At 70.7% G+C, this 57,671-nt stretch carries 47 protein-coding genes (1 of these 47 running past the window's edge); 13 read left to right on the forward strand and 34 right to left on the reverse strand.

The window, feature by feature from the left end:
• From QZV97_RS06535 to QZV97_RS06560, 6 genes are all read right to left on the reverse strand, one after another.
• On the reverse strand, nucleotides 1–711 hold a 711-nt coding region (locus QZV97_RS06535), incomplete at its 3' end, for an amino acid--tRNA ligase-related protein (protein ID WP_295640354.1).
• Between the two features lie 107 nt (nucleotides 712–818).
• The gene (locus QZV97_RS06540) at nucleotides 819–1,475 is read right to left on the reverse strand and encodes a DUF502 domain-containing protein (RefSeq protein ID WP_295640356.1); all 657 of its coding nucleotides are present in this window, start codon (nucleotides 1,473–1,475) and stop codon (nucleotides 819–821) included.
• Nucleotides 1,476–1,495: 20 nt separating this feature from the next.
• A complete protein-coding gene (locus QZV97_RS06545; protein ID WP_295640358.1) occupies nucleotides 1,496–1,834 on the reverse strand; it encodes an FmdB family zinc ribbon protein in 339 nt (112 codons plus the stop codon).
• 64 nt (nucleotides 1,835–1,898) lie between these two features.
• Nucleotides 1,899–3,347: a sodium:solute symporter family protein gene (locus tag QZV97_RS06550; RefSeq protein ID WP_295640360.1), complete on the reverse strand. Its 1,449-nt coding sequence runs from the start codon at nucleotides 3,345–3,347 to the stop codon at nucleotides 1,899–1,901.
• Nucleotides 3,348–3,458: 111 nt separating this feature from the next.
• A complete protein-coding gene (gene ubiB / locus QZV97_RS06555) occupies nucleotides 3,459–5,018 on the reverse strand; it encodes a ubiquinone biosynthesis regulatory protein kinase UbiB (protein ID WP_295640362.1) in 1,560 nt (519 codons plus the stop codon).
• Nucleotides 5,015–5,563, reverse strand: a complete 549-nt coding sequence (locus tag QZV97_RS06560) for a hypothetical protein (protein WP_295640364.1) — start codon at nucleotides 5,561–5,563, stop codon at nucleotides 5,015–5,017. The genes ubiB and QZV97_RS06560 overlap by 4 nt, the downstream gene beginning before the upstream one ends.
• A 183-nt stretch (nucleotides 5,564–5,746) precedes the next feature.
• Here QZV97_RS06560 and QZV97_RS06565 point away from each other — a divergent pair, with 183 nt between their 5' ends.
• Genes QZV97_RS06565 through galE form a run of 9 tightly spaced genes read left to right on the forward strand, consistent with a single transcriptional unit; the run spans nucleotide 5,747 to nucleotide 15,100 of the window.
• The gene (locus tag QZV97_RS06565; RefSeq protein ID WP_295640366.1) at nucleotides 5,747–7,141 is read left to right on the forward strand and encodes an undecaprenyl-phosphate glucose phosphotransferase; all 1,395 of its coding nucleotides are present in this window, start codon (nucleotides 5,747–5,749) and stop codon (nucleotides 7,139–7,141) included.
• Between the two features lie 29 nt (nucleotides 7,142–7,170).
• Nucleotides 7,171–8,454, forward strand: coding sequence for a hypothetical protein (locus tag QZV97_RS06570; protein ID WP_295640368.1), 1,284 nt, complete (start codon nucleotides 7,171–7,173; stop codon nucleotides 8,452–8,454).
• Nucleotides 8,411–9,187, forward strand: coding sequence for an exosortase-associated protein EpsI, B-type (epsI, locus tag QZV97_RS06575; protein ID WP_366558897.1), 777 nt, complete (start codon nucleotides 8,411–8,413; stop codon nucleotides 9,185–9,187). The genes QZV97_RS06570 and epsI overlap by 44 nt, the downstream gene beginning before the upstream one ends.
• A 50-nt stretch (nucleotides 9,188–9,237) precedes the next feature.
• Nucleotides 9,238–9,891, forward strand: coding sequence for an SIS domain-containing protein (locus QZV97_RS06580; protein WP_295640372.1), 654 nt, complete (start codon nucleotides 9,238–9,240; stop codon nucleotides 9,889–9,891).
• Between the two features lie 25 nt (nucleotides 9,892–9,916).
• Nucleotides 9,917–11,200 (forward strand): glycosyltransferase, encoded by a 1,284-nt coding sequence (locus QZV97_RS06585; protein ID WP_295640374.1) that lies wholly within the window; start codon nucleotides 9,917–9,919, stop codon nucleotides 11,198–11,200.
• 4 nt (nucleotides 11,201–11,204) lie between these two features.
• On the forward strand, nucleotides 11,205–12,203 hold the full coding sequence (locus QZV97_RS06590) for a GHMP kinase (RefSeq protein ID WP_295640376.1): 999 nt from the start codon (nucleotides 11,205–11,207) through the stop codon (nucleotides 12,201–12,203).
• A 16-nt stretch (nucleotides 12,204–12,219) separates the two neighbouring features.
• Nucleotides 12,220–13,344, forward strand: coding sequence for an NAD(P)-dependent oxidoreductase (locus tag QZV97_RS06595; protein WP_295640378.1), 1,125 nt, complete (start codon nucleotides 12,220–12,222; stop codon nucleotides 13,342–13,344).
• A complete protein-coding gene (locus tag QZV97_RS06600) occupies nucleotides 13,341–14,105 on the forward strand; it encodes a nucleotidyltransferase family protein (RefSeq protein ID WP_295640380.1) in 765 nt (254 codons plus the stop codon). Before QZV97_RS06595 ends, QZV97_RS06600 begins: the two co-directional genes overlap by 4 nt.
• Complete coding sequence (gene galE, locus QZV97_RS06605) at nucleotides 14,102–15,100, forward strand: UDP-glucose 4-epimerase GalE (RefSeq protein ID WP_295640382.1); 999 nt, start codon at nucleotides 14,102–14,104, stop codon at nucleotides 15,098–15,100. The genes QZV97_RS06600 and galE overlap by 4 nt, the downstream gene beginning before the upstream one ends.
• Here the strand turns inward: galE and QZV97_RS06610 are convergent.
• From QZV97_RS06610 to acpS, 8 genes are all read right to left on the reverse strand, one after another.
• Nucleotides 15,073–15,630, reverse strand: coding sequence for an HAD family hydrolase (locus QZV97_RS06610; protein ID WP_366558898.1), 558 nt, complete (start codon nucleotides 15,628–15,630; stop codon nucleotides 15,073–15,075). The two genes, galE and QZV97_RS06610, sit on opposite strands and share 28 nt — an antisense overlap.
• Entirely contained in the window at nucleotides 15,630–16,541 is a 912-nt protein-coding gene (locus QZV97_RS06615) for a glycosyltransferase family A protein (RefSeq protein ID WP_295640386.1), read from the reverse strand. Before QZV97_RS06615 ends, QZV97_RS06610 begins: the two co-directional genes overlap by 1 nt.
• Before the next feature lie 91 nt (nucleotides 16,542–16,632).
• Complete coding sequence (locus QZV97_RS06620; RefSeq protein ID WP_295640388.1) at nucleotides 16,633–17,298, reverse strand: DapH/DapD/GlmU-related protein; 666 nt, start codon at nucleotides 17,296–17,298, stop codon at nucleotides 16,633–16,635.
• Nucleotides 17,299–17,443: 145 nt separating this feature from the next.
• Entirely contained in the window at nucleotides 17,444–19,447 is a 2,004-nt protein-coding gene (locus QZV97_RS06625; protein WP_295640390.1) for an acyltransferase family protein, read from the reverse strand.
• Between the two features lie 11 nt (nucleotides 19,448–19,458).
• Entirely contained in the window at nucleotides 19,459–21,279 is a 1,821-nt protein-coding gene (locus QZV97_RS06630; protein WP_295640392.1) for an alpha/beta hydrolase, read from the reverse strand.
• A complete protein-coding gene (locus tag QZV97_RS06635; protein WP_295640395.1) occupies nucleotides 21,279–23,831 on the reverse strand; it encodes a glycoside hydrolase family 2 protein in 2,553 nt (850 codons plus the stop codon). Before QZV97_RS06635 ends, QZV97_RS06630 begins: the two co-directional genes overlap by 1 nt.
• Nucleotides 23,828–24,100, reverse strand: coding sequence for an acyl carrier protein (locus QZV97_RS06640; protein WP_295640397.1), 273 nt, complete (start codon nucleotides 24,098–24,100; stop codon nucleotides 23,828–23,830). Before QZV97_RS06640 ends, QZV97_RS06635 begins: the two co-directional genes overlap by 4 nt.
• An 8-nt stretch (nucleotides 24,101–24,108) precedes the next feature.
• On the reverse strand, nucleotides 24,109–24,564 hold the full coding sequence (gene acpS / locus QZV97_RS06645) for a holo-ACP synthase (protein WP_295640399.1): 456 nt from the start codon (nucleotides 24,562–24,564) through the stop codon (nucleotides 24,109–24,111).
• 285 nt (nucleotides 24,565–24,849) lie between these two features.
• Here acpS and QZV97_RS06650 point away from each other — a divergent pair, with 285 nt between their 5' ends.
• From QZV97_RS06650 to QZV97_RS06660, 3 genes are read left to right on the forward strand one after another with little or no spacing between them, the layout of a single operon-like run.
• Nucleotides 24,850–26,040, forward strand: a complete 1,191-nt coding sequence (locus tag QZV97_RS06650) for an acyl-CoA dehydrogenase family protein (RefSeq protein ID WP_295640401.1) — start codon at nucleotides 24,850–24,852, stop codon at nucleotides 26,038–26,040.
• Nucleotides 26,037–26,948: an amino acid--[acyl-carrier-protein] ligase gene (locus tag QZV97_RS06655; protein ID WP_295640403.1), complete on the forward strand. Its 912-nt coding sequence runs from the start codon at nucleotides 26,037–26,039 to the stop codon at nucleotides 26,946–26,948. Before QZV97_RS06650 ends, QZV97_RS06655 begins: the two co-directional genes overlap by 4 nt.
• A gap of 13 nt (nucleotides 26,949–26,961) precedes the next feature.
• Entirely contained in the window at nucleotides 26,962–27,948 is a 987-nt protein-coding gene (locus QZV97_RS06660; RefSeq protein ID WP_295640405.1) for a DUF1839 family protein, read from the forward strand.
• A gap of 22 nt (nucleotides 27,949–27,970) precedes the next feature.
• Here QZV97_RS06660 and QZV97_RS06665 read toward each other — a convergent pair whose 3' ends face one another.
• The 20 genes from QZV97_RS06665 to QZV97_RS06760 all read right to left on the reverse strand — a co-directional run bounded on the left by QZV97_RS06665 (nucleotide 27,971) and on the right by QZV97_RS06760 (nucleotide 56,135).
• Complete coding sequence (locus QZV97_RS06665) at nucleotides 27,971–28,648, reverse strand: 4'-phosphopantetheinyl transferase superfamily protein (protein ID WP_295640407.1); 678 nt, start codon at nucleotides 28,646–28,648, stop codon at nucleotides 27,971–27,973.
• Nucleotides 28,649–28,658: 10 nt separating this feature from the next.
• A complete protein-coding gene (locus QZV97_RS06670) occupies nucleotides 28,659–29,372 on the reverse strand; it encodes a methyltransferase domain-containing protein (RefSeq protein WP_295640409.1) in 714 nt (237 codons plus the stop codon).
• A gap of 20 nt (nucleotides 29,373–29,392) precedes the next feature.
• Nucleotides 29,393–30,649 (reverse strand): glycosyltransferase family 39 protein, encoded by a 1,257-nt coding sequence (locus QZV97_RS06675; protein ID WP_295640411.1) that lies wholly within the window; start codon nucleotides 30,647–30,649, stop codon nucleotides 29,393–29,395.
• Between the two features lie 10 nt (nucleotides 30,650–30,659).
• Nucleotides 30,660–32,096: a UbiA family prenyltransferase gene (locus QZV97_RS06680; RefSeq protein ID WP_295640413.1), complete on the reverse strand. Its 1,437-nt coding sequence runs from the start codon at nucleotides 32,094–32,096 to the stop codon at nucleotides 30,660–30,662.
• Complete coding sequence (locus tag QZV97_RS06685) at nucleotides 32,093–32,470, reverse strand: EamA family transporter (protein WP_295640415.1); 378 nt, start codon at nucleotides 32,468–32,470, stop codon at nucleotides 32,093–32,095. The genes QZV97_RS06680 and QZV97_RS06685 overlap by 4 nt, the downstream gene beginning before the upstream one ends.
• 10 nt (nucleotides 32,471–32,480) lie before the next feature.
• The gene (locus tag QZV97_RS06690; protein ID WP_295640417.1) at nucleotides 32,481–33,479 is read right to left on the reverse strand and encodes a glycosyltransferase; all 999 of its coding nucleotides are present in this window, start codon (nucleotides 33,477–33,479) and stop codon (nucleotides 32,481–32,483) included.
• A gap of 2 nt (nucleotides 33,480–33,481) precedes the next feature.
• Nucleotides 33,482–34,339 (reverse strand): polysaccharide deacetylase family protein, encoded by an 858-nt coding sequence (locus tag QZV97_RS06695; RefSeq protein WP_295640419.1) that lies wholly within the window; start codon nucleotides 34,337–34,339, stop codon nucleotides 33,482–33,484.
• Nucleotides 34,339–35,169, reverse strand: coding sequence for a WecB/TagA/CpsF family glycosyltransferase (locus tag QZV97_RS06700; protein ID WP_295640421.1), 831 nt, complete (start codon nucleotides 35,167–35,169; stop codon nucleotides 34,339–34,341). The genes QZV97_RS06695 and QZV97_RS06700 overlap by 1 nt, the downstream gene beginning before the upstream one ends.
• Nucleotides 35,166–36,737, reverse strand: a complete 1,572-nt coding sequence (locus tag QZV97_RS06705) for an amino acid adenylation domain-containing protein (protein WP_295640423.1) — start codon at nucleotides 36,735–36,737, stop codon at nucleotides 35,166–35,168. Before QZV97_RS06705 ends, QZV97_RS06700 begins: the two co-directional genes overlap by 4 nt.
• 58 nt (nucleotides 36,738–36,795) lie before the next feature.
• Entirely contained in the window at nucleotides 36,796–37,044 is a 249-nt protein-coding gene (locus tag QZV97_RS06710; RefSeq protein ID WP_295640425.1) for a hypothetical protein, read from the reverse strand.
• A gap of 14 nt (nucleotides 37,045–37,058) precedes the next feature.
• Nucleotides 37,059–37,922: a diiron oxygenase gene (locus QZV97_RS06715; protein ID WP_295640427.1), complete on the reverse strand. Its 864-nt coding sequence runs from the start codon at nucleotides 37,920–37,922 to the stop codon at nucleotides 37,059–37,061.
• Between the two features lie 76 nt (nucleotides 37,923–37,998).
• Nucleotides 37,999–39,120: a hypothetical protein gene (locus QZV97_RS06720; RefSeq protein WP_295640429.1), complete on the reverse strand. Its 1,122-nt coding sequence runs from the start codon at nucleotides 39,118–39,120 to the stop codon at nucleotides 37,999–38,001.
• 49 nt (nucleotides 39,121–39,169) lie between these two features.
• The gene (locus QZV97_RS06725) at nucleotides 39,170–40,999 is read right to left on the reverse strand and encodes a carbamoyltransferase (protein ID WP_295640431.1); all 1,830 of its coding nucleotides are present in this window, start codon (nucleotides 40,997–40,999) and stop codon (nucleotides 39,170–39,172) included.
• Between the two features lie 5 nt (nucleotides 41,000–41,004).
• On the reverse strand, nucleotides 41,005–41,154 hold the full coding sequence (locus tag QZV97_RS06730) for a DUF5989 family protein (RefSeq protein WP_295640433.1): 150 nt from the start codon (nucleotides 41,152–41,154) through the stop codon (nucleotides 41,005–41,007).
• Nucleotides 41,155–41,163: 9 nt separating this feature from the next.
• Nucleotides 41,164–41,583, reverse strand: coding sequence for an SxtJ family membrane protein (locus QZV97_RS06735; protein ID WP_295640436.1), 420 nt, complete (start codon nucleotides 41,581–41,583; stop codon nucleotides 41,164–41,166).
• A 57-nt stretch (nucleotides 41,584–41,640) separates the two neighbouring features.
• On the reverse strand, nucleotides 41,641–42,642 hold the full coding sequence (locus QZV97_RS06740) for a glycosyltransferase family 2 protein (RefSeq protein ID WP_295640438.1): 1,002 nt from the start codon (nucleotides 42,640–42,642) through the stop codon (nucleotides 41,641–41,643).
• 5 nt (nucleotides 42,643–42,647) lie between these two features.
• Nucleotides 42,648–43,655, reverse strand: a complete 1,008-nt coding sequence (locus tag QZV97_RS06745) for a glycosyltransferase family 2 protein (RefSeq protein ID WP_295640440.1) — start codon at nucleotides 43,653–43,655, stop codon at nucleotides 42,648–42,650.
• An 18-nt stretch (nucleotides 43,656–43,673) separates the two neighbouring features.
• Nucleotides 43,674–44,909 carry a crotonyl-CoA carboxylase/reductase gene (gene ccrA / locus QZV97_RS06750; RefSeq protein ID WP_295640442.1) on the reverse strand — a complete coding sequence of 412 codons (1,236 nt, stop codon included), beginning with the start codon at nucleotides 44,907–44,909 and terminating at the stop codon, nucleotides 43,674–43,676.
• 5 nt (nucleotides 44,910–44,914) lie between these two features.
• Nucleotides 44,915–51,394 (reverse strand): type I polyketide synthase, encoded by a 6,480-nt coding sequence (locus QZV97_RS06755; protein WP_295640444.1) that lies wholly within the window; start codon nucleotides 51,392–51,394, stop codon nucleotides 44,915–44,917.
• A 34-nt stretch (nucleotides 51,395–51,428) separates the two neighbouring features.
• Complete coding sequence (locus QZV97_RS06760) at nucleotides 51,429–56,135, reverse strand: MupA/Atu3671 family FMN-dependent luciferase-like monooxygenase (RefSeq protein ID WP_295640446.1); 4,707 nt, start codon at nucleotides 56,133–56,135, stop codon at nucleotides 51,429–51,431.
• Nucleotides 56,136–56,841: 706 nt separating this feature from the next.
• Here QZV97_RS06760 and QZV97_RS06765 point away from each other — a divergent pair.
• Nucleotides 56,842–57,671, forward strand: the 5' portion of a protein-coding gene (locus QZV97_RS06765) for a right-handed parallel beta-helix repeat-containing protein (RefSeq protein ID WP_295640448.1). The gene runs 841 nt beyond the window's last position; only the first 830 of its 1,671 coding nucleotides appear in the window; it begins with the start codon at nucleotides 56,842–56,844; the stop codon falls past the right edge of the window.

The raw sequence follows: 57,671 nt of genomic DNA on the forward strand, positions 1-57,671 counted from the left end.
GGTCTCGATGTCGATCTGCGTGAACTCGGGCTGGCGGTCGGCGCGCAGGTCCTCGTCGCGGAAGCACTTGGTGATCTGGTAGTAGCGGTCGAAGCCGGCGACCATCAGCAGCTGCTTGAACAGCTGCGGGCTCTGCGGCAGCGCGAAGAACATGCCGTCGTGCACGCGGCTGGGCACGAGGTAGTCGCGCGCGCCCTCGGGCGTGCTCTTGGTGAGCATCGGCGTCTCGATGTCGATGAAGCCGTTGGCGTCGAGGAACTTGCGCGTCTCCATCGCGACGCGGTAGCGCAGCATCAGGTTCTTCTGCATCGCCGGGCGGCGCAGGTCCAGCACGCGGTGCGTGAGGCGCGTGGTCTCGGAGAGGTTGTCGTCGTCGAGCTGGAAGGGCGGCGTGACGCTGGGGTTCAGCACCTCGAGCTCGTGGCACAGCAGCTCGACCTTGCCGCTCACGAGGTTGGCGTTCTCGGTGCCGGCCGGCCGCGCGCGCACCAGGCCGACGATCTTGAGGCAGAACTCGTTGCGCACGCCCTCGGCGGTCTTGAACATCGCGGCGCGGTCGGGGTCGCAGACGACCTGGACCAGGCCTTCGCGGTCGCGCAGGTCGATGAAGATCACGCCGCCGTGGTCGCGCCGGCGGTGGGCCCAGCCCATCAGCGTCACGGTCTGGCCCATCAGCGTTTCGCTGACGAGGCCGCAGTAGGTGGTTCTCATGCAGGCACTCCGGGTTCTCGGATTCGGTGGGGATCGCGCAAGGCGCGTTCGTCGGGAGGCTCTGGGGACCGGTCAGCGGTCCGGGCGGGTGAGCGCGTGCCGGGCACTCACCCGGCGGGATTTCGCGCCGGCTCCGCAGCCAGCGTCAGGGGCAGCGGCGGCGCGACCACGCCCATGGAGATGATGTACTTGAGCGCCTCGTCGACGCTCATCTTCAGTTCGATCACGTCGGTGCGCGGCACCATCAGGAAGAAGCCCGAGGTCGGGTTCGGCGTGGTCGGCACGTACAGGCTCAGGTAGTCGCCGCTCAGGTGCTGGCCGGCCTCGCCGCCGGGCTTGCCGGTGACGAAGGCGATGGTCCAGGCGCCCTGGCGCGGGTACTGCACCAGCACCGCCTCGCGGAAGGCGTTGCCGCTGCTGGAGAACAGCGTGTCCGAGACCTGCTTGACCGAGCTGTAGATCGACTTGACGATGGGGATGCGGTTCAGCAGCCTCGAGCCCTGGCTCAGCCACCACTGGCCGACGATGTTGGTCGCGAACACGCCCGTCAGCAGCAGGCCGGCCACCATCACGATCACGCCCAGGCCGGGGATCTGCTTCAGCAGCTCGAGCGGCGCATGCGCGCCCTCGGGCAGCACTGCCTGCGACGCGCTCAGCAGCCAGGCGAACAGGCCGTCCAGCAGGCCCAGCACCGCATGCAGCACCCAGATGGTGACGGCCAGCGGCAGCCAGACCAGCAGGCCGGCGATCAGGTATTTCTTCACGCAGGGGCTTTCTTGCCGCCTCAGTGGCAGGCGCAGGAGCCGCCGCAGCCCGCGGCCGGAGCGGCCGACGATGATGCGGTGCCGCCGCCGCCCTCGGCGGCCGGTGCGGCGGCCGGCGCGGCGGCCGCACCGTCGGTCGAGGTGGCCGCGGTGGCAGCGGCAGGCTTGGCGGCCTGGCCGTTACGGAAGTCGGTGGCGTACCAGCCCGAGCCCTTGAGCTGGAAGCCCGCCGCGGTCAGCTGCTTCTTGAAGGCGGACGCGCCGCAGGCCGGACAGGTGCCCAGCACCGGGTCGGAGATCTTCTGGAGCACGTCCTGGGCGTGACCGCAGGCGTCGCAGCGGTAGGCGTAGATCGGCATGACGGAGCCTCGGCAGACAAACGACGAATTCTAAGCGGCGCTGCCCCGGGCAGCGCCGCTGCGGTCAGGCGTTCAGGCCGACGATGACGTGGTGGCTGCCGTGGCGGTTCTTGACGGTCTGCGGGCCCAGCGACCCGACCACGATGCCGACCACCGCGGCCAGGAAGCCGGCCAGTTGCGGCGGGAAGGCCTCGCCGGCCGGCGTGTACTGGAAGACCAGCCAGGTCAGGAGGCCCAGCACGATCGAGAAGACGGCGCCCTGGGTCGTCGCGCGCTTCCAGTAGAGGCCGGCGACCAGCGGCACGAAGGCCCCGACCAGGGTCACCTGGTAGGCGCCCGAGACCATGTCGTAGATCGGCGTGCCCTGCAGCGCGATGGCGTAGGCGCAGACGCAGATGCTGAACACCAGCACGGCGATGCGCATGGTGCGCAGCTCCTGCTTGTCGCCGGTGCGCGGGAAGAACTGGCGCCAGATGTTCTCGACGAAGGTGACCGACGGCGCCAGCAGCGTCGCCGACGCGGTGGACTTGAGCGCCGACAGCAGCGCGCCGAAGAAGATCACCTGCATGACGAAGGGCATCTTCTCGAGCACCAGCGTCGGCAGCACCTTCTGCGGATCCTCCTTGATCAGCGTGGCGGCCTGCTCCGGCATGATGATCAGCGCACTCGTGACCAGGAACATCGGCACGAAGGCAAACAGGATGTAGCAGGCGCCGCCGATCACCGGACCGCGCGTCGCCGCCTTGACGCTGTTGGCCGACATCACGCGCTGGAACACGTCCTGCTGCGGGATCGAGCCGAACATCATCGTGATCGCCGCGGCGACGAAGAACATGACGTCGGTGAAGGTCGGCGGCGGCAGGAAGTTGAACAGGTCCTTGCTGGCCGCCAGCGCGATGACCTTGTCGGCGCCGCCGGCCATGTCGGCCGCGACGACCGCGATGATCGTCAGGCCGACGACCAGGATGATCATCTGGATGAAGTCGGTCACCGCCACCGACCACATGCCGCCGAACAGCGTGTAGGCCAGGATGGACGCGGTGCCGATGATCATGCCCAGCGGGATGCTGATGGCGCCGCCCGACAGCAGGTTGAAGACCAGGCCCAGCGCCGTGACCTGGGCCGAGACCCAGCCGAGGTAGCTGAGGATGATGATCAGCGAGCAGATGACCTCGACCCCGCGGCCATAGCGCTCGCGGTAGTAGTCGCTGATCGTCAGCAGGGTCATCCGGTACAGCTTGGCGGCGAAGAACAGGCCGACCAGGATCAGGCAGGTGCCGGCGCCGAACGGGTCCTCGACCACCGCGCCGAGGCCGCCTTCGACGAACTTGGCCGGGATGCCCAGCACGGTCTCGGAGCCGAACCATGTGGCGAAGGTGGTGGTGACGATCATCACCAGCGGCAGGTGCCGGCCGGCGATGGCGAAGTCGGCCGAGGTCTTGACGCGCTTGGCGGCCCACAGGCCGATCGCGATGGTGATGAGGAGGTAGACGATGACCAGGGTCAGCAGCATGGAGTCGGCTCCGCGGCGGCGTGGATCAGGGGGGACTTTGGACGCGCGGAATTATGGCGGGTTCAATGCCGTCGTCGGCCCGCAAGAGACGGGCCCGATGCCCGCGCCGGCTCAGCCCAGCCGCTGCCAGACCAGCATGCTCAGCAGGCCCAGCAGGAAGCCCAGGGCGGTGCAGGAAACCGCCGTCAGCAGGCGCGTGGTGCGACGCTGTTCCAGCAGCAGGCCCCGCAACAGTGCATCGCGGTCGCCGGCCACCGGCGCGGCGCGCGCCGCGAGCGCGTCGTGCAGCAGGCGCGGCAGCTCGGGCAGCAGCCGGGCATAGCGCGGTGCCTCGTCCTTGAAGCGCTCGAGCAGGCCGCGCCAGCCGATCTGCTCTTCCATCCAGCGCTCGAGGAAGGGCTTGGCGGTGCTCCACAGGTCGAGGTCGGGATCGAGCTGACGCCCCAGGCCCTCGACGTTGAGCAGGGTCTTCTGCAGCAGCACGAGCTGGGGCTGGATCTCGACGTTGAAGCGCCGCGAGGTCTGGAACAGCCGCAGCAGCACCTGGCCGAGCGAGATCTCCTTGAGCGGCCGGTCGAAGAAGGGTTCGCAGCAGGCGCGGATCGCGCCCTCGAGCTCGTCGACGCGCGTGCCGGCCGGCACCCAGCCGGACTCGAGGTGCAGCTCGGCGACGCGCTTGTAGTCGCGGCGGAAGAAGGCGATGAAGTTCTGCGCCAGGTAGTCCTTGTCGACCTGGGTCAGCGTGCCGATGATGCCGAAGTCCAGCGCCACGTAGCGCCCGAAGGTCGCCGGCTCGAGGCTGACCTGGATGTTGCCCGGGTGCATGTCGGCGTGGAAGAAGCCGTCGCGGAACACCTGGGTGAAGAAGATCGTGACGCCGTCGCGCGCCAGCTTCTTGAAGTCGACGCCGGCCTCGCGCAGTCGGTCGACCTGGCCGATCGGCACGCCCTTCATGCGCTCCATCACGATGACGCCGGGTGTGCACAGGTCCCACAGCATCTCGGGGACCAGCACCAGGTTCAGGCCGGCCATGTTGCGACGCAGCTGCGCGGCATTGGCGGCCTCGCGCACCAGGTCGAGCTCGTCGTGCAGGTATTTGTCGAACTCGGCGACCACCTCGCGCGGCTTCAGGCGCCGGCCGTCGGCCGAGCGGCGCTCGACCCAGCCGGCCACGTCGTGCAGCAGCGCCAGGTCGGCATCGATGGCCGCCAGCATGCCGGGCCGCAGCACCTTGACCGCGACCTCGCGGCCGTCGGCCAGCACCGCGAAGTGCACCTGGGCGATCGACGCGCTGGCGACCGGCTCGCGCTCGAAGCTCGCGAACACCTCGTGCAGCGGCCGCTGGAACGCCGCCTCGACCAGCGCCACGGCCTGCTCGGCGGGGAACGGCGGCACGTCGTCCTGCAGCTTGGCCAGCTCGTCGGCCACGTCGACCGGCAGCAGGTCGCGCCGCGTCGACAGCACCTGGCCGAACTTGACGAAGATCGGGCCCAGCCGGACCAGCGCCTCCCGCAGGCGTTCGCCGCGCGGCGCGTCGAGACGCCGCCCGAAGGACAGCAGCCGGCCCAGGCGACGGACGCGACGCTGGCCGGAACTCGACAGCAGCAGTTCGTCCAGCCCGTAGCGCAGGACGACGAAGGCGATCGCTGCCAGCCGCAGCAGCTGCCTCATCGCGGGGCCGTCGCGCCGCTGCCCGGGCGGCCCCAGGCCGCACCCGCGTCGCGTGCAGCCGCGCGCAGACCGTCGCGCAGTCCGGCCGCCAGGCGAACCAGCTGGTGCGCCGGTGCGTCGCCCAGCAGCCGCGCGAGGTCGTGCTCGACGTCCCAGCGCAGGTGCTCGGCCAGCCAGGCGACATCGGCGGCCAGCCGCACGTCCCCGTCGATCGCCAGCGCCGGCCGCTCGCCGGCGAGCCACAGGCCCAGCGCCCGCGGCGGGGTCGGCAGGTCGACGCTGACGCGCAAGGCGGCCGCCGCATCGGCACCCGACCCGGCTGGTTCGATCGACTCGAACAGCCCGGCGGGCGTGATCCGCAGGGCGATCTCCGGAGGCCGCGGCCACGGACCCGCAGGCACCTGCCAATCGAGCCTGAGCAGACTGCCGGCGTGCGGCCGCAGCCGCTCGGTCGCCGCCGGCTCGGCCGCGAGCACGTGGTTGAGCACGAGCAGGGCTCGCTCCGTCAACGCGGGCAACAGCAGGGTCTCGACGGCGGTCAGCACGGACCAAATTGTAGGGGGGTGGTCGTGCATTCCCGCACGCACGCCGCTGTGGTGCCGAGGCCGCACCCCTGCGACGGGGGGTTGGGCCGTCTTTCATTGTGGTCACAATTCCTGATGAGTTCCGTGCCACGTCCACGACTGACGGGCACGGCCCACGCGGCACCCGCAGGACCGCGCATCCGCATGTTCGAAGACCGCACCCACAAGAGGACGTTCTACAGCGCACCGCAGTCCGTCACGTCCTTCGTGGCGGCACTGCTGGAGCCTGCCCTGACGGTGGCCGGCTACCTGATCGTCACGGTGGCGCACGGCGAGCCGATCCTGCGGTCGTCGCTGATGCTGTGCCTGCTGGTCTTCGCGCTGACCTTCCCAGGACGCAACCGCTTCCGCGACAGCGGCCTCACGGCGGCCATCGACATCGTGCTGACCTGGCTGAGCCTGCTGGGCATCCTGGCGCTGTGCGGCTACGCGACGCGCAGCCTGCACTACTTCGAGAACGACGTGCTGCTGATGTGGGCCGTGCTGACGCCGCTGCTGCAGTGGCTGGCCGTCACGGCCGGCCGGCTGGTCATCCAGCACCATGCGCGACTGCCCCAGAACCGCAGCACCGCCATCATCGTCGGCGCCGGACCGCTGGGCGTGAAGGTCGCGCGCGCGCTGGAGCGACGCACCGACGAGGTGGTCGACGTGCGCGGCTTCTTCGACGACCGGACCGACGAGCGCGTCGAGGCCGAGACCGCGCCCCAGCGGCTGGGCACGCTGGCCGACGTGGCGCCCTACATCACCGCCCACGGCGTGCGCGAGGTCTACATCACGCTGCCGCTGGGCCTGCAGCCGCGCATCGTGCAGCTGCTGGAATCGGTGCAGGGCACCACCGCGTCGCTGTTCTTCGTGCCCGACGTCTTCGGCATCAGCATCATCCAGGGCCGCCTGCAGGACGTGAACGGCGTGCCGGTCGTCGGCATCTGCGAGACCCCCTTCACCGGCACCAACGAGCTGCTCAAGCGCTTCTCGGACATCGTGCTGGCCAGCCTGATCCTGCTGCTGATCTCGCCGCTGCTGCTGGCGATCGCGATCGGCGTCAAGCTGAGCTCGCCGGGGCCGGTGATCTTCCAGCAGCGGCGCAACGGCCTCGACGGCGAGGAGATCGTCGTCTACAAGTTCCGCTCGATGACGACGCAGGACAACGGCGACTCGGTGCCGCAGGCCACGCGCGGCGACCAGCGCATCACGCCCTTCGGCGCCTTCCTGCGCAAGACCTCGCTGGACGAGCTGCCCCAGTTCATCAACGTGTTGCAGGGGCGCATGAGCATCGTCGGGCCGCGGCCGCATGCCGTGGCCCACAACCAGATGTATCGAGATCTGATCAAGGCTTACATGGTGCGACACAAGGTCAAGCCCGGCATCACCGGCTGGGCCCAGGTGAACGGCCTGCGCGGCGAAACCGATACGATCGACAAGATGCGGGCCCGCGTCGAGTACGACTTGGAGTACCTTCGCAACTGGTCGCTCGGCCTGGACCTGCAGATCATCGTGCGCACGGTCCGGCTCGTGTTCTTCGACCGCCACGCCTACTGAGCCCGCCCCCCGGAGACAGGAGAAACCAGATGAACCACAAGACCGGATGGATCGCCCTCGCCCTGGGCCTGAGCGCAGGCTCGGCGGCACTGGCCCAGAGCAGCCCCTACTACCTCGGCGCGACGCAGACCTTCGGGACGAACTCCAACGTCCGCAACGTCGCCGACGGTCAGCCGGCCGAACGCGACAATTTCTCGACCACGGCGCTGACCGCCGGCATCAGCCAGCCGTTCGGCCGCCAGCGCTTCTTCCTGGACGCCGGCGCGCGCCACACGCGCTTCAACGACGCCAGCGACCTCAACAACACCGGCTACGACGCCCGCGTGGGCCTGGACTGGGCGACGATCGAACGCCTGTCGGGCAGCCTGGCCTTCGGCAGCACGCAGAGCCTGGCGCGGCTGAACCCCGGCAACGCGCCGCTGGCGAGCTCGCGCAACCTCGAGCGCACCAACAGCGTCGACGCCCGCTTCGCGCTCGGCGGCGAAGGCCGGCTCGGACTGGAAGCCAACGTCGGGCACCGCCGTGTCGACTACTCGGCGCCCGAGTTCACCCCGCGCGAGTACGAACAGAACACCGCCGGCGCCGGCATCCGCTACCGCCCGGGCGCGGTGCTGATCCTGCGCACCGGCCTGCAGGGGCAGGACACCAAGTACCCGCGCTACTTCGAGGTCGCCCCCGACCAGTTCGAGGCCGATCGCGCCAAGCGCCGCGACCTGTACGTGGGGGCCGAATGGGCGCCCTCGCCCATCAGCTCGCTGGTCACGCGCATCAGCTACTCGCGGGTCGAGTACGACCGCGAGACCGCGAGCGACTTCTCCGGCCTGACCGGCACGCTGAGCTGGCTGTGGCGCCCGACCGGCAAGCTGCAGTTCACGACGACTGCAGCGCGCGAGACCGGCCAGGAAGGCGGCTTCGCCGTCGCCCGCAGCAGCGCCGTGGCGACGACACCGACCGATCCTTCGGCCCCGGTCGTGCCGACCACCCCGAGCCCGGGCACCACGACCTCGACCGCCAGCACCTCGGACTACAGCCGCGTGACCAATTCGCTCGGCCTGCGCGCCGTCTACGAGCTGACGGCCAAGATCCGCATGGACGCCGGCATCGGCGTCGCCCGCCGCGACCTGACCGATCAATCCGGCAACAGCGGCACGGACCGCACCACCAACTACTCGATCGGCGCGCTGTGGACGCCGACGCGCGTGCTGGGCTTCGGTTGCTCGGCAAGCCGCGAGGTGAGGTCGAGCGCGACGGTCCTGTCCTCGGACACCCATGGCAACACCTTCTCGTGCTTCGGCCAGCTCAGCCTCCGGTGACGCACCCGTCGATGCCCGAGCCGGCGCGACACCTGCCGGGCGACGCACGACGCTGGTCCTGGGCGGCGCGATGCTGAGCGCCGCGGTGCTGGGCAGCGTGGCGCGGCCGAGGGCGTCGTCGGCCAGCCCGGCCGCGCCGCGCCTGCAACTGCAGGAGATCGTGCCGTTGCGCTTCGGCGCGTGGGCCGAGTTGCCGGCGCAGCGCGCCCAGGTCGTCAATCCTCAGACGCAGCAACTGCTGGACAAGCTCTACTCGCAGGTGCTGTCGCGAACCTACGGGCACACCGACGGCTACCGCGTGATGCTGTCGCTGGCCTACGGCGACGACCAGCGCGGCGGCCTGCAGGCCCACCGACCCGAGGCCTGCTATCCGGCCCAGGGCTTCACGCTGCACAGCAACGCCGAGGGCTCGATCACGACGCCCTACGGCCGCATCCCGGGGCGTCGCCTCAGCACCAGCCTGCGGCAGCGTCGCGAGCCGGTGACGTACTGGTTCACGGCCGGCGACACCGTGATCCGCAGTCGGCTGCAGCTGCGCCTGCTGGAGGCTCGGCTCTGGCTCACCGGCCAGGTGCCGGACGGCCTGCTGTTCCGCGTGTCGTCGATCGACGACCAGCCGGCGCAAGCCTTCGAACGACACGATGCCTTCGTGGCCAACCTGCTGCAGGCCGTGTCGGTGCGCGACCGCACCCGACTGAGCGGTCTGGGCGAACCGGCCCACCCACCCGCCTGAAGCAGCGCGCATCGCACCCGATCCTTTCAAAGTTCAGCACAGAGGACACCATGAGCAAGCCCAAGAAGACCCCGGCCATCGCCGACAAGAAGACGCCGGGCCTGGCGGCGTCGAACATGACCGGCACCGGCCCCGGCGGCCTGGGCGTGCGTGCCTTCGCCGAGTGGTACCGCGACCGCGAGCTCGAGCAGTGGGCGAAGTTCGACTTCGGCGCGCTCGAGAAGATCGCCAAGGCGATCGAGACCGCCGAGAAGAAGGGCAAGCAGATCTTCGTGATGGGCAACGGTGGTTCGGCCGCCACGGCCTCGCACATCGCCACCGACTGGTCCAAGACCGCCGAGCGCGTCGGCAAGCCGCTGATCCGCTGCACGTCCCTCAACGACAACACCGCCTTCATGACGGCGATCGGCAACGACCTCGGCTACGCGGAGCTGTTCTCGCGCCAGTTGCAGAACCTGCTGAATGCCGGCGACCTGGTCGTGATCATCTCGGGCTCGGGCAACTCGCCCAACGTGATCAAGGCCGCCGAGTACGCCAGGAAGACCGGCGCCAAGACGATCGCCCTGACCGGCTTCACGGGCGGCAAGCTGCGCGAGATGGCCGACATCTGCCTGCACGTCGACAGCGACCAGTACGGCGTGATCGAGGACATGCACATGGCCGCCGGATCGATCCTGGCCTTCTATCTGAAGCAGCGCAAGTGATGCCGCACGCGGGGACACGGCGGCGATGATCCACTACGTGACGCAGAACGGCATCGGCAATGCCTGGGTGGCCAACGAACTGAGCCGCGTCGAGGCCGGGGGCGTGCCCTACGTCCTGCACTCGATGCGCCGCCCGGACAAGCTGCTGCACGGCTCGGCCTGGGCCTTGCGGCTGAACGAGGCGACGCGGGTGATCTACCCGCTGCCGCCGCTCGGCCTGCTGCTGTCGCTGCTGCTGGCGCCGCTGCTGTTCGGCGGCCGCTTCTTTGCGGCGCTGTCGAACGCGTTGTTCGGACGGCGCGAGCACCTGCGCGCACGCGCCGCCGGCATCGCCCACCTGGCGGTGGCCTGCCACTGGGCGCGGCAGCTGCGGCGCGGGGCCGAGCCGGTCACGCACATTCATTCGCAATGGATCAACTCCTGCGGCACGATCGCGATGGACGGCGCCTGGCTCCTGGACGTGCCCTACAGCTTCACCGGGCATGCGACCGACCTGTACCGCGACCGCTGCGCGCTGCTCGACAAGATCGCGCGCGCCGACTTCATCGTCTGCATCTCCGAGTTCCACCGCCGGTTCTACCTGGAGCACGGCGCGCGGCCCGAGCAGCTGATCGTCGCCTACTGCGGCATCGATCCCGCGGTGTTCTATCCGCCGGCGACCAGCACGGCGGCGCCCGACCGGCCCTACCGCATCGTCGCCTCCGGCCGGCTGGTCGAGAAGAAGGGCTTCGCCTATCTGATCGACGCCTGCCGGCTGCTGGCCGACCGCGGCGAGCGCTTCGACTGCGTGATCGGCGGCAGCGGCCCGCTCGAGTCCGAGCTGCGCGCCCACGTCGCGCGCGTCGGACTGGCCGATCGCATCACCATCACCGGCCAGGCGCTGCTGCAGGAGAAGATCATCGACTTCATGCACGGCGGCGACGTCTACGTGCTGCCGTGCGTGTGGGCCGCGGACGGCGACGTCGACGGCCTGCCGCAGATGCTGATGGAGGCGATGGCCAGCGGGCTGCCCGCGATCTCCACGCGGCTGGTCGGCATCCCGGACCTCATCCGCGACGGCGAGACCGGGCTGCTGGTGCCACCCAACGACGCGGCCGCGCTGGCCGACGCGATCGCCCGCCTGATGCACGACCGCGCGCTCGGCCACCGGCTGGCCGACGACGGCCGGCGCTGGGTGCACCAGCGCTTCGACCTGCGCGACTGCCTGGAGCCGCTGATCGAACGCTACCGGCAGCGCCTCGGCCTGGCGCGCCACGACGCCGTCGCGGCCGCGCCGGCGCATCCCCCACAGCAGATGAGCAGGGTCTGACGCCATGATCATTTCCCAGACCCCCTACCGGGTCAGCTTCGCCGGCGGCGGCACCGACCTGCCCGCCTTCTACCGACAGGAGTACGGCGCGGTGCTGTCGATGGCGATCGACAAGCACATGTACGTGACGGTCAGCCCGCGCTTCGAGTCGAGCACGCGCGTGGCCTACACGCGCGTCGAGATGGTCGACCAGGTGAGTGAGCTGCAGCACGAGCTGGTGCGCGAGGCCCTCAAGCTCACCGGCCTGGGACGCCACCTCGAAGTCACCACCGTCGGCGACGTGCCCGGCGGCACCGGGATGGGCTCGTCGAGTTCGCTGACGGTGGGCGTGCTGCAGGCCCTCTATGCCTACAAGGGCCAGATCGTCAGCGCCAAGAACCTGGCCGAGCAGGCCTGCCGCATCGAGATCGACGTGCTGGGCAAGCCGATCGGCAAGCAGGACCAGTACGCTGCGGCCTTCGGCGGCCTGAACTACATCCGCTTCAACCCCGACGACAGCGTCGACGTCGAGCCGGTGCCGGCGCGTCCCGAGACGATGCAGGAACTCGGCAGCCGCATGATGCTGCTCTACACCGAGCAGCAGCGCGACGCCGACGGCATCCTCAAGCGCCAGAGCGAAGGCACCAGGGACCGCATGCCGGTGCTGCGTGCGATGCGCGACCTGGCACACGAGATGCGCCTGGCGCTGGGCGGCGGCGGCGGCCTCGACGAGTTCGCGCGGCTGCTGCACGAGGGCTGGGAGCTCAAGCGCTCGCTCGGCTTCGGCATCAGCATGGAGAAGGTCGACGCCTGGTACGACCAGGCCCGCAAGCTCGGCGCCCAGGGCGGCAAGCTGCTCGGCGCCGGCGGCGGCGGCTTCCTGCTGCTGCTGGCCCCGCACGAGCGCCACAACCTGATCCGCGAGGCGCTGGGACGGCCGCGCGAGCTGACGCTCGGCATCGACCGCCGCGGCGGCCGCATCATCTTCATCAGCGACCACCAGCGGTTGCTGCACAACCAGTGACGAGAGGACATCGCCCGTGAAGGTGCTGTTGACCGGCGGCGCCGGCTTCATCGGATCCCACACGGCCGACGCGCTGCTGCGCGAAGGCCACCAGGTGCGCGTGCTCGACTCGCTCGAGGAGCCGGTCCACCCTGGCCGCCGCGTGCCCGACTACCTGGATGCGCGCATCGAGTTCGTGCGCGGCGACGTGCGCGACGCCACCGTCCTGCTCGATGCACTGCGCGGCTGCGACGTGGTCTACCACCTGGCCGCCTTCCAGGACTACCTGCCGACCTTCAGCCGCTTCTTCGACGTCAACGTCACCAGCACCGCGCTGATCTACGAGCTGATCGTTCGCGAGCGGCTGCCTGTGAAGAAGGTCATCGTCGCCTCCAGCCAGGCCGCGCTCGGCGAGGGCCTGTACCACGACGCCGACGGCAAGGCCGTGCTGCCCGACATCCGCCCGACCGAGCAGCTGGAGCGCGGCGTCTGGGACGTGCAGGCGCCGGCCGGCTCGCGCGGCCCGCTGGCCTGGCGGCCGACCGACGAGACGGTCGCCAACCCGCAGAACCAGTACGGGCTGTCCAAGATCGCCGAGGAGCGCGTGGCGCTGTCGCTCGGCAAGCGCTACGGCATCCCGAGCGTGGCGATGCGCTACTCCATCGTCCAGGGTCCGCGCCAGAGCTTCTACAACGCCTACAGCGGCGCCTGCCGCGTGTTCTGCCTGAGCTTCCACCTCGGCCGCGAGCCGATGATCTACGAGGACGGCCAGCAGGTCCGCGACTTCGTCAACATCCAGGACGTGGTCGACGCCAACCTGCTGGTGCTGCGCGATCCGCGCGCGGACTTCGAGATGTTCAACGTTGGCGGCGACCTGGCGCACACGGTGTCCTCGTTCGCGACCGTGGTCGCGGACGTCTTCGGCGCGAAGGGCTACGTCGCGGCCCCCTGCGGCAAGTTCCGCTTCGGCGACACGCGCCACATCTGCTCGGACGTGAGCAAGCTCAAGGCCCTGGGCTGGCAGCCGACGCGCACGGTGCACGACAGCGTCGAGGCCTACCGCGGCTGGCTGGCCACGGCCGAGAACGCGGCGCAGATCCTCGACTACTGCAACCAGCAGATGGCCGCGCTGAACGTCGTGCGCGACGTCAAGAAGGCGTGAGCGCTTCCGCCTCGCAGCGGCGCACCAAGGCCCTGCTGCTGGCCGGCGGGATGGGCAGCCGGCTTCGCCCGCTGACCGACACGGTGCCCAAGTGCCTGGTCGAGATCGGCGGGCGGCCGCTGCTGGACCACTGGTTCGCCGCGCTGCGACGCGCCGGCGTGCACGATGCGATGGTCAACACCCACCACCTGCCGGAGCCGGTGCGCGCCTTCCTGGCGGCCAAGAACGGCGAGGGCTTCCGTGCCGTCGAGGCCTACGAGCCCCAGCTGCTGGGCTCGGCCGGCACCATCGCCGCGCACCCGGACTGGGCCGACGACGCCGACGACGTGCTGATCGTCTACGCCGACAACCTGTCGGACCTGGACCTCGGCGCCTTCCTGGCCACACACCGCCGCCACGGCGCGCCATTCACGATGCTGCTGTTCCACGCGCCCAACCCGCGCGCCTGCGGCATCGCCGAGACGGACGCCGAGGGCCGGATCGTCGCCTTCGAGGAAAAGCCGGCCGAGCCGCGCTCGGACCTGGCGAACGCCGGCGTCTACGCCGTCACCGCCGAGGCTTGGCGCGAGATCGCCGCATTGCGCGCCTTCGACATCGGCTACCACGTGCTGCCGCGCTTCGTCGGCCGCATGCAGGGCCACGTGCACGGCGGCTACCACCGCGACATCGGCGACCTGGCCGCGCTGGAGTCGGCGCGGCGCGCCTACGCCGCCGGCTCGCGCGCCACTCATCACTCCACCTCCACAGGAAGCCCCCCATGAGGATCTTCGTCACCGGCGGCGCCGGCTATGTCGGCAGCGCCTGCCTGCGCCTCCTGCTGGCCCAGGGCCACGACGCGATCGCGTTCGACAACCTGTCCGAAGGCCACCGCCTCGCGGTGCCCGAAGGCCGGCTGATCGAGGGCGACATCCGCGACACCGCCGCGCTGGCCGCCGCGATGAAGACGCACGGCGCCGAGGCCGTGATGCACTTCGCCGCGGCCACCTACGTCGGCGAGTCGGTCACCAACCCCGACCACCACTACGGCAACAACATCGGCGGCACGCTGAGCCTGCTGCGCGCGATGCGCGAGGCCGGCGTGGCACGCATGCTGTTCTCGAGCACCTGCGCGACCTACGGCGACAACCCCGAGCCGCCGATGAACGAAGAGGCGGCCCAGATCCCCTGCAGCCCCTACGCGCGCACCAAGCTGGCGGTCGAGTGGATGATCCGCGACTTCGCGCATGCCTACGGCCTGGGCTACACGATCCTGCGCTACTTCAACGCCTCGGGGGCCGACGGCGACGGCGAGTTCGGCGAGAACCACGAGCCCGAGACCCACCTGATCCCGCTGCTGCTGCAGGTCGCGCTGGGCCAGCGCGACAAGCTGATGCTCTACGGCGACGACTACCCGACGCCCGACGGCACCTGCATCCGCGACTACGTGCACACCGACGACCTCGCCTCCGCGCACCTGCTGGCGATCGCGGCCACCACGCCGACGACCGCGGAGGTGTTCAACATCGGCACCGGAAACGGCCAGTCGGTGAAGCAGGTGCACCAGGCCTGCGAGGACGTGACCGGCCGCAGGATCCCGCTGCAGGTCGTGGCGCGACGCCCCGGCGATGCGCCGGCGCTGGTGGCCGATCCGACCAAGCTCAAGACCCGGCTCGGCTGGACGCCGCGCTACGAGGACATCCGCGCCACCGTCCAGACCGCCTGGGCCTGGCACCAGCGCTACCCGAAGGGCTACGCCGACAAGGCGGCGCGCAAGTAGGCTTCCGCGTCCGCCAGCCGGCGGATGCGCGTGGCGGCGGCGTGCACCGGACGCTCGTCGTCGGCCGGCCTGAACTGCAGCAGCCGGCCGATGCCGGCGGCCACACCGGCCTGGATGTCGGTGTCCATGTCGCCCACCAGCGTCGAGGCCGCGACGTCGACGCCGAACTCGCGCGCGGCCTGCTGGATCATCCCCGGCCCCGGCTTGCGCATCGGCGAGTCGAGCTTGTAGGCACCGACGCCGTGCTCGGGGTGGAAGGGGCAGAAGTAGACCCTGTCGATCGGCGCGCCCTCGGCCTCGAAGCGCTGCAGCATCCACGCGGTCAGCGCATGGAAGTCGTCCTCGGTGTAGTAGCCGCGGCCGATGCCGGCCTGGTTGGTGACCACGAAGATCCGATGGCCGCGCGCCCGTGCCGATCGGCACAGCTCGAAGATCCCGTCGATGAACTGGAAGTCCTCGCGGCGATGAACGTAGGCGTGATCGACGTTGATCACGCCGTCGCGGTCGAGGAAGAGCGCCGGTCGGGCGATCAAGCCGGCCGCCCGCTGCGCAGGCATTCCTCGGTCGCGCGGCGCTTGCCGACCACCAGCGAGCGCATCTGGTAGCGCCGCAGGAAGCGACGGAACTCCGGGTCGTCGTAGCGCGGCTTGGCGCGCGCGGCACCCCACAGCCAGCCCCACAGCACCGCGAGCTGCCCCAGCACATAGGGCTTCTGGTTGAACCGCGAGACGGCGCTGGCCGCCAGGTAGAAGAAGCCGGTGCCCATGTAGTACTGGCCGAAGCCCTGGCGCACGCGACCCGTGTAGATCCCCTTGTGGCTGGCGCCCATCGGCCGCAGGTGGACGAAGCGCAGGTCCGGTTCGTCCCAGCTGATGGCGATCCAGCCGTTCATGCGGCACTTGTGGCCATCGATGCCGTCCCAGCCGACCTCGCGCACGAAGCCGCCGATGCCCTGGAAGCAGCTCACCCGGTAGAACTTCGTCATGCCCAGCGAGTTCTCGTCGCCGTGACGTTCGTTGACGAGCTCGCCTTCCTGCTCGACATAGGCCTTGCCGCTGCAGGTCGCGATCTGGGGGTCGGCCGTCATCCGCGCCATCAGGATCTCGAAGTAGCGCGCCGGCAGGCGCAGATCGAGGTCGAGCTTGCACAGGAAGTCGTAGTCGGTCGGTTCGACCGCGTCGTAGCCGGAGTAGAACGCATCGACGACGCCGGGGCCGACCGCGCGGTGTCCGCGGTCGCTGCGCGTGACGATCTGGATCCAGTCGTGCCGGCGGGCGTAGTCGGCGAGGATGGCCGGGGTCTCGTCGGTCGAGCCGTCGTCGACGATCACCCAGCGCGCCGGGCGGATCGACTGCGCGATCACCGTGTCGAGCGTCTCGCGCATGAAGCTCGCCTCGTTGCGGCAAGGCGAGATCAGGAGGTAGCGTTGACCAGGAGCCACGGCAGCGTCGATTCGGAATGGATGCGCGGGTGTCACGGCGACACCCCTGCGGTCCGGAATCCTACCCAAGACGCCGGCGCGACCGGGCTCGCTAGAGGCGCGCCCCCCCCACCCGCGGGACGACGGAAGCGGCCGGATTTAACGGCGGCTTCGAACTGCTGGGAGCGCCGAACCAGTGGCGCTTGCGCAGGCGGTCCAGCTCGGGCTCCAGGGCCGAGTCGTGCCCGCCTTCGCGCTGCAGGATCAGGGGGTACCAGGGCAGGGCCTCCGACTCGTGCTTGAGCCGCTCGACCAGTTCCTCGGTCTTGCAGATGAAGCGCGCCGGCACCCCCCCGACGACCGAATTGGAGGGCACGTCGTTGGCAACGACGGCGCCGGCCGCGACGACGACGTTGTCGCCGATCGTCACGCCGCGCAGCACCGTCGCACGGTTGCCGATGAAGACGTTGTTGCCGATGTCGATCTTGCCGACCGCGTCGAGCTTGACGTTGTAGGCGTTCATCAGCATGTTGATGACGCCGTCATGCGCCAGCAGCGTGCAGCTCGCGAGACGCACGTTGTTGCCCATGCGGACCCAGGGCGCGTCGCCGATCACCGAATCGGGATTGATCGAGCAGTTCTCGCCCATGCTGTAGAACAGGCCATGGTGCTTGATCAGCTTGGCGAACTCGGGGCCGGAAGGGCGGCACAGCCAGACATACAGCCTCTGGAACTTGAGGCTCTTGAAGGCCGCCCAACGAATCAATCTTCTCAGCATGCTGGCCACCGCGTCACGGCGGAGGAGGTATCAAGGTCGCGCGGCATCCGGAGACTTCCGTCGATCGCCACCCGAAGGACGGGCGCGCTGTCGATGCACGCAATTCTGCAAACGAAGTACATCACACCGACGTGCACCGCGGCCGCTAGTGTCGAGGCAGCGCTGCAAACTCTGTAAGGAAGTCGGCATTATTCGTGATCCATATCGGGTCGAAGTGGCTGTCATCCACATAGATCGGACGATTCAGTTCACTGTCAAGAATTCGACAGCTTGAGTCCTTGCAAAGTCGCTCGCGCAAGCTCGCTCGGTGAAAGCCCGCCTTCGACTGCAGGCGCTCGAGCAGCGGCTCCATCCACTGGGTCTGATCGATCAAGGATTGCAGCGGGATCGTGAGGCGCACTTCGCCGTGCCAGAACTGCTCGCGCGCGGCGTGCTCGGGGACGCGCAGGCGAGCCTCGGGAGCGCTGTCGAGCATCACCACGGTCTTGCCCGCAGCGAGCGCCTGCTCGACCGCCGCCTGCAGCTCGGCCATCACCTGCTGCTGCTTCGCAGTGCCGGCCGGGAAGCTGCAGGCCGCGCCGGCGAGAGGGCTGCGGTGGCAGTACGGCGGCCCGGCCAGACCGACGGTGGCCCAGCGCGCCGAGACGATGACGGTGTCGTAGATCGGCGAGCGCGCCATCGCCCAGGCCTTCGCCGCATAGGCGCGGCAGTGGTAGCCCGGCTGCAGGCGCTCGAAGTTCGGGACCGGCGGACACTCGGACGCGGCGAAGAAGTCCACCGACACCGCGCTGCGCGCGACGAACCAGGCATACAGATGCTCGGCATGCGAGTCGCCGATGACGAGGATGCGTCGTCGCGGGTCCTTCTCGATCTTGCAGATCGTCATGGCCTCGACCGGCTTCCTGAAGTTGCTGCAGGCGTCCGGGAAGTAGAGCGGCGGCACGGATGCGCGGTAGGCTCGATAGGCGTCGTCGCCCGTGCGGTCGCGCGATGCGAGGCCGTCGGTGACCACGATGCCCGCGGCGATCGCGGCCGCCAGCGGCAAGCTCAGCACGAGCGCCCGGCGACGCCAGTCGCCCGAGACCCCGCTGCGCGCCATCGCCGGTCGCTCGACCCAACGATAGGAACCCCAGCCAGCGGCCACCGAGGCCAGCAGTGCCAGCGCCGTGGCGGCCCGCGGGTGGTCCAGCGGAAAGGTGGTCAGCTTGAGTCCGACGTAGATCGGCCAGTGCCAGAGGTAGAGCGAGTAGGAGCACAGCCCGAGCTTCTGCAGCCAGGCCTGGCGGAGCAGAAGGCTCTGGCGGTGGTCAGCCCACAGCACCAGGGCGACGCCGACGACGAGCGGCAGCAGGTACGGCCCCAGCCCGACCGGACGGAGGCGGAAGTAGGCCATGCCCAGCACGGCCCCCCCGACGATCGCCAGGCCGGTGTGACTGGCCACCGCTCGCCACCGTCCGGCCGGAGCGGCATGCGGGCGGCTGGCCAGGCAGGCCGCGCCGCCGGCCAGCATCTCCCAGGCACGCCCGGGCAGCAGGAAGAAGCTGGCGTCGGGGTCGGCGTCGATCAGGGTCGCCTGCCAGCCCAGCGAGCCGACGATCCCCAGCGCGATGGCCGCCAGCACGAGCCGGCGCAAGGCATCGACCGACAGGCCGGGCCGCCACGCCTTCGCGAGCCGCGCGACCGCCACCAGCAGGAGCGGGTAGATCAGGTAGAACTGCCACTCGACCGACAGCGACCACGTGTGCAGCAGCCAGCGCGTGCCGGAGCTCTGGATGTTGTAGCCCGAGTTGGCGCGGAAGTACTCGTTGGACGCGAACAGCGCAGCCCACTGCGCCTGTTCGCCGACGATGCGCAGGTCGAAGGGCGGCAGCAGCACGGCCCCCAGCGCAAACAGCAGCAGCAGCATCGCTGCCAGCGCCGGCCAGATGCGGCGCGCCCGGGCCAGGACGAAGCGCCCGTAGCCGAAGCGGCCCTGCACGATCCCCGACCAGACGATCCGGGTCATCAGGTAGCCCGAGATCACGAAGAACACGTCGACGCCCACGAAACCGCCGCCCGCTCCGCGGAACTGCAGGTGATAGGCCACCACGAGCGCGACGCTCAGCCCCCGCAGCCCGTTGACGTCGCTGCGAAAGTCCGCGTCGCGCATGGCGGCCTGGGTCAGCGACTCGCGCTGCGGGCGGCGCCGGCGTCGGGTGCCGGCAGGGCGTCCGCGGTCGGCAACAGCAGGCCATCCAGCAGCGTCACCAGACGCTCCCTGGCGTCGCGACGCGTGAACGTGTGGTCGGCCGCAGCGACGGCGTCGATCGACAGGGCGCCCCGCGCCAGCAGTTCGGCCGTCGCGCGCCCGCCCTGTTGCCGCAGCATGCGCAGGCCCGGCGCGCCGGCGGCGAACACGAAGTGCAAGCCGACACGGCGCTGCGCGACCGAGCGCAGCTCCCTGGCGAGGTCGTGCTTCAGCGGCCAGTGCAGCCAGCGCGCCGCCTCGATCAGGTACGGCGCCGCGGCGGTCGCGACGCGGCGCAGGCCGACCTCGGCGATCAGGCGCAGATGCAGGTCGCCGCGCACCAGTCGCAGCCAGGGCTCCGCCGTCATCAGCTTGCTGCGGTACTTGGCCGTCAGCTCGACGACCTCGTATTCCTTCACGTCGCTCGGGGTCGCACCGTCCTGCCAGAAGTAGGTCAGCGGGTTGATCACGACGCTGGAGGCGACGTCGAGGCCGGCGACGGCGGCCTTGAGGGCGTGGTAGCCGCCGGAGCACAGGCCGAGCAGATGGCAGTCGCCTGCGCCGAGCGTGGTCTTCAGGTGGGCGAGCGCCGCGGCGATGTCGGCCTTGGCGCTGGCGGAGTAGACGACGTTCTCTTCCTGTCCGGGTCGCGCCGGGCTGTCGCCGATGCCCGAGAGATCGATGCGCAGCACCGTCATGCCCTGCGCCGCCCAGCGACGCGCCAGCCGCACCCACAGGCGGTTCGGCCCGATCAGGTGGACCGACCCGGAGTTGAGCATCAGCACCGCCGGCGCTCCGGGCGGTGACGCTGCGGCCGGGGACGTCAGGATGCCGAACAGCGTGGACGAACCGGCGTCGATCGACAGACTGGCTTCGCGGACCGCCATCGGCGCGCCGTCGACTCCCTGGCCGGTCATCGCCGATTGGCCGACGGGTTGGTTCGTCACGAGCCGCAGCGTCCCGCCGGACTGCCAGGCCTGCAACTTCTCGACGACGCCCCGGACGATCGCCTGCGGCACCACGGTGCGCTGCGGATCCTCCATCATCCCCGCATAGCCGTTCCAGCGCACCGCGGCGACGTCGGTCCCGATGCGCTCGAGCGCCGGCAGCCACTCCGAGGTCGAGGCAACGTCGTCGCGTTCGACGATCAGCACGCGCGGCGCCGGCGAGCGCGGCAGGCTGCGCAGGTCGACGCTCCCGATCGCCTCGCCGGTCTCGCGCGTCAGCAGGAAGCCCGCCGACTCGGTGCTGCCGTCGCCGCCCGCCGCGGCAACCGGCGTGGCACCGGTCTGCGCCAGCATCGTCAGTTCGCGCAGGTAGGCGCGTCCGCGCACGACCGGGGCGACGGCGATCAGGCCGGCGACATCGTCCCGCTGCGCCGCGGCCAGCGCCGCGAGTGTCGCGCCCAGTCGCACACCTAGCAGGCAGACCTGCGACACGCCGCTCGCGCGACGCAGGCCGTCGATGGCCTCGTGCACGGATCGCGTCCAGCGCCCGAGCGTGTCGGCAGCGAACTCGTCGCCCGCCGAGTTGCCGCAGCCCTCGTAGTCGAAGCGCAGCGCCGGGATGCCGGCGTCGGCCGCGGCCCGTGCGATGTGGCGCAGGCTGCGATGCGCGCAGACCTCCTCGAAGCCGAAGGGATTGCAGATCACCAGACCGATGCCGGCCAGGCTGCCCGGGACCGGGTGGTGCAACCAGCCGAAGAGGCGCGGACCGTCGGCGCCGAAATAGATCGGCTGCGGCTCCGGAGCCATCACGAGCCGCCTCGCAGGCTGAGGCTCCGGTCGGCGTTGAGGGCCGACACGCGCCCGCGCAGCGGGCTGCCGGCGCCAGACCCGAAGCGGCGCGCCGTCAGGCTGCGCCGACCGCCGGGAGCCAGGTGGAAATGGTTGTCGTCGAGCGCGTGGCCTTCGAGCTCGACATGCAGCCCCAGCGCGAAGCGCGAGGTCGTCACCTCGATCTCGACCGCATCGTCGACCCCGGCACGCAGCGACGCCGAGAGGCCGAGGTCGGTCGGTGCGAAGACGGCCATGCCCTCCGGGAAGTGGAAGGCCTCGCCGAGCTCCTGCCCCGTCGCGTCGCACAGGCGGACGTGCACCGTCCGCGCCGGTGCCGGCCCGAAGCGATAGGCCCAGGACAGGTCCATGAAGCCGTCGAAGGCGGCCGCGAGTGGGCACGACGCCGCGCTGCGGGCTGCCAACCGAACGGCTTGCACCGCCTGCCCGAGCGGTGCGTCGGCCGGGCCGTAGAGCGCGATCCGCAGCTCGCCGTCGAGCGGCTGCGGCCGTTCGTTGACGACGTGCGCCGTCAGGCCGTTGCCCCCCTCGTCGGTCAGCAGCACCGCGCGCGGCTGGAGCGCGCGCTTCAGGTGGTGGTAGGCAGCCTTGGGCATGCCGATGTCGTCGACCAGCCCCCATCCTGCGCCGGCCCACAGGTCGCGCAGGAACCAGACCAGCGCGCCGCCGCAGCGCGATCCGGGTCGACGCCATTCGGCGAAGGCGCGCGCCATCACTTCGCCGGTGACGGCACGGCTCAAGGCCAGATAGCGCTCGTGGTCGGCATAGCGGCAGCGCAGCGGGTCCACGCCGAACAGCGCCGACAGGTAGTGGTCGCGCACGTCCTCGAAGTCCCAGCCGGCCCCCAGGTCGCGCGGCGCACGGGCCTTCCAGGCCGGATGGTGGACGCGCAGGCCGTGACCGCCCGGCATGCGCGCGATCGTGCTGTCCTCCGGCACGTTGGAGAAGCCCAGGCACTCCGTCGTGAACCTCACGTCGGCGCGGCGCGCGTCCTCGAGCGGCCGCAGGTAGGCGCCCACGCCGTAGTAGGAACTGGTGCCGACGTCGCTCTGGTGCGGAAAGGCGCCGCCGTGCGCGCTGGAGGGCCAGTACGGCACGTCGGGCAGATGTTCGCCGACGAGAGCCGGCAGCGTCTCGTGGAAGAGCGTCGGCTGCCACGACGAGCGCGGCGCGCCCCACATCGCCGCCTGCTGCTCGACCTCGCTGTTGCCGCAGACCACCGCGACGCAGGCATGGGGCTGCCACGCGAGCAGCTGCTGCTCGACCTCCGTGCGCACCGAGGCCATGAAGGCCTCGTCGTCGCCGGGATAGTCCATGTTCGCGAACATCAGGTCCTGCCAGACCAGGACGCCGGCTTCGTCGCAGGCGGCGAAGAAGGCCGGCGCCTCGTACACCGTCGCGCCGCTGACGCGCAGCATGTTCATGCCGGCGTCGCGTGCCTGCAGGACCGCCGCGCGGTACGCCGACGGCGAGGCGCGCAACGCGACCACGTCCAGCGGCATCCAGCAGGCGCCGCGGCAGAAGATCGGCACGTCGTTGACGCGAAGCGTGAACCCGCCCGCGGAGGCGTCCAGCGCCAGGCTGCGGAATCCGACCGGCGCCAGCGGCAGCACTTGCGACTCGGCGTCACCGTCGCGCCCGATGCGCAGCCGCGCGCTGTAGAGCGCCGGCTCGCCGTGCGTGTGCGGCCACCAGCGCTCGACCGCCGGGATCGACAGCCGTCCTTCGAAGGCAGCGCCCGCGGTGGCGGCCTGCGTCAGTTCTGCGCGGTGGACCCGGCCGTGGCGTTCGAGCTCCAGCACGATGCGATCGATGGCGGACGAACCCGCCGCCCAGGGATTGCAGCGGACGTCCACCACGCCACACCCCGCTTCATCGACCCGGGCTCGCAGACGCGGCGCCTGCAGACTCGCAGGGCCGCGGCGCCTGATCCAGACGTCGCGCCACGGGCCGACCGCAGCGGCCGGCGGCGACCAGCCCGGCGTGCGGCCGAGCAGGCTGGTGCGCAGCCAACGCAGTTGCTGGTGCTCGACCATCGGCGCGCGCCAGCGCGGGCGCGGTCGGCGTTCGGCCAGCCGGCGGTCGAGCGCCGGGAAGCACAGATGCAGGACATGCCGGCCGGGCGTCAGGGCATGCTCGTGCGCGACGAACATGCTCTCGCTGCGATGCAGCAGCGCGCCGTCCAGCCACAGCTCAGCCGGGCCGGCCAGACCGTCGAAGCCGAGCCACAGCGTCTCGCCGGCTGCGGCCGACGGCGCATCGAACTCGATGCGGTACCACCAGTCTTCGGCATCGAAGCGCCGTGGCGGGCCGTCCAGGCTCCACAGGCCCCGTTCCTGCAGCACCGCGGCCACCGTGCCCGGTGCGTCCATCGGGGTCCACCGGTCGCCGGCCGCGGCGTCCGCCTGCGACGCTGCGGTCGCGCTGGCGGCCGGCAGGCCGCACAGCGCCCAGCCGTGGACGAGGCGCTCCCGTCCCGGGGCCTGCGTCCAGGGCCACTCGTCGGTCATCGCATGGTTCTGACTTGCTCGAGCTCGGTCAGCGCCTCCTGGATCGCGCTGATGCTGTTGAACACGCTGCGCTTGAGCATGTGGTCGGGGAACTCGACGTCGAAGGCCCCTTCGAGCGCCAGCATCACGTTGACGCTGGCGTGCGAGGTCATGCCGGCCTGGTACAGGTCGGCGTCGGCGTCGATGGCGTCGACGGCACGGCTGAGGCGGCCGTGTTCTTGCAGCACGACGCGGATCCGTGATTCGAGGGAGTCGGTGACTTCGTTCATGGTCTGGCTCAGGCAGGAAGAGATGGTTGACCCTCGGCGGCACACCACGCGGTCACGACCGCCGCGGCGTAATCGCCATCATGGCTCAGGCTCAGCGCGATAGGGCCGACGCCCAGGCCGGCCGCGCGGTCCGCCGCCTTGCCGTGCAGGCTCAGCGCGCAGGCACCGCCGGGCAGCTTGCGGACCTCGATGTCACGCCATCCGATGCCCGATTCGCCGAGATCGAAGGCCTTGATCGCGGCCTCCTTCGCGGCGAAGCGGGCGGCCAGGCGCTCGGCGCTCCAGCCGGCCTCGACGCGTGCATAGGCCAGTTCGTCGTCGCAGAACAGCCGCTCCAGGAAGCGCGTACCGAAGCGGTCGACGGACTCCCGGATGCGGCGGATCTCGACCATGTCCAGGCCCACGCGCAGCCGCCCCGGGCCGGCTTGCGCAGCGGCCGCTTGACGCGGGATCGGATCGTGCATGGGAAGGTTCGAACTGCAGCGGTGAAACCGAGCTTCGTCGATCCGGCGCCTTGGCGGCACCCTCCTGATGGAGGAGTCGGCGGACCTGCGCGACGAAAGCGTGGCAATGTACCGACTATCCCTCTCGCGCGCCGCCGGTGACAACCACTCGAATGAGGAGGCGCACTGTGCGAAGTGTCAGCAATCCGACGGGGCTTGGGGGTAGGCAGCACAACGCTGCGCGCTATCCTCGTTCTGCCTTTCTCGTGCTCCGTTTGGTCCACCGTCTCGCAGTATCCCCATCGCATGGACGCCCCCACCCGCCGACCCGGCCAGACCTTCGCTTCGCTGCTCGACGCCACGCGCCGCATCGCGACCGACGTGGCGGCCCGTCACGCCGCCGACGTCGACACGAAGGCGCGCTTCCCGTCCGAATCCATCGCAGCGCTGCGCGAGGCCGGCGTGCTGTCGGCGCCGGTGCCGCGCGAGCTCGGCGGCGCCGGCTGCGGCCTGCGTGAGCTCTCGCAGCTGTGTGCCACGCTCGCGCAGGCCTGCGGTTCCAGCGGCATGGTGCTGGCGATGCACTTCATCCAGGTCGGCTGCATCGCTCGCCATGGTCTGGCCAGCAGCTTCTTTCGCGACTACCTGCGCCGGCTGGTCGACGAGCAGCCGCTGCTGGCCTCGATCACCTCCGAGGTCGGCACCTTCGGCGAGACCCGCACCAGCCTCTGCGCGGTCGAGCGCCATGGCGAACGCTTCGTGCTGAACAAGGACGCGACCACCGGTTCGTACTGCGCCCATGCCGACGCGATGGCCGTCACCTGCCGCCGCGACGCCGAGGCCGCCGCCGGCGACCAGGTGCTGGTGCTGGTGCGACGCGAGGATGCGACGCTCGTGCAGACCACGACCTGGGACACGCTGGGCATGCGCGGCACCTGCAGCCCGGGCTTCCGGCTGGAGTCGTCGGGGCCGGTGGAGCAGATCCTGCCCGAGCCCTACGCCGACATCTCCGCGCGCACCATGGTGCCGTACTCGCACACGCTCTGGGCGGCGCTGTGGTGGGGCATTGCCGCCGACGCGGTCGGGCGCGCTTCGACCTACGTGCGCGGCGAAGCGCGCAAGCGGCCCGGCACCGTGCCGCCGACGGCGACGCGGCTCGCCGAGGTCACGGTCCAGCTGCAGGGAATGCGGCAGCAATGGCAATCGATGGCGCAGGCCTTCGACGAGGCGGCCGGCACGCCCGACGGCGAGCAGGACTTGCAGGGCATCGCCTGGGCGCTGCGCCTCAACAACCTCAAGATCGCGTGCTCGGAGGCGGCGCCGCAGATCGTGCACCGGGCTCTGCAGATCGTCGGCATCCTGGGCTACAAGAACGACAGCCCCTATACGCTGGGCCGGCACTACCGCGACACCCTGTCGGCGTCGCTGATGGTGTCCAACGAGCGCATCGCGTCCAAGAACGCGTCCATGCTGCTGGTGCTGAAGGACGCGCAATGACGGTCACCTACGACGTCGAGGGCTTCTACGCCGGGCTGGTCGAGCATGGCCTGATCGTTCCGGTCGGGGTCCCCGGCGCCTTCGGGCGCGGCGCCGTGTTCGAGGACGTGCTCGAGCGCTTCGACGCGCTCGTCCGGCGCGTCGGCGCGCCCGAAGGCGCCGAGTCGATTACCTTCCCGCCGATCGTCGACCGACGCGTGATCGAAAAGGTCCACTACCTGGACTCCTTCCCCCACCTGTGCGGCGCGGTGCAGAGCTTCTTCGGCGACGCGCTCCAGGCGCTCGCCCTGGCCGAACGCGTCAACCGCGGCCAGGACTGGGGCGATCTCCTAGGACAGACCGGCGTGGTGCTGGCCCCGGCGTGCTGCTACCCGCTCTATCCGACGCTCGCCGGCACGCTGCCCGCGCAAGGCCGGCTGGTGACGCTGGTCGGCTGGGCCTACCGTCACGAACCCTCGCCCGAACCGACGCGCATGCAGTCCTTCCGCGTGCGCGAGTACATCCGGGCCGGCAGCGCCGAACAGGTGCTGGCCTGGCGCGACGAATGGCTGCAGCGCGGCCTGGACCTGCTGCGGTCGCTCGGGCTACCGGCGCAGACCGACGTCGCGGCCGATCCGTTCTTCGGCCGTCGCGGCAAGCTGCTGGCGACCAACCAGAAGGACCAGAAGCTCAAGTTCGAGGTGCTGGTCCCCGTGATTTCGCTGACCGAACCGACCGCCGTCTGCTCGTTCAACTTCCACCAGGATCACTTCGGGGCCACCTTCGGCATCCGCACGGCCGGCGGGCAGGTGGCCAGCACGGCCTGCCTCGGCTTCGGACTCGAGCGCGTCACGATGGCGCTCTTCAAGATGCACGGCTTTCGGCCGCAGGACTGGCCGGCGAGCGTGCGCGCGCAGCTGTGGACCTGAGATCGCGCCCGGCATGTCTCGCCTCGTCGTGCTGAAGGGCCTCGTCGCGGCGCACTACCGGCCGCACGGACTGCATGCCGAGTCGCAGGTCTGGCCCGAGAAGAACTGCTACGTCGACATCTGGATCGAACTGCTGCACACGCTGGGCCTCGAACCGCGGGCGGTGATGGCGTTCACGCTGGCCGTCGATTTCGAGGGCGACCAGTGGACGTTCTTCAAGCCACCGCACGGTGAGATCCATGCGCTCTACGGCATCGACGTCCAGGAACTCAACGTCTGGCGCCCGCTGCTCGACCATGCGGTCGAGCACCTGGCGGCGGGTCGGTTGCTGAGCACGGAGTCCGACGCCTTCTGGCTTCCCGACACCGCCGGCACCGACTACCGCCGCCAGCACACCAAGACGACGATCGTGCTCAACGATCTCGACCTCGAGGCGCAGGCGCTCGGCTACTTCCACAACGCGGGCTACCACCGGCTCGAAGGCGAGGACTTCCGCCGCCTGTTCCGCATCGGCGTCGATCCGGACCCCGGCTTCCTGCCGCTGTACGCCGAGCTCATCCGCAGCGATCGCGTCGTGCGGCGCCGTGCCGATGCGCTCGGGTCGATCGCACTCGACCTGCTGCGCGAACACGGCGCACGGCGGCCGGCGTCGAACCCGATGCCGCGCTTCGGGGAGCGGCTCGGACAGGAGCTGCCGACGCTGCCGGCGCAGGGCCTGCCGCACTACCACGCCTGGGCGTTCGCGACGGTCCGCCAGTTCGGCGCCGCCTTCGAGCTGGCTGCGGCGCACCTGCGCTGGCACGCCGGGCTCGGTCGCGCGGACCTGCTGCCGGCGGCCGAGTGCTTCGACCGCATCGCCCAGGGCGGCAAGGCCCTGATCCTGAAGCTGGCACGCACGGTCAACACCGGCCGGCCGGCCGACCTGGCGCCCCTGCTCGGCGACATGGCGAGCGCCTGGGACGACGGCATGGCCGCGCTCGATCGCGCCCTGGGCGCCTGAATCACCCGGGCCGCGCGCCGCGTCAAGCGGCCAGCCAGGCGATCGCTGCGACCGCGGCTGCGCCGGTGGGGATGTCGCAGACCTCCAGGCGGCCTGGCCGCCCTGCGCTTCCCCCGATCGTCACGCCCACCGGGCCGGGCGCCAGGCCCACGTCGAAGGTCGACGGGGCCAGGCTCAACCCGGTCCCCAGGGCCTTGAGGCAGGCCTCCTTGCGAGTCCACAGGCGCAGGAAGCCCTCGTCCCGCGCGGCCGCGGACAGGCTCCCCAGGGACTCCTGCTCCGCCACCGTGTAGTGCAGGCGCGCCAGCGCCTCGGCATCGGGCATCGGCACGAGGGTCTCGATGTCCACGCCGATCTCGGCGCTGCTGCCGATGCCGATCAGCGCCAGCTCGCCGCTGTGGCTGAGGTTGAAGTGGCAGTCCGGGTGATCGACCAGGCGCGGCTTGCCGTGCCGCCCCTCGTCGAAGCGCAGCCCTGCCGCGGACTCGCCGAGATGCTGCGCCAGCAGCTGGCGCAAGGCGGCGTGCGATGCCAGGTAGCGGCGGCGGTCACGATCCTGGCGGAAGCGCTCGGCGCGTGCCCGCTCGGCAGGCGACAGCTCGGCCAGGGTCGCCGCAGCCGGCAAGGACCCGAGCGACACCAGCCACAGGGACAGCGGCGCCCCCGGTGCGCCATCGAACGGGACGGCCAGGCGGCGCAAGCGATGTCGCTCAGCGGGACGTGGCGGTCGCCGCGCGGCGCTCGAAGACCAGGGTCCAGTGACCGTACCAGAGCAGGTTGGCGCGACTGCGGTGGACGCACACGAACTCGGGATCCCGGACCCAGGCCTCGACCTGCCCGGGGCCGGCGTGATGCACCCACTGGCGCGCCATCAGCAGGTCGTGCATGCGGTTGGCCAGTGCGCGCCAGCGCGGCGTCACGACCATGTCCTTGATGACGAGGCGTGCGCCGGGCGGCGTCGCGGCGCACAGGTCGGTGATGAAGCCGGCCTGGAAGGCCGGCGGGATGTGGTGGATGACGTCGATGACCGAAACCACGCTCCAGTCGCCCTTCGGGATGCCTTGCGCGACCGAACGCACCGAGAACTCGACCAGCTCGGGGCGGTCGAGCCGCGTGGCGGCCGCCTGGGCCGCGGCGATCGCGTCGGTCGAGACGTCGAAACCGACGCCGCGGGTGAGCCGCCCGAAGCTAGCCAGCATCAGCAGGAACAGGCCCGAGCCGCAGCCGACGTCGAGCACGCGCGACTTCTCGGGCACCAGTGCGATGACGTCGCCGAACGGGCAGATGTAGGGCCGCAGGCTCTGCAGCCAGCGCCAGCGCCAGCGCTGGGCCGCATAGAGCCGCTTGGCCAGGTCGGCCAGCGTCCTGGCGCTCGGGGCGGCGACCGGCGCCGCGCCCTGCATCCCGTCGATCGTTCCCTGCATGCTCTCTGCTCCCTGGGTGTTCAGCCGCGACGGCGCTGCAGGCCGGCGACGAGCGCCAGTGCCGCCAGCACCGCGAACTGCGGTGCCATCACGAGGTGGTAGCGATCGGTGGCCAGCACGATGGCGTGGATCGCGGTGTAGTAGAGCACCGGCAGCAGCATCGGCGAAGCCAGCGCCTTCAACGCGCCCAGCCGGCGCAGCAGCAGCGTTGCACCGACCATCGCCGCCACGAAGATCAGCCCCCAGGACACCTGCGTCAGCCGCTTGAACCACAGCACGTCCACGCCCCAGGCCTGCTTGAGCCCGCGCGAGTTCCAGTGCGCGCCGATCGATTCGTTGTTGAACAGCTGGACCACGCGGTGCAGCGTGTTGACGACGAAGCGCAGCGGGTCGGCCAGGATGTCCTGGCGCGCCATCGCGCCGAGGATCTTGTTGGTCTCGTAGTCGTTCAGGCCCTTCACGACCGGCGGCAACCTGCCGAGGATCGCGCCGGGGTCGGGCGAGTTGCCCATCCACAGGATCGTGCCGCCGTTGGTCGATACCAGCACCAGGCCGCCGTAGAGCTGGTAGTTGCGCCAGACCCACGGCGCCAGCACGCCGCCCAGCGCGACGAAGGCCACCACGACCAGCCGGGCCTGGCGCACGAACTCGTCGCGCTGCCAGCCGCCCACGGCCAGCAGCGACACCGCGAACACGAAGGGCAGCAGCAAGGCCATCGGCCGCACCAGGGTGGCGACGCCGAGCAGCAGGCCCGCGACGAGGCCGCGCCACAGCACCCGATCGCGCCGCAGCGTCCACAGGTCGAAGGCGGCCATCGCCAGCGCCAGGTAGAGCACCTCGCTGGCCAGCAGCGTGGTGAACATGATCAGCGTCGGCCAGGCCGCGAGCACCGCCGCACTCGCGACCCCGACGCGCGCGTCGAAGAGCCGGGTCGCGACGCGAGCGGTGCAGACGATCATCACCGCCGACGCGACCAGGTTGACGACGACGACGTTGGCGAAGCTGAAGCCGGCCAGCGCGTACACCAGGCCGTAGATCATCGACGTACCCGGGGCCCAGAACGCGAACGGCTCCTCCTTGGTCCAGCCGAAGACGCCGTGGTTCGCGAGCGTGCGGGCGAAGGCGTCGTAGGCCATCACGTCGCTCTCGGGCACCACCGGCACCGCCAGCGCCCAGGCCAGGCGGACCAGCAGGCCCAGGGCCAGCACGATCCAGAACGCGCGCCGGGACGTCATGTCCGCGGCGGCATCGGCGCGCAGTGGCACGGCGGCGCTCATGACCGGCCCTTCATGGCAGCGTGGCGGCCCACAGGGCGCCGATCACCACCGCCGCCAGGATCCAGCTCTGTCGATCGGTCACCGCGAACACCACCGGGTCGTCGTGCATCTCGCCGCGGTGCGTCTTCATCCAGATGCGGCTGATCCAGTAGAGGATCGGCGGCAGCACCATCCACAGCGCCCATTCGTTGGGGTACAGCCCGCCCAGGTCCGGGCTGTTGACGTACAGCGCCAGGATCAGCACCGCGATGTAGCCGGCCGCGGACCCGAGGCTCAGCAGGACCGGCATGTCGGACACGAGGTAGCCGCGCCCGGCGGCCTGCGTGCGCTTGTCCTGGAAGACGACCAGCAGCTCCGAGTAGCGCTTGACCACTGCCAGGCTGAGGAAGATGAACATCGAGAACGCGAGCAGCCAGAACGAGGGCGCGATCGCCGTCGCGGCCGCTCCGGCCACGATGCGCATCGTGTACAGCGAGGTGAGCAGCATGACGTCGACGATGACCTGGTTCTTGAGCCAGAACGAATACAGGCAGGTCATCGCGAAGTAGCCCAGCAGGCTGAGCGCGAACCAGCCCGGCAGCAGGCTGCACAGCGCGGCCGAGGTCAGCAGCAGCAGTGGCGCCAGCACGATGCCATGGACGATCGGGATCGCGCCCGACGCGAACGGCCGGCGGCGCTTGCGCACGTGCACGCGGTCGGCGCCGAGGTCGAGCAGGTCGTTGATCACGTAGACCGCCGAGGCGCACAGGCCGAAGGCGAAGAACGCGATGACGGCCGCCAGCGTCTCGGGGCTGAGCGCGGCCTTGTGGGCCGCCACGAGCGGGATGAACACGAGGATGTTCTTCAGCCACTGGTGCAGCCGGATGGCGCGCAGGTAGGTCGTCAGCGAGGCCCGCGGCGGGCGGATCGTCTCGACGACCGTCGACACCTTCGCGGCCGCGGCCTCGATCGACCGGGACGCGCTGACCACGACCGCGCCGCCGCTGGCCGCCCAGACCGGCAGGTCGTCGCGGCTGTTGCCGACGTAGACGAAGCCGGCCCGGCCGAACAGACCCTCGAGCCGCGCCGCCTTGGCTTCGCGGGAGACGTTGACGTCGCCCTCCGTCGCGACGACGTCGTCGAACAGGTCCAGGTGCGCGGCGACGCCCTGGGCCTGCCGATGCGGCGAAGCCGTCGCCAGCACCGTCCGTCGCCCCTGGGCGCGCGCCTGCCGGAGCAGGTCGACCACGGCGTCGTTGTACGGCAGGCTGGCCGCATCGACGGACACGCGCTGCGCGATCTGCTGCTTCATGTGCGCCTTGCCGCGCATGAGCCAGAACGGCAGGCACAGCAGCGACCACCACGACGACTTGGCCAGCAGCAGCACCGACTCGTGCAGCAGGTCGGTACGGATCAGCGTGCCGTCGCAGTCGACGCACAGCGGCAGGGACGCGGTCGATGCGCTCATCCGCCCCTCGCCACCAGCACGACGCCCAGCGTGATCAGCAGCGTGCCGACCACACGCTGCACGCCCAGCGTGTCGCCCATGAAGCCCCAGCCCAGCAGCATCGTGACGACGAAACCGAGGCCGACGAAGGGGTAGGCGAAGCTGAGCTCGACCTTCGCCAGGACCAGCAGCCACAGCAGCGCCCCGAGCACGTAGAGGGACAGGCCGACGACGACCCAGTGATTGACGATCAGCTGCGTCGCGAGGCTACCCCACTGGCGGCCCTCGACCGCCGCGCGCACGCCGGCGTCGCTCATGCCGATCTTCAGCAGCAGCTGCGCCGTCGTCGCCATCAGCACGCTGCCGAGGATCAGCAGCAAGGTGTCGAGTCGCATGGTGTCGGCCCTACTTGTATTCGATCAGCCGGGCCTGCGCGCCCGACAGTCGCAGCGCCAGGAACTTCAGCTGGCCGCAGGCCTCGGCGAACTTGCCCAGCACCATGAACAGCGCGCGCCAGGCGCGCAGCCGCGGCGCTCCGCCGAACGAGAAGTACAGCCGAAGCACCTGCAGCGGATACAGGGCCAGCAGCAGCAAGGCCCAGGGCCCGACGACGAGGGCGGCCAGGATCGCGACCAGCGGTATGCCCAGGCCCCAGATCCAGGCGCGCCTCGACTCGCGCACGCGATGCCGCTCCGGCGGCGCCCCGTGCAGGTGGGCGCCTTCGGCGAAGGTGAAGCCGGCCCGCATGCTGCGCTTCCACCACTGCGAGATCCGCGTCATCGCCGCGTCGTGGGCCGTCATCTCGTCGGCCAGCCGCCACACGCGCCAGCCGGCCGCGCGCAGCCGGACGCAGAGCTCGGGTTCCTCGCCGGCGATCAGCGAGTCGCGATAGCCGCCGACCGCCTCGATCGCGGCGACGCGCATCATCACGTCGCCGCCGCAGGCGCGGGTCTCGCCGACCGGCGCGTCCCACTCCATGTCGCAAAGCTGGTTGTAGATGGACCGCTCGGGATGGCGCTCGCGGCGGCGGCCGCAGACGGCTGCTGCATCCGGATGGCTCACCAGGAAGTCGGCAGCGCGCTGCAGCCAGCCGTCGACCACGGCGCAATCGCCATCGACGAACTGCACCAGCGTCACCTCGGGGGCGCGCTGGCGCACGTGGCGCCAGCCGGTGTTGCGGGCGCGTGCGGCCGTGAAGGGCACGCTCAGGTCGAGCGTCAGCACCTCGGCGCCCAGGCCGCGCGCCATCGCGACCGAGTCGTCCGTCGACCCGGAGTCGACGTAGACCACCAGCGCGGCCGTGTCCACCACCGAGCGCAGGCAGGCGCGCAGGCGCTCGCCTTCGTTGCGCCCGATGGCGACGACCGCCACCTGCGCCAGCGGAGGCCGGCGGTCGGCCTGCATGCTCAGAGCTGCTCCGACACGGCCGGTCGCTGCAGCTTCCACAGCGTGTCGTCGAAGAGCTTCCAGGCGTCCATGCCGCCGCGGCACAGCAGCTTGAACATCCACAGCGGCTCGCCGCCCTCGACCTTGACGCGCGGCAGCCGGGCCGTCGGCGCGCCGCGCCGCAGCGTGCCGTGCTGGGCGATGAAGACGGTGCTGTAGCCGCAGCCGGTCAGCATCGTCGCCGTGGCCGGGCTTTCATCGGGGCGCATGCCGAAGGGGTAGGCGAACGAGAGCACCGGCGCGCCGAGATGCTGCTCCAGCAGCGCCTTCGAGCGGCGCGCCTCGTCGAGCGAGGCCTCGCTGCCGATCTGCGCCATCGAGCGGTGGGTGTGCGCATGCGAGCCGACGGTCACGCCGCTGGCCGGCAGGCGCTTCACCTCGTCCCAGGTGAGGTAGGGTTCGCCGGAGGCGCTGATGCCGCCGACGAAACCGGTGGTCACGTAGGCGACCGACGGGATGCCGTGGCGCTGCATGATCGGCGCGGCGATGTTCAGCACGCTGGAGAAGCCGTCGTCCATCGTCACCAGGACGGCGCCGTCGGGCAGGTCGCGTTCGCCGCGCACGAAGCGCTCGATGTCGTCGAGCGACACCGCGAGCTGCTGCTCGGACAACCAGCGCATCTGCGCCTCGAAGTCGGCCGCGCTCACGCACCACGGGTCGCGATCGGCCTCGCCGAAGCGGTGGTAGGTCAGCACGCGCACCACCGGGCCGCGGCCGAACAGGCGACGCAGGCCCAGCGAGCCGGACACGAAGCTGCCCAGCACCATCGCGCGGCGCGCGACCTTCTTGACGACCCAGCGCAATGTCGAGACGCTCATCAGGACCTCCGGGCATCGAGCCCCAGCAGCCGGCTGCGCGCGACGCGCAGCAGGAACAGCGGATTGCCGATCAGGTAGCGCCGCGCCTTGTGCGGCTGGCGGATCAGCAGGTGCAGCCACTCGTAGCCGATGCGCCGGACCCAGGCCGGCGCCCGCACCAGGTCGCCGACCCAGTAGTCGAACAGGCCGCCGGTGCCCATGCACAGCGGCACGCGAAGCTGCGGCAGGTGGCGTGCGATCCAGCGCTCCTGCCTGGGATTGCCCATGCCGACCAGCAGCAGGTGCGCGCCCGAGGCGTTGATCTTCTCGATCACCGCGGCCGGGTCGACGTCGTCGAGGTAGCCGTGGTGGAAACCGGCCTGCACCCAGCCGGGATAGGTGGCGCGGGCATGGGCGGCGGCGCGCTCGATGCGCTCGGGCGTGTTGCCCAGCAGGAAGTAGCGCAGCCCGCGGCCGGCCAGGTCGTTGAAGAGACGCGGCACGACGTCGGTGCCGTTGACGTTGTCGCGCAGGCGGCGACCGTGCAACAGGCGGGCCGCCCAGCGCACGCCGGTGCCGTCGCCGTAGACGCGGTCGGCGCGCTGCAGCACCGCGCGGTAGGCGTCATCGTCGCAGGCGAGGTTCAGCGTGTGGGCATTGACGAAGAAAACCGCGTGCGACTTGGCGCCGCGCGACATCAGCTGGTCGAGCCAGCGGATCGCGTCGTCCATGTGCATGTCGCTGACCGGAACGCCCAGCACCGGCAGCACCTCGTGTCCGTCCGGCGCGGACGGCCGCGCTGCCGCGGGCGTGCCGTCGAGCGCCGGCTCGGGCAGTGCATCGCGGTTCATGCGCCCTCCTTCGCCGCGGCCGCGGCATCGACCAGGCGCTGCAGCAGCGCCTTGCGGTCGACCTTGCCGTTGGCGTTGAGCGGGAACTCGGGCACCAGGTGCAGCTCGCTCGGGTGCATGTAGGGCGGCAGGCGGGCGATGATGCGCTCGCGGACCGCCGCGATGTCGGCGCGATCGGTCCCGAGGAAACCGACCAGGCCGTCGGCGCCACTGGCGGTGACGGGCCAGCCGACGGCGATCGCGACCTCGACGCCGGCTTCCTGGCGCATCACGGCCTCGATCTCGCCGAGCTCGACGCGGTAGCCCTGGATCTTGATCTGGTTGTCCATCCGACCGAGGTAGACCAGCGGACGGCCGGGCGCGGGCCGGCGCACGCGATCGCCGGTGCGGTAGTAGGTCTCGGCGCGGCCAGGCGGCACGACGAAGGCCGCCGCGGTGCGCTCGGCATCGCGCCAGTAGCCCAGCGTCAACTGCGGGCCGGTCATCAGCAGTTCGCCGGTCTCGCCGACCGGCACTTCGTTCAGCTGCTCGTCGGCGACCAGGATCTTCATGCCCGGATAGGGCTCGCCGATCGGGACGACGCCCAGCTCGCTCTCGGACGGCGAGCGTTCGCCGTCCCAGCGGTACAGGGTGCAGGCGATCGTCAACTCGGTCGGGCCGTAGAGGTTCTCCAGCACCGAGGCGGGTGCGGCCTCGGCCCACTTCTGCAGGACCTCGACCGGCAGCGCCTCGCCGCAGAACAGGCTGTAGCGCAGGCCCGGGAACTTGCCGGGCTTCAGGATGCGCAGCCGGCTCATCAGCACCGCCGTCGACGGCACCGAGAACCAGATCGTGATGCCGCACTCGGTGACGTACTTGCCCGGCAGCATTTTCTGGCTCTGCGTCGGCGCACACACGCAGGCGCCGCGCTCCCAGGCCACGAACATGTCGAAGGCCGACAGGTCGAAGGTCAGGTCGAAGGTCTGCGAGAAGCGGTCGTGCTCGGTCACCGCGTAGCGCTCGACCATCGCGTCGACGAAGTGGGTGACGTTGCGGTGCGCGACCATCACGCCCTTGGGCTGGCCGGTGCTGCCCGAGGTGAACAGCAGGTAGGCGATGCCGTTCGGGTCGACCGGCCCCGGCTGCCAGCGGGCGGCGTCGAGCAGCGCGCCGCGACCGAGGAAGCGGTGCGCCGGCCAGCGCGCCGCGAAGGCGTCGACGTCGTCGTGTTCGGGCAGCAGCAGGACGAGCGGCGTGTCGACGCCGTCGAGCACCTCCTCGAGCTGGCGTGCGCCATGGCCGTCGACGATCAGGCTGCGGCAGCCCGAGCGGACCAGCATCGCGCGCGTGCGGTCGGTCGGGAAGGCGGGGTTCAGCGGCACGTAGCCGTGACCGCGGTGCAGGCCGGCCAGCACGCCGGCATAGGCCGTGATGGAGCGGTGGGCGAACACGGCGGTCAGCGGCAGCTCGTCGGCCGGCGCCTGGGCGTCGAGCGTCGCCGCCATCGAGGCCGCCAGCGCGGACAGCGCCCGGTAGCTCAGCGTCTCGCCGCCGAGCTGCAGGGCCGGTCGGTCGGGAAAGCGCTCCACGGAGCGCAGGAAGCCCGTTCGGACGCTGCGCGCTTGGGAGCCCATCGCCGCCCCGTCGTCAGGCCGCGGCGAAGAAGGCCGCGACCAGCGTGTCGATGCTGGTGAAGACCTCGGGCTCGATGTCGTCGACGTCGACGTCTTCGCCCCGCAGGCTCTCGATGAAGAGCACGAACTCGACGATGTCGAGCGAGGACAGGATGCCCTCCTCCAGCAGCTGCGTCTGGTCGGAGAAGGCCGAGGAAGGGGCGGTCTTCGCGTGCTTGAGGATCCAGTCGCGCAGCTTGGTCCGGACGTCGCTCTCTTGCATGGGTAGGGCGGCGCTCAGAGCGCGGGTTCCTCGGCCAGCAGTCCGGTCTTGACGAAGTAGCTGACCAGCTTGGCCGACGCGCGCTGGCGGAAGGCCGCGGTCGCCGGGTGGGCCAGCGCCATCTGGCGCAGCTCGTAGCCGTCGGCCAGGCCGGCGTCGCGGTAGACGGTGGGGTTGTAGTAGTCGCCCCAGGAGGCGCGCAGGTACTCGACCAGCCAGCTGCGGAAGCCCGCCAGCTGCTCCTCGGACCAGCCGGCGCGATAGCGCTCGAACAGCTCGGCCAGGTAGAGGCGCCCGAAGGCCAGGTGGCGCGCCTCGTCGATGTGGTGGACGCGGTTGAGTTCGCGCGTCATCGGCTCGATCCGCTCGTCCTTCTCGATCGTGATGTTGTAGAAGTCGCCGAGCTCCTCGACCACCATCACCTTGCAGAAGAAGGCGACCTCTTCCTCGCCCTTCGCGTATTCGCGCGGCAGACTGATCTTCTTCTCGGGGTAGACCTTGCCGATGTAGCGGTGGCAGAACTCGCCGAACATCACCATGTGCTTGTTCTCTTCGTCGACGAAGTGGTGCAGGTACTCGGTGATCTCCTTGCTGTTCTTCTTGCTGTACAGGCGGTCGACCAGGCCCTGCACCAGCGGGCGCTCGCCCTGCAGCACCAGGCTGAAGAAATTGCCCAGCTCGAAGTGGCTGAGCCGCAGGCGCTGGGCCTCGTCGAGCGAATCCCAGGCCGGCGTCCCGTACAGCGAGATCAGCTCGGGCGGCATCATCCACATGCCCTCGACCAGCGCTTCGGGCCAGGTGAAGGCGTTGTAGACGTCCCAGAACTTCTTGCGCGAGGCGCGCGTCAGCCGGGTGGCGAGGTCGGATGCGGTTTCCATGCAACTACTCCAGGGAAGGGCGAAACAACTGCCGGTCGAAATGCTATCAGCGGACGATGTCGATCGATGACGCCCGTCAAAGGGCCATCGGACCGTGACCGTCCATGTTCGTCAAGTGCAAGCCGCGTGCCGTCTCTTCGAAGGGTTCCAGCAAGGCCCTGAGTGCAGGAGACGGGGCGAACATCCGCTTGTCGGGGAGCACGGCATAGCCGTTCTGGGCGAAGCCCGCGGCCCAAGCCGGATGCGCCTGGTTGGAGACCACGATGTCGACCCCGCGCTGGCCCAGGAACCGCGTCGCCACGGCCACCACTTCGCCAGTATCGGCCGGATCGGCCAGGCAGTCCACGACGGATCCCACACGCAGGTCGCCGAATCGATGCTCACCCCGCATCTGGGTGTCCATCACGACCGCCCAGCCGATGGTCTGCCCGTCCCGGTCGACGCGCAGGCGGATGCCGGGCGGCCAGTTGCCGGCCGGCAGCAGGGCATTCATCGACGCGGCGTCGCGCCACGCGATGGCGCTGTAGCGGTCCTTGCAGCGCTCCCACAGGGCGTCGGCCCACGACCCGAACTCGGCCACCTCGACCGCCTGGGCGCGGAAGCGCCGGCCATGGCGCAGCCGCAGCGCCAGGTGCATGGCCTTCAGCAGCAGGTGGCCGAGGCCGGTGAAGGCCGCGATGTCGAAGGCCAGCCGCCGCAGGGCCGAGGTCCGCAGCAGCGCATTCAGCCGCAGGAAGCGCGAAGGCTTCAGGACCAGCAGGCAGAACGGCGTGTGATGCATCACCCAGCCCATCTTCTGCAGCATCTGCACGACCGGCTGCTCGTTGCCGCCGTGGCCCCAGCTGTACAGCAGCGGCCGCTTCTTAAGCATGTCGCGGACCATCCGCAGGCCGAGGGTGTTGAACTGGACGTTCACGCTGCCCTCGGAGAACGGCCCTTGCCAGTCGGTCACGACCTCGGCGCGGCCCCGGACCCACCAGTCCTGCGGCTTCAGCGCGAAGGCACCGCGTACCTCGCCGTCGTCGTCGACCGCGAGGTGGTACTCGCGCCAGACCGACTGGCCCGGCTGCGGTGCGATCCAGTCCGGTCGCGGGTCGACGTAGAAGCCCCAGGGCGAGCCGCCGTCGGCCATGCGACGGTTGAAGCGCTCGACCGCCGGCGCATGCTCGGCCGCGTGGGGAAGGATCCGGATGCTCATCGTCGAAACCCGCCGCCCGCGGCGTGCGGGTGTTCGGCTTGAGGTGCCATCAGTCCAGCTCGAACGCCGTCTCGTAGTTCTGCTTCAACGCCGGGTTCTGGTGTTCCTTGCGCAGGTAGCAGTTGCCGACCGCCAGCACGTCGAGTTCGGTCCCCATGAAGCAGCGGAAGGCGTCCTCGGGGGTGCCGACGATCGGCTCGCCGCGCACGTTGAAGCTGGTGTTGACCAGCACCGGGCAGCCGGTCTGCTTCTCGAAGGCCGACAGCAGGGCGTGATAGCGCGGGTTCGTTTCCTGGTGCACGGTCTGGATGCGGGCCGAGTAGTCGACGTGCGTCACGGCCGGGATGTCCGAGCGCGGCACGTTGAGCTTGTCGATGCCGAACAGCTGCTGCTCGTCGTCCGTCATCGCGCGCCGGCGCGACTTCACCACGTCGGCGACCAGCAGCATGTAGGGGCTGTCGCCGTCGATCTCGAACCAGTCGGCCACCCGCTCGCGCAGGACCGACGGCGCGAAAGGCCGGAAGGACTCGCGGTACTTGACCTTCAGGTTCAGCGTCTTCTGCATCGTCGGCGAACGCGGGTCGCCGATGATCGAGCGGTTGCCCAGTGCTCGCGGCCCGAACTCCATGCGCCCCTGGAACCAGCCGAGCGCCTTGCCCTCGGACAGGTCGCCGGCGCAGGCCGCGACCAGCGCGCCGTCGTCCAGCGACTCGAACTTGGCGCCGGCCGCGCGCAGCCGGGACTCGATGTCGGCCTGAGCGAAGTTCGGGCCGAGGTAGGAGCCGCGCATGCCCTCGCCCCGCGAAGGCCGCGGCTGGTCCATCTGCAGGTGATAGCCGACCAGCGCGGCGCCGAGCGCGCCGCCGGCGTCGCCGGCGGCCGGCTGGATGTAGATGTGCTCGAAGGCGCCGTCGCGCAGCACCTTGCCGTTGGCCACGCAGTTCAGCGCCACGCCGCCGGCCAGGCAGAGCTTGTCGATGCCGGTTTCCTTGCGCAGCGAGCGCGTCAGCTTCAGGACCACCTCCTCCGTCGCCGCCTGCAGCGAGGCCGCGAGGTCCATGTGGTGCTGCGTCAGCTGCTCGTCGGCCTTGCGCGGCGGGCCGCCGAACAGCGCATCGAACTTGGCGTTGGTCATCGTCAAGCCGGTGCAGTAGTCGAAGTAGGACAGATCGAGCCGGAACGAGCCGTCGTCCTTGACGTCGATCAGGTGCTTGAAGATCTTGTCGACGTACTTGGGCTCGCCGTACGGCGCCAGGCCCATCACCTTGTACTCGCCGGAGTTGACCTTGAAGCCGGTGTAGTAGGTGAAGGCCGAATACAGCAGGCCCAGCGAATGCGGGAAGTGGATCTCCTTGAAGACCTCGAGCTTGTTGCCGCGGCCGATCGCAGCCGAGGTCGTGGCCCACTCGCCGACGCCGTCCATCGTCAGCACGACGGCCTCGTCGTAGGGCGACGGGAAGTAGGCGCTGGCGGCGTGGCTGAGGTGGTGCTCGCTGAACAGCAGCTCGCCGTTCCAGCGCCCGGAGGTGTCGGCCTTCTTCAGCGCCGTGCTCAGCAGGTCCTTCAGGAACAGCTTCTCGCGCAGCCACAGCGGGATCGACATGCGGAAGGACTTGAAGCCGCGCGGCACGAAGGCGAGGTAGGTCTCGAGCAGGCGCTCGAATTTCAGGAAGGGCTTGTCGTAGAAGACCACGCGGTCGATGTCGGCGAGCGTGATGCCCGCCTCGCCGAGGCAGTAGGCGAGCGCGTTCACGGGGAAGCGCGCGTCGTGCTTCTTGCGAGAGAAGCGCTCTTCCTGCGCCGCCGCGACGATGACACCGTCCTCGACCAGCGCCGCGGCGCTGTCGTGGTAGTAGGCCGAGATACCGAGGATGCGCATCGCGGTCAGAACAGCGTGTAGATGAACGGCGCCACGGCCGAGCCCTTGGCCAGCACGATCAGCGCACCCAGCAGCGCCATCATGATGAAGATGGGCCAGAGCCAGAACTTCTTGCGCGCACGCAGGAAGGCCCAGAGTTCCTTGATCAGCGACATGGCGACTCCCTAGAACTGATTGGTCATGGACCCGGGCGGCGGGCCGGGCGGATCGCGGTCGATCCAGTAGGACGCCGCGGCCCGGTCGAACTTCAGGCGCAGCGGATCCTGGCCCACCAGCCGCATCAGACCGCCGATCGGCGTCAGCACGCCGTAGAACAGCAGGCCCAGGGCGATCGGGCTGACGATCTTGCCGAGCAGCAGCCCCAGCTTCAGCCACCAGCGGTTCAGGCCCGACAGCAGCGACGGCCGGGTGAAGGCGATCACCAGGAACGCCGCCCCCACGGCCAGCGCCCAGACCCGCACACCGCGGCCGCTCAGCAGTGGCCAGCAGCCGATGATCGCGAACACCACCGCGAACACGATGCCGAAGCTGCGATCCGAGGAGCCCTCGATCTCTTCTTCCCGATTCAGGTCTTCATGTGCCATCCGGTGATCCTAACTTTGTGCGGTGTCCGTCCGGGGCCGGCCCCCTTGATCAAGGGCTCAGCCGATGCCCTGCAAACGTGCATTGCTAGGCATCGTCGTGTGAAAGAGTGCGGAATGGCGCAGGAAGTCCCGCAGGTAGTGGGGTGGCGACGCCGCGGGCTTGCGCTGGATCGCGGCGCGGATCCGCCACACGACGAAGGCCGCCATCCAGACCAGATCGGTCGCCGCCGCGTAGGGCCAGCCGTGGTGCTTGATCCAGTAGCGGCGGCGCGACTCGAACCAGTAGTCGGGCCGGCGGTTCTGCATCGCCTGCTCCCCGGTCACGCCGGTGCTCTGGCCGGCGATGTGCATGACGCGGCTCTGGGGCACGTACCAGCACTCCCAGCCGGCCTGCGCGGCGCGCAGGCAGAAGTCGGTCTCCTCGAAGTAGAGGAAGTAGCCCTCGTCCATCAGCCCCACCTGGCGGAACACGTCCGCACGCACCAGCATGCTGGAGCCCGGCAGCCAGTCGACGCGCTCGACGTCGTCTCCCATGCGCATCAGGACCGTGTGCTTCTTCAGCAGCGCGCCGACGAAGCCCAGGCGCAGGCCGCTGGCCAGTTCGCTCCAGATCGACGGGAAGCGGAAGGCGTGTGGCCAGAGCTTGCCGTCGGCCTCCTCGAAGCTGCTGCCGGCAATGCCGGCCCGCGGATGGGCGTCGAGGAAGTCGACCAGCACGCGCAGCGCGCCCGGCCGCACTTCGGTGTCCGGGTTGAGCAGCCAGAAGGCGTGCGGAGGCGACCCGCTCGCCATGGCCGGCCGGATGCCGCAGTTGTTGCCGTAGGAGAAGCCGCCGTTGACCGGTGCCCGGTGCAGGCGGGCCCAGCCGGACCAGCCCTCGGCCGCGATCGCGGCGGCGATCACGTCGGCCGAGTCGTCGTCCGAACAGTTGTCGACCACCAGCACCTGGGTGCCCGGGCAGTCGCGGACCTCGACCGCCAGCGAGCGCAGGCTCTTCACCACCAGACCCCCGGTCCGGTAATTGACGATCACCACCAGCACGGGCGCCGGACCGGCCATCGTCGTCAGGCCTCGGCCCGCCGCAGCGGCCGCTCCGCAGGTTCGCGCCGGAACAGCGCGCTGTGGCGGATCAGGTCACCCAGGAAATGCGGCGGCGTCGGCCGCGCCTTGCGCGCCAGCCAGTGTCGCAGGCGCCCGAGCGGGAAGCCGACGATGACCAGCAGGTCGGTCAGCGCCGCGTAGAGGCGGCCGTGGTGTCGCACGAAGTAGCGCCGGCGCGACTCGAACCAGTAGGCCGGCAGGCGCCGGGGTGCCTGGTTGCGCACCGTGACGCCGCTGGTCTGGCCCACCAGATGCACGACCCGGGCGGCCGGCACGTGCCAGCATTCCCAACCCGCCTGCTGCGCGCGCTTCAGGTAGTCGGTTTCCTCGAAGTAGAGGAAATAGCCCTCGTCCATCGGGCCGATCTGCTCGACCACCGCGCGGCGGAACAGCACGAAGGCGCCGGAGACCCAGTCGACCTGGAGCGGCTGCTCGGGAATGCCCAGCCGCGTCAGGTGGCGCGCGAACAGGCGGTCCAGCAGGCCGATGCCCAGGTGACCGAGCACCTCGTTGATCGCGTTGGGAAAACGAAAGCAGCAGACCTGCGGCCGCGCATCCGGATCCTCGCTGCGGCCGCCAGCCATGCCGACTTCAGGCCGGGCCGCGACGAAATCCACCAGCGTGCGCAAGGCACCGGGGCGCACCAGCGTATCGGGGTTCAGCAGCAGCAGGTAGCCGGCCGGCTGCGCGTCGGCCAGCATCGCGCGGATCGCAATGTTGTTGCCGGCGGCGAAGCCCAGGTTGCCGGGAGCGCGCAGCAGCGTGGCCCAGGCCCCCCAGCCGTGGTCGGCGATCGCCTGCGCGACCCGGTCGGCCGCACCGTCCGGCGAGGCGTTGTCGACGACGATCACGCGCGAGCCGGGCACCGACGCCAGCTCGGGCTCGATCGAGCGCAGGCAGTCGATCGTCAGGTCGGCGCCCTTGTAGGCGACGATGGAGATGACGATGCGGCGATCCTCGCTCGCGTTCATGGTCCGGCCGGCCCCGCGTCAGTCGGGCGCGTTCACGCGGATCGCCAGGTTGCCCGGCGGGTGCGTGTTCTGGTGCAGCAGCTGGTGGGCGGTGCCGACCTGGTCGAAGGCGAACACGCGCGCCAGCGCCGGGTCGACCTGGCCCGCGATGACCATGTCGTTGAGCGCACGGCACTGCTCGGTGTTCGCGAAGTGGGAGCCCTGCAGGCGCTTCTGGCGCATCCACAGGTAGCGCAGGTCGACGTCGGCGTTGTAGCCGGTGGTGCCGGCGCAGATCACGACCATGCCGGCGTTGTCGCACACCAGGATCGAGGTCGGGATGGTCGACTCGCCCGGGTGCTCGAGCACGATGCGCGGCCCCTGGCGCGAGCCCAGGACCTCGGACCACTTCTTGCGAAAGGCATTGGCTCCCTGCATCCACAGCGCGTAGCTTTCGGCGTCCGCCGTGTCGGGCAGGCGGCCCCAGTGCGTGAAGGCCGGGTCGGTGCGGTCGATCACGCCGTGGGCGCCGAGGCGCAGGCAGTGCTCGATGCGCTCCTTCGAGGACACCACCGCGACCGGGATGCCGCCCTTGGCCTTGACGATCTGGATCGCCATCGAGCCCAGTCCCCCCGAGCCGCCCCAGATCAGCACCGGGTCGCCCGGCTTCACCGTGTGCGGCTCCCAGCCCATCAGCTGGCGGTAGGCGGTCGCACCGACCAGCATGTAGGCGGCCGCGGCCTCCCACGACAGCTGCTTCGGCTTGGGATGGCACTGGTAGTCGTCGACCAGCGTGAACTGCGCGAACGAGCCCCAGTTCTCCTCGTAGCCCCAGATCTTGGCGCTGGTCGAGGTGATCGGGTCGGCACCGGCCTTGATGTCGGGCGCGTTCTCGTCCCACATCGCGCAGGACAGCACGACCTCGTCGCCGACACGCGCCCGCGCGCCCGGGCCGACGGCCCAGACGACGCCCGATGCGTCCGAACCGCCGATGTGGAAGGCCGGCTCCGCGGCGTCGCGCTTGCGCCGGCTGGCGATCACGTCGACCGGCTGGCCGAGCGCCGCCCACACGTTGTTGTAGTTGATGCCGGCGGCCATCACCCACACCAGCACCTGGCCGGGACCGGGCTTCGGCACGTCGATCACCTCGACCTTGAAGGCGTCCTTCGGCTGGCCGTAGCGTTCGCTGCGGATGACGCTGGCGTACATCTGCCGCGGCACCTCGCCCAGCGGCGGCATCTCTCCCAGCTCGTACAGCGACTTGATGTCAGGCATGGCCCTCACTCCTTACCGAGACCGTCGATGACCCGCCGCAGCGAGGACACCAGCACCCGCACGTTCGGCTCCAGGACCATGTTGTCGTGGTTGCCGGGAACCTCGAACACCTGCAGCCGTTCGGCATAGGGCGTCCAGAAGTTGTCCTCGCGGACGTAGTTGCGGTACGAATCCACCTGCCGCCCGCCGCTGAGGCGGAACTTCACGTCGAGCTTGGGCCGGAACACCGCCACGCGCACCGGCGCCGGCTGCACCTTGTAGCGGACGAGGCCGCGGATGAAGGCGTCGCCGATGCGCTTGGACTGGAAGTTCGCCGCCTGGTTGTCGGCGGCCGCGGCGGGCTCGGCCCGGCGACGGCGCTTCTCCTGTTCCCACTCGATGCGGTCGACGATCTTCTGCCGCACGAAACCCAGTCCCTCGCGCCGCGCACTCTGCGTCAGCATCGACAGCTTGTCGCCGACGCTGAAGCGCGGGATCTCGCGCGCCGGCGTGTCCAGCATCAGCACGGCCTGCACCTGCTCGCCGCGGGCGATCAGCTGGCGCGCCATCTCGTAGGCGATCAGGCCGCCGCCCGAGAAGCCGCCCAGCAGGTACGGCCCCTGCGGCTGCACCTGCACGACCTCGGCGAGGTAGTCGGCTGCCGCCTCCTCGAAGCTCTCGTGCGGGGCGGCGTCGCCGTACAGGCCGCGCGCCTGCAGCGCATAGAAGGGCCGCTCCTCGCCCAGCAGGTGCGCCAGGTGACTGAGGTTGAGCACATTGCCGAACATGCCCGCCACGACGAACAGCGGCGTGCGGCCGGCCACCGGCCCGGCATGCATCGGCACGACGTGGCGGTAGCGCAGCGCTGCCGGCGCCGCGTGACCGTTCGCGCCGTTCGCACCCGCGGCCGCCGGCGCGGCATCGCTGCCGGCCGTCGCTGCGTCGTAGGGCCCGCCGCGCACCAGCGTCGCCAGGCCTTCGATGGTCGGCGACTGCATCAGCACCGACATCGGCAGGTCGACCTTGAACTTGTCGCCGACCTCGTTGAACAGCCGCACCGCGATCAGCGAGTGCCCGCCCAGGTCGAAGAAGCTGTCGCGGATGCCGACGCCCTCGACGCCGAGCAGCTTGCCCCACAGCTCGGCCAGCGTCTTCTCGACGGCATCGCGCGGCGGCTCGAAGTCGCTGTCGAGTTCGGGCCGCGAGAAGCGCGCGGCGTCCGATCCGCCGGCGGCAGCGCGGCTCAGGCCCTCGGCCTGCGCGATCAGGTCGTCGATGCGCATCGAGCTGACGATCAGCTCGGCCGGCATGTCGCCGTCCAGCAGCTGCGCCAGCGCCTGCAGGCCTTCGGCCGGCGCGATGCCCTGGCTGACGTTGTGGTGCAGTGCCTGCTCGCCCGGCGACAGCGGCTTGGTACGCGCTGCGGCGACCTCGCCGGCGGCGTCGGTCGCGGCCGGTGCCGTCCCGGCGCGCGGTGCGTGCCAGGGCCCGTCGAGGCGCCGCAGGGTCAGCTGTTCGACCTCGACCAGCACGCGCCCCTGCGCATCGACGAGGCTCACGTCGAAGGCGGCGAAGTCGCTGCGCACCGACGAGCCTTCGCCGGCCAGGCGGATCCAGCTGTAGACCTCCGCCTCGATCGGCGCGTGGAAGCGCAGGCCGCGGTAGGAGATCGGCGCCCACAGGTTCTGCGCGACGTCCTGGCCGGCATAGCCCGGGATCAGGTCCATCGCACAGCCGGTGGCGATGTCGAGCACGCCAGGGTGCAGGCCGTGCGTCGCGAGGTCGGACTCGAAATCGGCCGGCAGCTGCAGGCGCGCCAGCGCCTCGCGCTCGCCGAGTTGCAGGCGCTTGAGCACGCGCCAGCGCGGCCCGAAGCGCAGGTGCGCCTCCTGGCGCGTGCGCAGGCTGCTCGATCCGGCGGCAGTGGTGGTCGCGACCGTGCAGCGGGCTTCGATGGCCGACAGCGTCAGCGGCGCCGGCGCACGGCCCTGCAGCGGCAGGATGCGCGCGCTGGCGCAGCGTTCGAAGCCGTCGCCCTGGGCGGCCAGCAGTTCGACGTCCCAGCGCTGCTCGTCGCCGCGCAGGCCGAGGCGGAAGTTCCGGTCGGCGCCGTCGGCCACGAACAGCGGCGACTCGAACACGAGGTTGCTCAGCTGCCAGGCGCCGGTGCTGCCGATCTCGGTAAGCGCAGCGCGGATCAGCTCCAGGTAGCCGGTGCCGGGCAGCAGCGCTTCGCCGCTGCCGAGCCGGTGCTCGTCGATGACCCAGTCGCGCTGCGCCGACAGCGTGCCGGTCAGCAGGTGGCGCTGCGCCAGGCCGTCGCGCGAGACGTAGCGCCGGTCGAAGTGCGGGCTCGCGACCGGCAGCGCCTCGGCCAGCGCGATGCCGGCGTCGGCGGGCGCCGGCTCGGGCTCGGCGCCCAGGCGACCGACCATGCCGACGTCCTTCCAGATGCCCCAGGCCACCGCGGTGACCGGGTAGCGGCGCTGGCCGCGACAGGACTCGGCGAAGGCGTTGACGAAGGCGCTGGCACCGACGTAGTCGACCTGGCCGGCCGGCGCGATGTAGGTGCTGGTCGACGAGAACAGCAGCATGAAGTCCAGGGCCGAGTCGCGGAAGATCTCGTCGAGGATCAGGCTGCCGTAGACCTTGGCCGAGAACACGTCCTCGATGTCGCGCGCGCTCTTCATCGGGATCAGGCCGTCGCGGATCACGCCGGCGGCGTGGAAGACGCCGTGGACCGTGCCGAAGGCGCTGCGCGCCTGGGCCACGGCCTCGGCCATGCTGTCGGCCACCGCCACGTCGGCGGACAGCGGCAGCACCGTCGCACCCAGGCCCTCGAGCTCGCGCACCTTGACGATGGCGCGGGCGATCGAGTCGTCCGCCTTGTGGCGCGCCAGCCAGTCGTCCCAGTCGCTGCGTTGCGGCAGCGGGGTGCGGCCGATCAGCACCAGCCTGGCCTTCTGCTCGCGGGCCAGCCACTCCGCGATCAGGCCGCCGATGCCGCCCAGGCCGCCGGTGATCAGGTAGGTGCCGCCCTGGCGCAGCCGCGGCTTCGACGCGGCCGGCGACGGTCGCGCCGGCGCCAGGTGGCGCTGCCAGCGCACGCCGCCGCGCCACGCGATGACGCGCGTGCCGGGCTCGGCGAACAGCTCGCCGCCGACATCGCCCAGCACGCGGGCCACGTCGGCATCGGCCGGCGGCGCGCGGCGGCCGTTGCCCGACGCGGTGCCGATGTCGATGTCGACGAAGGCGCAGCTGAGGTTGGGGAACTCGCGCGGAATGACCGCGCAGGGGCCGAGCGCCGTCGCCTTGTCGGGGAACGGCAGGGCCTCGTCGCCGACGCGCTGGGCGCCGTTGGCCAGCACCGTGAGGTGCAGGCGCTGGTCGGTGAGGCCGGCCTTGCCGAGGGCGCGCGCCAGGTGGAACAGCGAATAGAAGCCGTGCTCCTGGTTGCGATGCAGGAAGGTCGAGCCCGGCCGGAACGCGCGGTCCAGCGTGACGAGCCAGGTGTGCAGCACGCGGTCGGGCACGATCTGACGCTCGGCCAGGGCCTCGAGGAGTTCGGGGTAGCCCGCGCCGCCGGCCTCGGCCGCCAGCGTGTAGGTCGAATCGTCGACCGGGGCGAAGGTGTCGCCCGGCAGCACGGCGATGACGCGGTGTCCGGCCTCGCGCAGACGCGCCAGCAGACCCTGCCCGAGCGCGTCGCGCCCGACGAAGGCGAGCCAGGTGTGCGCGTCCTCGGAACTGTCGAGGATGCCCTGCTGCACCCAGCGCGGCTTGCGGAACCAGTCGCGCAGCTCGGGCTGCTTCAGCGGCCGTTGCGTGTCGGCCTGGGCCGGGCTGCTGCCGGCGCCCGGGTCGATCCAGTAGCGCGCGTGCTGGAAGGCGTAGGTCGGCAGCGGCAGGCGCCGGCGGCCCTTGCCCCACAGGCGCTGGGTGTCGAAGTCGATGCCCAGCGCCCACAGCCGGCCCATCACGGTGCGGAAGTAGACGTCGTCCGGCGTCGCATCCTGCGGGTGGCGCATCGACGAGAGCACGCGCTGCCCCGGTGCCCGCGTGTTCTGCCGCACGAAGGAGCCCAGCATGTTGCCCGGCCCGACCTCGAGGAACACCAGGTCGTCGGACTCGAGCAGCGTGTCCACGCCGTCGGCGAACAGGATCGCGTGGCGGAAGTGCTGGACCCAGTACTCGGGGTCGCGCGCCTGGGCCGGCTCCAGCCACTTGCCGGTGTGGTTGGAGACGATCCGCAGCTTGGGCTCGTGGAGCTGGATGCCCTGCAGGTAGGCGCGAAAGCGCGGCAGGATCACATCGAGCAGCCGCGAATGGCCGGCCACCAGGACCTTGACGCGCTGGGTGTCGACGCCATCGGCCTTGAGCCGCTCGGCCAGCGCGTCCAGCGCCTCCGGCGGACCGGAGGCCACCGACAGCTGCGGGCTGTTGGCCGAGGCCAGGTCGAGCGCGTCGCCGAGCAGCGGCCGCAGCTCGGCCGCAGGCATCGGCACGCTGACCATGCCGCCGGGCGCCGTCTGCTCGACCAGCTGGCCGCGCAGCAGCAGCAGGCCCAGCGCATCCTCGAACGAGAAGACGCCGGCGACGAAGGCCGCCGTGTTCTCGCCCATGCTGTGGCCGATCACGACCTCGGGCTTGACGCCGTAGTGCTCCCAGAGCTTGGTCAGCGCGACCTCGACCAGGAAGGTCAGCGGCAGCTGGGCCGACGGCCGGCCGATCCGGTCGACCAGGTCCGGTGCCGGCTCGCCGGCCGGCAGCAGCACCGGGGCCAGGTCGGCGCCGAAGCGGTTCTTCAGGATCGCGAGGCCCTTGTCGACCCACTCGCGGAACACCGGCTCGCGCTCGTACAGGCCGCGGCCCATCTGCACGTACTGCGCGCCGCCGCCGGGGAACATGAAGGCCAGCCGCGGCCGCTCGAGCTCCTGCGTGTGAGTGAAGACGCGGCGAGCGTCGCCCTCTTCCAGCAGCGCGATCGCCTCGGCCGCGTTGGCCGCCGCCAGCACGCGCTTGTGCTCGAAGCCGCGACGCCCCACCTTGAGGGTCCAGGCCACGTCGGCCAGCTCGGCCTGGGGATGCGCGCGCAGCCAGCCGGCCAGGCGCCTGCCGTATTCGTCGAGCGACTTGCGGTTGCGGGCCGACAGCAGCAGCAGCTGGGCCGAGCCGTCGGCCTTGGCCGCCGGCGCGGCAGGCGCCTCCTGCAGCACGACGAAGGCGTTGGTGCCGCCGACGCCCAGCGAGTTGACGCCGGCGCGCCGCGGCCCGTCGCCGCGCTGCCAGTCGGCGAGCTGGTTCGCGACCACGAAGGGGCTGCCCTCGAAGCCGATGCGCGGATTGGGCGCCTCGAAGTTCAGCGAGGGCGGGATCTGGCGGTTCTCGAGCGCGAGCGAGGCCTTGATCAGGCTGGCCACGCCGGCCGCGGTGTCGAGGTGGCCGATGTTGGTCTTGACCGAGCCGACCTTGCAGAAGCCGACGCGGTCGCTCGAGGTGCGGAAGGCCTGGGTCAGCGCCGCGATCTCGATCGGGTCGCCGACCGGCGTGGCCGTGCCGTGGCACTCGATGTAGCTCAGCGAGTCGGCGTCGATGTCCGCGACCGCCAGCGCCTCGGCGACGCACGCGGCCTGGCCGTCGACGCTGGGCGCGAGGTAGCCGACCTTGCGCGAGCCGTCGTTGTTGACCGCGCTGCCCTTGATGACCGCGTGGACGTGGTCGCCGTCGCGCAGCGCGTCGGCCAGCCGCCGCAGCACGACGACGCCGGCGCCGCTGCCGAACACCGTGCCCTTGGAGCGGTGGTCGAAGGTGCGGCAGTGGCCGTCGGGCGACAGCACCTCGCCTTCCTTGTAGTGGTAGCCGACGCCGTGCGGGAACTCGATCGTCACGCCACCGGCCAGCGCCATGTCGCACTCGCCGGACAGCAGGCTCTGCACCGCCATGTGCGTGGCCACCAGCGAGGTCGAGCAGGCGGTCTGCACGTTGACGCTCGGGCCTTGCAGGTTGAAGGCGTAGGAGACACGCGTCGCGAGGAAGTCCTTGTCGTTGCCGGTGTGGCGCAGCAGGAAGAGCCCGACGTTGTCGATCAGGTCCGGGTTGGTCAGCAGGTTGAAGGTGAAGTAGGCCCCCATGCCGCAACCGGCGAACAGGCCGATCGAGCCGTCGAAGCTCTCGGGCGTGTGGCCGGCGCGTTCGAGCGCCTCCCAGCAGACCTCGTAGAAGTGGCGGTGCTGGGGATCGAGGATGCCGGCTTCCTTGGGCGAGAAGCCGAAGAACTCGGGATCGAACTGGTCCAGGTCCTGCAGCGGGATGCCGGCCTTCACGTAGTGCGGGTCGGCCAGCGTCGAGCGCGACACGCCCTTGGCCAGCAGTTCCTCGTCGGTGTAGGTCCGGACGGACTCGTGCCCGGCCTTCAGGTTCGCCCAGTACTGGTCGGCATCGTTCGCATCGGGCACCCGGATCGCCATCCCGACGATGGCGATGTCACTGTCGTTCGTATCAGTCAACGCGCAAGTCCTCGAGTTCTTCCTGGAAGCGGGCTCAGGCGTCCTGGCCCGAGGTCACCGCCGGACGCCCGGCCTGGCGCCGCTGCATCGCCGCGCGACGGCCCTGGGCCCGCGCCTTGCCCGCCTGCGCCGCAGCGTCCTCCTCGCCTTCGCCGCCGAGGTACTGGCTCAGGCTCTGGATCGTCGGGAAGCGGAAGATGTCGGTGATCGACAGCTCGCGCTGCAACGCCTCCTTGAGGCGCCGGTGGGTCTGCACGGCCAGCAGCGAGTGACCGCCGAGATCGAAGAAGTTGTCGCGCGTGCCGACCTGGGGCAGCTTGAGGACGTCCTTCCAGATCGAGGCGATGGTCTCCTCGAGGTCGCCGGCAGGCGCGCTGTAGGCCACTTCGGCCACGGGCGCGCGCGCGACGTCGGGCGCGGGCAGCGCCTTGCGGTCGATCTTGCCGTTGGGCGTCTGCGGCAGGGCGGGCAGCACGACGAAGTGCGCCGGCAGCATGAAGTCGGGCAGGTGCTCGCGCAGGTGCTCGCGCAGCGCCGACGCCCCGGGCGCCTCGCCGGCGGCCACCAGGTAGGCGACCAGCCGCGTGTCGCCGGGCACGTCCTCGCGGGCCACGACCACCGCCTCGCGCACGGCCTCGTGGCCGAGCAGCGCCGACTCGATCTCGCCGAGCTCGATGCGGTAGCCGCGCACCTTGACCTGGTGGTCCAGGCGGCCGAGGAACTCGACCGTGCCGTCGGCGCGCAGCCGCGCCAGGTCGCCGGTGCGGTAGACACGCCCGCCCGCCGCGCCCTGGAAGGGATGCGGCACGAAGCGCTCGGCCGTCAGTTCGGCGCGGTGCAGGTAGCCGCGCACGACGCCGGCCCCGCCGATCACCAGTTCGCCCGGCACGCCCACCGGGAGCGGCTGCTGGCGGCGGTCGAGGATGTAGATCGCCTGGTTGGCCAGCGGCCGGCCCAGCGGCACGGTGGCCTCGACGGTGTCGAGCGTGTGCACGGCCGACCAGATCGTGGTCTCGGTCGGGCCGTACATGTTCATCAGCTTGCCGCCGGACATCAGCCCGGTCAGTTCGCGCGCCAGCGACGCCGGCAGCGCCTCGCCGCCGACCATCATGCGCTGCAGCTTCGCCAGGCCGGGCCTGGCCGCGTCGTCCATCAGCAGCATGCGCGCCATCGACGGGGTGCACTGCAGGTGGGTGACGGCATGGCGCTGCAGCAACTGCGGCAGCGTGTGCTCGTGCGAGGCCGTGCGCGGCGGCAAGGACAGGCGGCGCAGCTCGTTCAGGTAGGGCAGGTGCTCGAGCACGCTGTCCGAGTCGACGCCGAAGTCGATCAGGCAGGCGACGTCGTCGACGCCGATGGCCTTGATCGCATCGACCATCGCGAGACAGCTTTCCGGCGTGCCGAACAGGCCCGAGGTCTCGTAGTAGCGCTCGAAGGAATGCTCGAGCAGCGCGTCCATTTCCTCCCTGGACAGCGTCTGCAGGTCGATGCCGCCCATCGCGTCGCGGTTCTTGAAGGCCGGGAACGACCACGCGTACTGCTTGACGAGGTTGAGCGAGGTGCGCAGGTACTCGATCAGCGGCTGCTTCACCTTGGCGCGCACGGCCGCCGGGTCCGGGCCGACGAAGCTGTGCAGCATCAGCGAGACATAGCCCTCACCCTCGTGGCCGGCTTCCTTGCGCGCGGCGCGGTAGGCGGCGAGCTTGTCCTTGAGCTCCTCGACGGTCTGGCCCAGCAGGTGGGTCAGCACGTTGGCGCCGATGCGACCGGCCGCGGCGAAGGTCTCGGGATTGCCGGCCGAGGTGACCCAGTAGGGCAGTTCCTTCTGCACCGGCCGCGGCAGGATGTGCGTCTCGACCGGCTTGCCGAGCGGGCCGTCGAAAGGCAGCGTCTCGCCGCGCCAGAGGCGGCGCACCACCTCGATGTTGCGCAGCATCACGTTCTTGTTGTCGGCGTAGTTCTCGGGCTTGAGGACGAAGTCGTTGGGCTGCCAGCCCGACGCGAAGGAGATGCCGACCCGGCCGCCGGAGATGTTGTCCACGACCGACCATTCTTCGGCCACGCGCAGCGGGTGGTGCAGCGGCAGCACGACGCTGCCGGCACGGATCTGCACGCGCTCGGTGACGGCCGCGATGGCGGCGCCGGTCACGGCCGGGTTCGGGTACAGGCCGCCGAAGGCATGGAAGTGGCGCTCGGGTGTCCACACGGCAGCGAAGCCGTGCTGGTCGCCGTACTTCGCGCCTTCGAGCAGCAGCTTGTACTTGTTGCGCTGCTCGCCGTCCGGGGCCTCGGCCTCGTCGGCCGAGAAGTAGAACAGGCTGAAGTCCAGCGGCCGGTGCGCCGCCGGGCCGCGCGCCGGGCCGGCCGTCGAACGGTCCTCGTCCGAGGACATCACGACATGGAAGCCGCGGGTCAGCGTCCAGCAGAGCTCGAGCACCGAGATGTCGAAGCTGAGGCTGGTGACGGCCAGCCAGGTCCCGGCCGCGTCGCTGCCGAGATGCCGGTCCATGCCGCCGAAGAAGTTGACGACGTTGCGGTGCTCGACCATCACGCCCTTGGGCTTGCCGGTCGAACCCGAGGTGTAGATCACATAGGCCAGGTGCCGCGGCTCGGCGCCGCCGTCGAAGGGCTCGGCCGACTCGGAGGCGATGGACGGCCAGTCGCTGTCCAGGCACAGGACCTTGGCGCGATGCTTCGGCAGGTCGCCGCGCAGGCGCTCCAGCGTCAGCAGGACCGGGACCTTGGCGTCCTCGACCATGTAGGCGATGCGGTCGCGCGGATAGGTCGGGTCGAGCGGCACGTAGGCGCCGCCGGCCTTCTGGATCGCCAGCAGGCCCACCATCAGCTCGACCGAGCGCTCGCACATCAGGCCGACCAGCACGTCGGGGCCGACGCCCATCGCCGCGAGGCGGCGCGCGAGCTGGTTGGCGCGGGCGTTCAGCTCGGCATAGCCGAGCGAGCGGCCTTCGCAGGTGACCGCCGTGCGCTCGGGCGTGCGCGCGGCCTGCTCCTCGACCAGGCGGTGCACGCAGGCGTCGGTGCGAACCGGCGCGGTCGTGTCGTTCCACTCGACCAGCACCTGGTGCAAGGCCGCGGTGCCGAGCAGCGGCAGTTCGGCGAGCGGGCGCTTCGGGTCGGCATCCGCGGCGGCGACGAACTGCGCGAACTGCTCCTGCAGCGCCGCGACATGCCCGCGCGACAGCCTGCTGGCGTCGAACAGCCAGCGGCTGGCGCCGCCGTTGGACGCGAAGGCGACCGTCAGCTCGCTGCCCGGCTGCGCCGTCGCGTCGTCCAGGCGATCGACCACGACGGCGGCCACCGGCAGCACGCGCGGGTCGCGCACGGCAGCGGCGGTGCGCAGCTCGGGCACGCGGGCCACGAGGTCGGTCGCGAAGCTGCCGCGGCGGCGGATCTCCGCCTGCTCGGCACGCACGGCGTCGCACAGCGCCTCGAAGGGCAGGGCGAAGTCGATCGTCACGCGCAGCGGCACCTGCGGTGCGAACCACGCGGACCACCGACCGACCCGCGCGCGCAGCGCCGGATCGGCGTAGCCCAGGTCGAAACCGTCCTTGTCGCCGAGCCGGGCCAGCAGCCCCGCCAGACCGGCGACCAGCGCCGTCGTGCGATCGGGTCCCGCAACGCCGGGCGCCGACGGCGGTGCCGCATCGAGCGACAGATAGTTCGCCGGCGCAGGCGGTGCGCTGCGGTCGATGGTGGGCAGCTCCACCGTCTCCTGCGTCTCGAGACGGCGCAGCCAGTAGCCCTCGTGCGCACAAACGGCGGCGTTGAGCTCGCTCAGTCCGGCGATCTGGGCGGCATCGAGCACATCGAAGGCACCGCCGGCGTGCAGGCCGAAGCGCGATGCCGCCTCGGCGGGCGACAGCGGCTTGCCGTCGAGCGCGTCGAAGCGCTGCAGCAGCACGTCCTGGTCCTGCGTCGCGACCGTCACGCCGCTGCCGTCGACCGCCACGATGCGGCCGGGCGCCGCGCCCGAGCGCGTGTCCTGCACCTGCAGCGCGGTCACCAGGATCGGCTGGCCGCCCAGCGAGGTCTTCGGCGCACCGATCGGGTTGGCGTAGTTGCCGAAGTCGAGCGCGCGCACCAGCGTGGCGACGCGATCGGCCGGCTGGTCCCACGGCAGGGCGCAGGCGGCCGCCGGGCGGTCCTTGCGGCCGTAGTAGTGCGTGGGGGCACCAGGCTGCGGCTGCCCGGTCAGGTCGCCGCGACCCAGGCCCGCGATCAGCTCCTCGAAGCCCTCGATCGCGGCCTCGTAGCACTTGGTATTGAGCGTCAGCGCGGTCTCGCCGTCGGCGATGTCGAAGCGCCGCTGCGCCAGGATGTCGCCGCGGTCGACCTCGGCGGTCATCAGGTGCCAGGTGATGCCGTGCTGGCGCTCTCCGCCCAGCAGGGCCCAGACCGGCGTGTTGAGGCCGGCGTAGTCGGGCAGCGGGCCGTCGTGGAAATTGATCGCGGCGCGGGTCGGCAGCGCGATCACCGCGTCCGGCAGCACCGACAGGTTGGTGACGCTGAAGACGTAGTCGAGCGGCTGAAGGTCGCGGGCCGCGACCAGCCCCGCGGCATCGCGCAGCACGCGGATGCCGCGCTCACCGGCCCAGCGCCGGATCGCCGGCCGTGCGGTGACGACGGCCACGACCTGGTGGCCGGCCTGCTCCAGCAGCTCGGCGCACTGGATCAGCAAGGACTCGGAACCGATGAGTACGCAGCGCCAAGGGGTCGTCATGGGACTCTGGATGAAGGTCGGCAGGGTTCGGCGGTGAGGAGTGCGGGCTGTCGCACCGTGGGGTGCCAGCGACCCGATCGCGGCAGCTTCCGGATCGGCACGCCCTCCTTGCTTTGCATGGTGCCGCCATTCACCGTCAGTGTCATGAAGGGCGGCGCACGCGCATGCGTCAGACCTCTATTATTTGCGGCCGATGCACGTTTCGCCCCCCTAAATGGGTAGCCACCGCATGTTGTAGGCGCGCATCCGGACGGCCTTCGAGGCGGCGGCCGACGCACATCGCAGCGGATCGGCGATCGATCCCCGGCACGTCGTCGCCGCCTCGTCGCGCGGCGCCGGTCGCGACACCGGCGTGTCGCGTGAAAAAAGTCGTGTCGATCTCGCCAGGCCGCTCTCGCGCCTGCGCCGCGCGCGATCACCGCGCGATCGATCGCGCACCAGTCGTTACAGCTTGACCCGCGCGCTTACGTCTGACCGCTCATCGGGGTGTCCAGGGCGTCGTTATCAGAAGCAGTCCCGGGTTCGGGCGTCCACCGCGCATCGCACGGGACGTCGTGAGGCCGGCAGCAGTCACCCGGCGTCTTCCACGTTCCACGTCACACCGACCCCAGTCGGTCTGTCGCCGAGGTGCTGCTCTCGTCGCCGCCGCGCGTACCACGCCCGGGGTGTTTGTTGGGAACCGTTTTCTGGAACGTGAGTGATGATCATGAAGAACCTCTCTGTCTCGCGACTGCGCCTGCTGACGCTGATGATCGCCAGCTCGACCCTGCTGGCCGCCTGTGGCGGCTCGGGCGACTCGGCCGCTGAAGGCGCTGCCACCGACGAGTCGGCAGAGGCCCTGGCCTCGCGGCCCGTGACCGTCACCTGGAACAACCAGCGCTGGACGCAGGTCGCCTGGGAAGGCCGCAACTTCTCGGTCAACGGCGGTGCGCGTGAAGTGATCTTCGGCGACGGCGGTCGCTACGTGCAGCGCACCGTGTCCGGCTCCGCCAGCTGCTCCATCGCCTTCTTCGGCAGCGATCCGATCTCCGGCGTCTACAAGGCCTGCTACGTGAGCAACGGCAGCGCCGAACCGGCTCCTGCCCCGGCTCCCGCGCCGGCTCCTGCCCCCGCGCCGGCTCCTGCTCCCGCGCCGGCTCCTGCTCCCGCGCCGGCTCCTGCCCCCGCGCCGGCTCCGGCTCCGGCTCCGGCCCCCGCGCCGGCTCCCGCCCCGGCCCCGTCCGGCGCGACGGTCCTCTACTTCAGCGACTGCCAGACGGGTGCTGCATCCGGGTGCGTGGCGGGCAACAACGCCAACGCCGGCACCCAGGCCTCGCCCAAGCGCGACCTCTCCGGCATCAACGTCAACAACCTCGGCGCCGGCTCCCAGCTCTTCTTCGCCCGCGGCGGCTCCTGGAACATCGGCCAGCTCGAACTCGCCAACAACAACGTCTCCGCCTCCAACCCCCTCGTCCTGGACGCCTGGGGCTCCGGCGTCGCCCCCACCCTGCGCTCCACCTCCGCCGCCGCCGCCATCCAGCTCGGCGGCCGCTGGGG

This window comes from uncultured Methylibium sp., assembly GCF_902826655.1.
Lineage (GTDB): Bacteria > Pseudomonadota > Gammaproteobacteria > Burkholderiales > Burkholderiaceae_C > Methylibium.

Excerpts from the sequence above, each read along its gene's own strand:
- QZV97_RS06620 (WP_295640388.1), bottom strand. The coding sequence starts at position 17,298 with ATGCTGAGAAGATTGATTCGTTGGGCGGCCTTCAAGAGCCTCAAGTTC.
- QZV97_RS06630 (WP_295640392.1), bottom strand. The coding sequence starts at position 21,279 with ATGGCTCCGGAGCCGCAGCCGATCTATTTCGGCGCCGACGGTCCGCGC.
- QZV97_RS06550 (WP_295640360.1), bottom strand. The coding sequence starts at position 3,347 with ATGCTGCTGACCCTGGTCATCGTCTACCTCCTCATCACCATCGCGATC.
- acpS (WP_295640399.1), bottom strand. The coding sequence starts at position 24,564 with ATGCACGATCCGATCCCGCGTCAAGCGGCCGCTGCGCAAGCCGGCCCG.
- QZV97_RS06590 (WP_295640376.1), top strand. The coding sequence starts at position 11,205 with ATGATCATTTCCCAGACCCCCTACCGGGTCAGCTTCGCCGGCGGCGGC.
- QZV97_RS06710 (WP_295640425.1), bottom strand. The coding sequence starts at position 37,044 with ATGCAAGAGAGCGACGTCCGGACCAAGCTGCGCGACTGGATCCTCAAG.
- QZV97_RS06650 (WP_295640401.1), top strand. The coding sequence starts at position 24,850 with ATGGACGCCCCCACCCGCCGACCCGGCCAGACCTTCGCTTCGCTGCTC.
- QZV97_RS06680 (WP_295640413.1), bottom strand. The coding sequence starts at position 32,096 with ATGAGCGCATCGACCGCGTCCCTGCCGCTGTGCGTCGACTGCGACGGC.
- QZV97_RS06740 (WP_295640438.1), bottom strand. The coding sequence starts at position 42,642 with ATGGCCGGTCCGGCGCCCGTGCTGGTGGTGATCGTCAATTACCGGACC.
- QZV97_RS06690 (WP_295640417.1), bottom strand. The coding sequence starts at position 33,479 with ATGCAGGCCGACCGCCGGCCTCCGCTGGCGCAGGTGGCGGTCGTCGCC.
- QZV97_RS06735 (WP_295640436.1), bottom strand. The coding sequence starts at position 41,583 with ATGGCACATGAAGACCTGAATCGGGAAGAAGAGATCGAGGGCTCCTCG.
- QZV97_RS06635 (WP_295640395.1), bottom strand. The coding sequence starts at position 23,831 with ATGACCGACGAGTGGCCCTGGACGCAGGCCCCGGGACGGGAGCGCCTC.
- ubiB (WP_295640362.1), bottom strand. The coding sequence starts at position 5,018 with ATGAGGCAGCTGCTGCGGCTGGCAGCGATCGCCTTCGTCGTCCTGCGC.
- galE (WP_295640382.1), top strand. The coding sequence starts at position 14,102 with ATGAGGATCTTCGTCACCGGCGGCGCCGGCTATGTCGGCAGCGCCTGC.
- ccrA (WP_295640442.1), bottom strand. The coding sequence starts at position 44,909 with ATGCCTGACATCAAGTCGCTGTACGAGCTGGGAGAGATGCCGCCGCTG.
- QZV97_RS06670 (WP_295640409.1), bottom strand. The coding sequence starts at position 29,372 with ATGCAGGGAACGATCGACGGGATGCAGGGCGCGGCGCCGGTCGCCGCC.
- QZV97_RS06565 (WP_295640366.1), top strand. The coding sequence starts at position 5,747 with ATGTTCGAAGACCGCACCCACAAGAGGACGTTCTACAGCGCACCGCAG.
- QZV97_RS06625 (WP_295640390.1), bottom strand. The coding sequence starts at position 19,447 with ATGCGCGACGCGGACTTTCGCAGCGACGTCAACGGGCTGCGGGGGCTG.
- QZV97_RS06545 (WP_295640358.1), bottom strand. The coding sequence starts at position 1,834 with ATGCCGATCTACGCCTACCGCTGCGACGCCTGCGGTCACGCCCAGGAC.
- QZV97_RS06720 (WP_295640429.1), bottom strand. The coding sequence starts at position 39,120 with ATGAGCATCCGGATCCTTCCCCACGCGGCCGAGCATGCGCCGGCGGTC.
- QZV97_RS06700 (WP_295640421.1), bottom strand. The coding sequence starts at position 35,169 with ATGAACCGCGATGCACTGCCCGAGCCGGCGCTCGACGGCACGCCCGCG.
- QZV97_RS06675 (WP_295640411.1), bottom strand. The coding sequence starts at position 30,649 with ATGAGCGCCGCCGTGCCACTGCGCGCCGATGCCGCCGCGGACATGACG.
- QZV97_RS06745 (WP_295640440.1), bottom strand. The coding sequence starts at position 43,655 with ATGAACGCGAGCGAGGATCGCCGCATCGTCATCTCCATCGTCGCCTAC.
- QZV97_RS06585 (WP_295640374.1), top strand. The coding sequence starts at position 9,917 with ATGATCCACTACGTGACGCAGAACGGCATCGGCAATGCCTGGGTGGCC.
- QZV97_RS06695 (WP_295640419.1), bottom strand. The coding sequence starts at position 34,339 with ATGAGCGTCTCGACATTGCGCTGGGTCGTCAAGAAGGTCGCGCGCCGC.
- QZV97_RS06660 (WP_295640405.1), top strand. The coding sequence starts at position 26,962 with ATGTCTCGCCTCGTCGTGCTGAAGGGCCTCGTCGCGGCGCACTACCGG.
- QZV97_RS06570 (WP_295640368.1), top strand. The coding sequence starts at position 7,171 with ATGAACCACAAGACCGGATGGATCGCCCTCGCCCTGGGCCTGAGCGCA.
- QZV97_RS06580 (WP_295640372.1), top strand. The coding sequence starts at position 9,238 with ATGAGCAAGCCCAAGAAGACCCCGGCCATCGCCGACAAGAAGACGCCG.
- QZV97_RS06760 (WP_295640446.1), bottom strand. The coding sequence starts at position 56,135 with ATGACGACCCCTTGGCGCTGCGTACTCATCGGTTCCGAGTCCTTGCTG.
- QZV97_RS06715 (WP_295640427.1), bottom strand. The coding sequence starts at position 37,922 with ATGGAAACCGCATCCGACCTCGCCACCCGGCTGACGCGCGCCTCGCGC.
- QZV97_RS06730 (WP_295640433.1), bottom strand. The coding sequence starts at position 41,154 with ATGTCGCTGATCAAGGAACTCTGGGCCTTCCTGCGTGCGCGCAAGAAG.
- QZV97_RS06685 (WP_295640415.1), bottom strand. The coding sequence starts at position 32,470 with ATGCGACTCGACACCTTGCTGCTGATCCTCGGCAGCGTGCTGATGGCG.
- epsI (WP_366558897.1), top strand. The coding sequence starts at position 8,411 with ATGGCAACACCTTCTCGTGCTTCGGCCAGCTCAGCCTCCGGTGACGCA.
- QZV97_RS06655 (WP_295640403.1), top strand. The coding sequence starts at position 26,037 with ATGACGGTCACCTACGACGTCGAGGGCTTCTACGCCGGGCTGGTCGAG.
- QZV97_RS06725 (WP_295640431.1), bottom strand. The coding sequence starts at position 40,999 with ATGCGCATCCTCGGTATCTCGGCCTACTACCACGACAGCGCCGCGGCG.
- QZV97_RS06640 (WP_295640397.1), bottom strand. The coding sequence starts at position 24,100 with ATGAACGAAGTCACCGACTCCCTCGAATCACGGATCCGCGTCGTGCTG.